Here is a 55893-nt window from a genome sequence, read left to right as displayed (position 1 = left end):
ATGGCCGTGGTTTCTGTGGCTGTTCGTCCTCGTAGACGTCTTGTCCGTGTTCGTAGAGAGCTTCTCGTATCGCGAGCCGGTTGACAACCCGTACTACGGGTGGCCACTCTAGTCCTGGCACCCGTACTACGGGTCGTCTAGCTACCCGAAGGAAGAGCCTTCGGTGACAGAGATGAGGAGATCCGAACAGTGGCAAGCCTTCCGATCGACACTGCGAAGTTCACGGGGATCATCTGTGCCGTGCCCCCGGCTCCGCGGGTCGCGAACCGTGAGACCGGCCAGCTTCGCGTGGACCGTGAGACCGGCAAGACCATGTACCAGGTCGGTCTGTGCCTGATGGCCGGTGCGTCGGCCGACGTCGTGACTGTGAGTGTGGCCGGTGAACCGGCCGGTGTGCAGCTCGGCATGCCGGTGGCCGTGCGGGACCTGGTCGCCACCCCGTGGGAGAACGAGGGGCGGCATGGCATCGCGTTCCGGGCGGCGGAGATCCGGCCCCTCAGCGCTCCCGCCTCGGCGGGCAAGGGGGCCGGGCAGTGATGAACCTGGCCTCCTCCGCCACTTCGGCCGGTGTGGCCGGGCCGAACTGGGTGCTGGTGGTGGCCGCAGCGCTGGTGTCGGGCCTGCTTCTTGCGGGCCCGGCCCTGCGCCGCCGCTACCCCGTGACCTGGTGGCTGTTACTCGGCTACCCGGCTACGGCCCTCCGGGTCGTGCGCACCTGGCGGCCCCTGATGGCTGGATGCGGGCTCGCCGTGAGTCGTCGGCCGGCGCTGACGGTCGTGTCCGGGCTCGTCGGCAACGGGGCGCCTCCGCCACAACCGCGCCTACCGCGTCGCGGCCTCATACGCCCGACCTCCAGCGGGTTCGTCCTGCTGGTGCGGCTGTTGCCGGGGCAGGTGCCGGAGGACTTCGTCAAGGCCGCGCCCGCCATGGCGGAAAGCTGGCAGGTGCACGCGGTGCGGGCGACCTCCTGGAGACCGGGAGTCGTACGGGTCGTCGCGTCGGCGGCTGATCCGTTGGCCGCTCCGCGCGTGCCGAAGCAGCGAGGCCCCGGCCATCTGCTCCGAGTGACCGTGGGTGCGCTGGAGACCGGAGCCACGTGGGTGCTCGACCTGCGGCGCGTGCCGCACTGGCTCATCGTCGGGGCCACCCGCTCCGGCAAGTCCACACTCATCAACGCAATCGTTGCGGGCCTCGCTCCGCAACCCGTCGCCCTGGTCGGCATCGACTGCAAGGGCGGCATGGAACTGTCCCTCTACGAACCGCGGTTGTCCGCCCTCGCGACCAACCGGGAGCAAGCCGTCCGGCTGCTGGCCGCACTCGTGGACCTGACCCTCAACCGCATGACCGTCTGCCGGGAGGCCCGCGTCCGGAACATCTGGGGTCTGCCGGACAAGGAACGCCCGATCCCCATCGTCGTGATCGTCGACGAGATCGCGGAACTGTTTCTCGTCGCGAGCCGGAACGAGAAGGACGAAGCGCAGGCTGCCGGTACGGCGCTGATCCGGCTGGCCCAACTGGGTGCGGCACTCGGGGTCTTCCTCGTCGTCGCCGGCCAACGCGTCGGCTCCGACCTGGGGCCCGGCGTCACCGCTCTGCGAGCACAGCTTGGCGGCCGGGTGTGCCACCGGGTGGCCGACCCCGGCACGGCGGAAATGGCGCTCGGAGATCTCAACCCCGACGCCCTGAAGGCGGCGCAGGCCATCACCCCGGAACAGGCCGGTACGGCTGTTCTCGCCTCCGGTGACGGCTGGGAACGGGCCCGGTCCCACCTGATCACGGAGTCGGAGGCGGAAGCAGTCGCCGTGGAGTATGCGCACCTGACTCCGGTCCTCTCCGAACTGCACGTCGAAGCGCCGTGAAAGGGGCCTGCCGTGCTGGTGTCCATGTCCGCCGTTCTGCTGCTCGGGTTGCTGATCTGGTTCCTCCTACGTATCCGCTACCTGCGGTGGGTCGACGCGCTGATCTGCGGAGCCTTCGGCTTCCTGCTCTCCCGGACCTTGGCCGCGCCCCTCGTTCAGACGCTCCTCGACGGCGTGAACGGCTTTCTCGGTCATCTCCGCTTCTGAACACGCCCACTCACCAGAGAAGGGAACTTCCTGTGTCCGACTACGTCATCCGCTCCGGTGACCGCGCCGCTTTCCTGGCCGGTCTGCGGGAGCTGGTCGACTTCCTGACCACCAATCCGGCAGTCGTCGTCCCGCGTCACGCGTCCGTCATCGTCCTGGTCGACGCCGCTGACCCTGCCGCTCGCCGAGCTGGCGTGGAGTCCGTCGCTGCTCCGCTCGGCGTGCCGGCGGAGGACATCGGCCTCGGATACTTCGCCGCGCGCCGTGATTTCGGGCCGATCTCGTTGGGCGTCGCCGGGGTGCCGGGCGAGTTGGACGCCGTCGCGTTCTCCTCGGAGGCTGCCTGGGACCACGCGGCCGGCCAGGAACTGCAGTGATTGCCCGTACGACGGGCTCCCGACGGGGCGCGAAGTCGCCAAACCCGACCCCGTCAGGAACCCACTCCGTCCGCCACGTGAGCAGTGAAAGGAGCACTCACACTTTGTCCACCGCGCATCATTCGCGCAAATTCCGGCTGCCCGACTGTGAACTCAGGCAGCGTGACGCGCAGGTCTCGACCTGCGACGGACGGGAACAGATCGTCCTCGTCGGCCTCGACGGAGCCGAGCAGCATCTGTGTCCCGCGCACGCGGCCGCCCTCTGGCTCACGGACCCGACGCTCCGCTTCAGCGCCAAGACCCGTCCGGAAGGGTTCTCCGCCGTGATGGGGCAGGCGTTCGGGCGCGGGGGTGGTCGCCGATGACCATCGCGATTGCGGCGGACGCTGCCGCGCTGGTCGCCAGAGCGGCGGAGCCGGACTTCGCCGCCTGGCGCCGGAACATCGTCCGCCTTGGTGGCTGCACCAATCCCATCCATCTGGTCGGTACGGCAACCGTCTACGACCCGGCGACCGGCGCGGCTCTGCTCTCCTACGGCTCGGATCTCTACGGCGGCCGCCTGCTCGTTGCGTGCGGCAACCGGCGGGCGACGGTCTGCCCGGCCTGCTCGGGCCTGTACCGGGCGGACACGTATCACCTCGTCCGCACCGGTCTCGTCGGCGGCAAGAGCGTTCCGGAGTCGGTGAGTGGACACCCGCGGGTGTTCGCCACGCTCACCGCTCCCGGCTTCGGCCCGGTCCACACGCGCCGTGACCGTGAGGGGCGCGTGCGGGTCTGCCGGCCTCGTCGGGCGGGGGAGTGCTGCCCGCATGGGACTCCGGCCGGATGCCGGGAGCGGCACCCGGCGGATGATCCTCGTCTCGGCGAGCCGCTCTGTCCGCGCTGCTACGACTACGCGGGGGCCGTGCTCTGGCACGCGTTCGCCGGTCGGCTCTGGCACCGATTCGGGCTGGAGCTCCGGCGCGAGGTCGCCCGGCGGGCCGGGCTGTCCCGTACGGAGTTCGGGGAGGTTGCCCGGCTCTCGTACGCGAAGGTCGCCGAGTACCAGCGGCGGGGCCTGGTCCACTTCCATGCCGTGATCCGGCTCGACGGTCCGGACGGGCCCGGCTCGGCTCCGCCCCACTGGGCGAGCGTCCGGCTCCTGGTGGACGCGGTACGGGCCGTGGTCGTTCGGGTGCGGTTGACCGCTCCGGGCGCCGATGTGGTCGGTCCGCGGGTGCTGCGCTTCGGCACGCAGGTCGACGCACGGCCGGTCACCTCGCACGACCGGGACGCGGAGGAGCCGCCTGCCTCTGCGGGGGCCGTGGCGGGCTACATTGCCAAGTACGCCACCAAGGGGGCAGAGTCCGCCGGCGCGGTGGACGGTCGCATTCATCACGCGCGAGACATGGTCATGCTGCCGGTTCGTGCGCATGTGCTGCGGATGATCGGTACGTGCTGGTGGCTCGGCGGCCTGCCTGAGTTCGAGCCGCTCGGGCTGCGCCGCTGGGCTCACATGCTCGGGTATGGCGGCCACTTCTCCACCAAGTCACGTCGCTACTCGACCACGCTGACCGCCCTCCGGCAGGCCCGTGCCGACCACCGCGCGGAACAGCAACGGGTCTCCCTCGGCCTGGCCGACCGTCCCACGGTCACGGTCGGCGAATGGCGGTACGCGGGGCGCGGCTACTCGCCGGAAGCGGCCCTCCTGGCTGCCTCGGTGCGGGAGGGCGGTGGTCCCCATGGCGCGTGACGGCCGTGCGAAACCGGTGGAACTTCTCACGGTCCGGCAGGTGATCGACGAACTGGGCGGCATTTCCCGGCGGACCTTCTACCGCTGGCGGGAACTGCGGCTCGCACCGGCCTGCATCCGACTGCCGAACGGGGAGCTGAGGGTCCGCCGAGACGTGCTTAACGAGTGGTTGGAGGAGCGGGCAGAGGGGGCGGCATCATGAAGTCGTACAAGGTCGTCGTCTGGAAGCTCAGCGTCAACCGCTCGGCGAAGAAGCCCACCCATCTCGTCCGCTGGTCTGTGGACGGCCAGCCATTCCACGAGTCCTACAAGACCAAGGCATTGGCTGACCGCTTCCGGTCTCAGCTCCTGAGAGCGGCGGACAAGGGCGAGCCCTTCGACACCGTCACCGGCCTGCCTGATTCGCTGCGCGGCGGCAAAGCTGCCCTGTCCCTCCTGGACCTGGCGGTGAAGTACGTGGATGCCCGGTGGGCGGAGGCGTCGGCCAAGCAACGGGACAGCATGACGGACGCACTGGCGACGGTCGTTCCCGTACTGGTCAAACCGGGACGGGGCCGACCTGGCCCGGAGGTGCTGCGGCGGGCGCTGCGCTCGTACATCCTGCCGGTGCCTCGCCGAGAGCGTGAGCGGCCGGAGGAGATCGCAACGGCGGTGAAGTGGGTCGAGAAGGCGTCGCTGCCGGTCGCCGAACTGCAGGAGATCACCAGGGCGCATGACCTGATCGATGCGCTGGGCCGGAGGCTGGACGGCAAGCCTGCGGCGACGCAAACGTACCGGCGGCGGCGCGCCGTGGTCTTCAACGTCCTCGAATACGCGGTGGAACTGGAACTCCTCCCGTCCAACCCGCTGAGCCGGGTCCGGCGCAAGCGGGGCAAGCGGGCGCTGCAGGAGGTCGACCGCCGGGTGGTGGTCAACCCTCGGCAGGCTCGGGAGTTGCTGACCGCACTCACGTATGTGGGTGGCTATGAGCGGGCGAGTGGCCGGCGGCTGCGGGCGTTCTTCGGGTGCCTGTACTACGCGGCCATGCGGCCGGGGGAGGCCCTTGGCCTTCGACGTTCCGACTGCGCGCTCCCGCCGTCGGGTTGGGGCCGCATCGAGCTGGCGGAGACCCGCCCCACTGCAGGTAAGGCGTGGACGGACTCCGGTGAGGCGCACGACCGGCGCGGCCTGAAGCAGCGGGCACATGGTGAGGTGCGCATCGTGCCGATTCCGCCTCCGCTGGTGCGCTTGCTCCGCGAGCATCTCAGCGAGTTCGGCACGGCGAAGGACGGCCGGCTGTTCGCCAGCGAGCGGGGCAACGTGATCGCTGCCTCGTCGTACTCGCGGGCGTGGAAGCAAGCTCGCGAACTCGCGCTCGTACCTGATCAGGTGACGTCGGTCCTGGCCTTCCGGCCGTACGACCTTCGGCACGCGGGAGTCTCCCAGTGGCTGAACTCGGGCGTGCCGGCTCCGGAGGTCGCCGCTCGTGCAGGCCACTCGGTGGACGTTCTGCTGAAGATCTACGCGAAGTGCATCGACGGCCAGGAACAGGAGATGAACGACCGGATCATGAAGGGGCTTGGGGAGGACTCAGCAGACTGACCACAACCACCTGATCAAATACGGGAGCCCCGGACTGCGCGTGGTCTGGGGCTCCGGTCTGTCGCGGGGAATGTACATCCTGGGCTGCACGGCCGGAGAATGATCTAGCCCGGTCGGATTGAGGAGACAAACATGGCCCCCGAGCCCATGAGCCTGCCTACGGAGACCCGAGTTCGTCTGCAGGACAGCAGCTATGCCGTTCTCACACTCGCGGATGTCGCTGTAGCTGCCTTGCACACGCCCGAAGATGAGAAGTTCGACGTGCTCGCGGCGGTCGGCGGGAGGAACCTCCCTGCACTCCTGCTCGTGCGGAATGCGCTGAAGGGGCGAGAGCCGTTCAACACCAACGTTGCCGAGATAGCTTTGCACGATCTCGGGTTCAGCATCCTGGTGCGTCGACGGTTCGACAACGCTACCGGTGAGCCGGTGCGCCTGACCCGCGAGCAGATCAACAGCTCTTCGGTCTGACCTCGGACGACGTCTCCGCGGCAATCGATCGAATGCCAGAGCCCCAGCCGTGAATGGTCCGGGGTTTCGGCCTGTCCACAGGTGGTCCACAAAGCCACGCGTGGAGCCTCGTGAAACATGCTCTGACCTGCCGCGAAGCACCTCAAGATCATTACGTCGTCATTACGTGATCGGTGGCAAACGGCTGCCTTTCGAGGCATCTGCCTGCACATACGCGAAGACCCCGGCCTCAGCGTTTCCGCTGGTGACGGGGTCTTTGGGCACCTCATACTGGGTGCCCCCGGCAGGATTCGAACCTGCGCACACGGCTCCGGAGGCCGTTGCTCTATCCCCTGAGCTACGGGGGCGTGTCGGTTGTGGAGCTCTTCGCTCGCGGCGACGGGTAGAACACTAGCAGGTCCGGAGGGGTGATCAGGAATCTGTTTCCCCGGGGCGAGCGGAGGGGGCTGTGCCGGGGCGGAACGGGGCCGGGGTGCGGGTGGGCGGGGGCGGCTGGGGGCCGGGTGCGGGCTTCGTCGGGGGTCAGGGCGGCTGGGTGTGGGGGTTGGGCTTCGCCTGGACGGGGCATGGTGGTGGACCGGGTGAGGTGGACGGGTCCCCTGTACGGGGTGGAAGTGGGGAAAACCCGGACGCGGTGGCCGGTCCGGACCTACTCTCGACTTGTGCCAGGCGCCTCGGGTCGGGTGCTTGTTGTGGACGACAACAAGGTCATCCGGCAGCTGATCAGGGTCAATCTCGAGCTGGAAGGGCTCGAGGTCGTGACCGCGGCCGACGGTGCCGAGTGTCTGGATGTGGTTCATCAGGTGCGGCCCGATGTCGTGACGCTCGACGTCGTCATGCCCCGGCTGGACGGCCTGCGCACCGCCGCCCGGCTCCGCGCCGACCCCCGTACGCACCATCTGCCCCTCGCCATCGTCAGCGCCTGCACGCAGTACGAGGTCGACACCGGTCTCGACGTCGGCGTCGACGCCTTCCTCGCCAAGCCCTTCGAGCCCGCCGAACTCGTACGACTCGTCAAGCAGCTGATGGAGCGCGGTGGCGGGAGTGGAGGGGAAGGCGGGCACGGGGGAGGTCGCGGGGGACACCGTGGCGGGGGTGGCAGCGGCGACGGGGAAGGGGACGAGGACGGTGGCGGGGGGAGTGGCCGAGGCGCGGACGGGGGTCTCGCCGACGGGGTCTCCGATGGCGTGCCCGGTGGGATTCCGTCCGGTGGTTAGCCGGCCCGCGGGGGCCGGGCGGCGGGCCGGGGTCGGTCAACGGGCCGTCCCACAGTAAGAACCGCTTCGCCTACCCACCCCCTTCCTCCCCTACGCTTGTCCCGTGACCCCCGTCGAGTTGTCCCGCACCGTGCTGCAGGCGGTGCGTCGTGCTGTCGACGACGGGGAGCTGAGCGTGACCGTGCCCGAGCGGGTCGTGGTGACCGAGCCGGGGCCCGGGGGGTGCGGGGACTTCGCCACCAATGTCGCGCTGCAGCTCGCCCGGCCGGCCGGGCAGCCCCCGCGGCGGGTCGCCGAGATTCTGCGGCCCCGGCTCGCCGGTGCCGACGGCATCCGGGACGTCGTCGTGACCGGCCCCGGGTTTCTCAACATCAGCCTCGACGCGCAGGCCGACCTCGTCACCGGGCTCGTCCGGGAGATCCGCGCCCGCGGTGCCGCGTACGGGCACGGTGATGCCCTGGCCGGGCAGGTCGTCGAGCTGCGGGTGCCGTACGAGGTGCGGGCCGAGGTCGTCGCGGACGCCGTCGTACGGATCGTGGCCACGCAGGGCGGGCGTGCCACCGTCGAGCACGGTGAGCCCGTCAATCTGCGGCCCGTGCCCGCGCCGGAGGATCCCGCGCCGCTGGGCCACGACGCCTCCCAGTGGGCCCTGCTCCACCCCGCCGCGCACGACCGGCCCCGGATCACCGCCGATCATCTGGTGCAGCGGGAGAGCAATCCGCTGTTCCGGGTGCGGTACGCCCACGCCCGCATCCGGTCCCTCAGCCGCAACGCCGCCCGCCTGGGCTTCGCCGCCGAACCCGGCCCGCTCGACGCCGGCCCGGCCACCGACGCCAACCCGGTCGCCGACACCGACTCGGCCACCGACACCGGCCCGGCCGCCGGCACCGCCCCGCTGAACGCCACCCGGCTCACCCCCGGCCCGCTCGACCCTGGCCCCCTCGACGCCGCCCCGGTCCATCCCGCCCCGGTCGACACCGGCCTGCCCCCCACCGGCCCGCTCGCTCCCGGCCCGCTCGGCATCCGGTTCGTCGGCCCGCTCGACCCCGGCCCTCTCGACACCACCCCACTCGCCGGCCCGTCCACCACCGGCTCCCTCGGCCTCGGCCCCCTCGACCCCGACCCCCAGAACAGCTCCGCCCGGGCAGACCGCGCCCAAGCCCCCGCAAGCGGCGCCCAAGCCCCCGCAAGCGGCGCCCAAGCCCCCGCAAGCGGCACCCACGCCGGCACCACCACCGGCCCCGGCGTCACGCCCCACCGCGCCACCTCCATGGGCCCCGGTATCAGCCCCCACCCCACCACCAGCGCCACCACCGCCGCCACCACCGGCACCCCCCGCGACCTCCTCATCCCCCTCGCCGATCACCCCCGTATCCTCGCCGCGGCCGCCACCCACCGTGCCCCGGACCGGCTTGCCCGGCATCTCGTCACCGTCGCCGATGCCGTGCTGCCCTTCCTGCCCTGCGTGCTGCCCTGCGGCGAGGAGAAACCCTCGGCCGCCCACCGTGCCCGGCTCGCCCTCGCCGAAGCCGCCGGGACGGTGCTGGCCGGCGGCCTGTCCCTGCTCGGCATCGACGCACCCGAACACCTCTGAGGCCGCTCGCGAGAGTTGCCCGGAGAGAGACAGAGAGTCTGAGAGCCACCGTCATGAGCCGTTCCGCCCACCCCGCCGGGCCCCGTCACGCCGACGTCCTGCCCGAGGGGCACTACTCCGCGCCGCCCGCCGATCTCAACGCCCTCGACCACAAGGTGTGGGCGCAGACCGTCGGGCGCGGCGCCGACGGGGTCGTCACCGTCGGTGGCGTCGACGTGAAGACCCTCGCCGAGGAGCACGGCACCCCGGCCTACATCCTCGACGAGGCCGACTTCCGGGCACGCGCGCGTGCGTGGCGTACCGCCTTCGGGGCCGACGCCGACGTGTTCTACGCCGGGAAGGCGTTCCTGTCCCGTGCCGTCGTGCGCTGGCTCCACGAGGAGGGGCTCAACCTCGACGTGTGCTCCGGGGGCGAGCTGGCCACCGCCCTGTCCGCCGGCATGCCGGCCGAGCGCATCGCCTTCCACGGCAACAACAAGTCCCAGGACGAGATCCGCCGCGCCATCGAGGCCGGGGTGGGGCGGATCGTGCTCGACTCCTTCCAGGAGATCGTGCGCGTCGCCCACATCGCGCAGTCCCTGGGCACGCGGCAGAAGGTCCAGATCCGGATCACCGTCGGGGTCGAAGCGCACACGCACGAGTTCATCGCCACCGCTCACGAAGACCAGAAGTTCGGGATCCCGCTGGCCGGGGGGCAGGCCGCGGAGGCCGTGCGGCGGGCGCTGCAGCTCGACGGGCTCGAGCTGATCGGGATCCACTCCCACATCGGGTCGCAGATCTTCGACATGTCCGGCTTCGAGGTCGCCGCCCACCGCGTGGTCGGGCTGCTGAAGGACATCCGTGACGAGCACGGGGTCGAACTGCCCGAGGTCGACCTGGGTGGCGGCCTCGGGATCGCCTACACCAGCGACGACGACCCCCGCGAGCCGCATGAGATCGCCAAGGCGCTCACCGAGATCGTCACGCGCGAGTGCGAGGCCGCGAAGCTGCGTACCCCGCGGATCTCCGTCGAGCCCGGGCGGGCCATCGTCGGGCCGACTGCCTTCACGCTGTACGAGGTCGGCACCGTCAAGCCCCTCGACGGTCTGCGCACATACGTCTCCGTCGACGGCGGTATGTCCGACAACATCCGCACCGCCCTGTACGACGCCGAGTACAGCGTCGCCCTCGTGTCCCGGGCCTCCAGTGCCGAGCCCATGCTCGCCCGTGTGGTCGGCAAGCACTGCGAGAGCGGGGACATCGTGGTCAAGGACGCGTTCCTGCCGGCCGACCTGGCGCCGGGCGATCTCATCGCCGTACCGGCCACCGGTGCGTACTGCCGGTCCATGGCCAGCAACTACAACCATGTCCTGCGGCCGCCCGTCGTCGCGGTGAAGGACGGCGAGGCCCGGGTGATCGTCCGGCGCGAGACGGAGGAGGACCTCCTGCGCCTTGACGTCGGCTAGTGCCGGAGTAGGGCCCGGGAAGATCTCCGGTCTTCCCGGGCCGTACAAATGAAATACATGTCTCAGGATCCGGACGAAGGGTAGAAACTCCCGTCCGGTGAGTGAGACTGGTCCAACCGTAGACGGTATGAGGAAACGAGGTCGGATGATGCGTACGCGTCCGCTGAAGGTGGCGCTGCTGGGCTGTGGAGTTGTCGGCTCAGAGGTGGCGCGCATCATGACGACGCACGCCGACGACCTCGCCCAGAGGATCGGCGCCCCGGTGGAGCTCGCGGGCGTCGCCGTACGACGGCCCTCCAAGGTGCGCGAGGGCATCGACCCGGGCCTCGTCACCACCGACGCCACCGCCCTCGTCAAACGGGGGGACATCGACGTGGTGGTGGAGGTCATCGGGGGGATCGAGCCCGCCCGGACCCTCATCACCACCGCCTTCGAGCACGGTGCCTCCGTCGTCTCCGCCAACAAGGCCCTGCTCGCCCAGGACGGGGCCGCGCTGCACGCCGCCGCCGAGGAGCACGACAAGGACCTCTACTACGAGGCCGCCGTGGCCGGCGCCATCCCGCTGATCCGCCCGCTGCGCGAGTCCCTGGCCGGCGACAAGATCAACCGGGTGATGGGGATCGTCAACGGCACGACCAACTTCATCCTCGACAAGATGGACTCCACGGGGGCGGGCTACCAGGAGGCGCTCGACGAGGCCACCGCGCTCGGGTACGCGGAGGCCGACCCGACCGCCGACGTCGAGGGCTTCGACGCCGCCGCCAAGGCCGCCATCCTCGCCGGGATCGCCTTCCACACGCGCGTGCGCCTCGACGACGTCTACCGCGAGGGCATGACCGAGGTCACCGCCGCCGACTTCCGCTCGGCGAAGGAGATGGGCTGCACCATCAAGCTGCTCGCCATCTGCGAGCGCTCGAAGGACGGTGCGTCCGTCACCGCGCGCGTGCACCCCGCCATGATTCCGCTGACCCACCCGCTCGCCTCCGTGCGCGGCGCGTACAACGCCGTCTTCGTGGAGAGCGATGCCGCCGGTCAACTGATGTTCTACGGCCCCGGCGCCGGCGGTTCCCCGACCGCCTCCGCCGTGCTCGGCGACCTCGTCGCCGTCTGCCGCAACCGGCTCAGCGGCGCAACGGGGCCCGGTGAGTCGGCGTACGCCGCCCTGCCCGTCTCGCCCATGGGCGAGGTCGTCACGCGCTACCACATCAGCCTCGACGTCGCGGACAAACCGGGTGTTCTCGCCCAGGTCGCGACCGTGTTCGCCGAGCACGGGGTGTCGATCGATACGGTGCGCCAGCAGGGCAAGGACGGCGAGGCCTCCCTCGTCGTCGTCACCCACCGCGCGTCCGACGCCTCCCTCACCGGGACCGTCGAGGCGCTGCGCAAGCTCGACACCGTGCGGGGTGTCGCCAGCATCATGCGGGTTGAAGGAGAGTAACCAGCAATGACCCACCAGTGGCGCGGAATCATCGAGGAGTACCGGGACCGGCTGCCGGTATCCGACACCACGCCGGTCGTGACGCTCCGCGAGGGCGGCACGCCCCTCGTGCCCGCGCAGGTGCTCTCCGAGCGCACGGGCTGTGAGGTCCACCTGAAGGTGGAGGGCGCGAACCCGACCGGCTCCTTCAAGGACCGCGGCATGACCATGGCCATTTCCAAGGCCAAGGAGGAGGGGGCGAAGGCGGTCATCTGCGCCTCCACCGGCAACACCTCCGCCTCCGCGGCCGCCTACGCCGTGCGGGCCGGCATGGTTTCGGCCGTTCTCGTGCCGCAGGGCAAGATCGCGCTCGGCAAGATGGGCCAGGCCCTCGTGCACGGCGCGAAGATCCTCCAGGTCGACGGCAACTTCGACGACTGCCTCACCCTCGCGCGCTCGCTGAGCGAGAACTACCCGGTGGCGCTGGTCAATTCGGTCAATCCGGTGCGTATCGAGGGGCAGAAGACGGCCTCCTTCGAGATCGTGGACATGCTCGGGGACGCCCCCGACATCCACGTCCTGCCGGTGGGCAACGCGGGCAACATCACCGCCTACTGGAAGGGCTACAAGGAGTACGCCGCCGACGGCATCGCCACGAGGACCCCGCGCATGTGGGGCTTCCAGGCCTCCGGCAGTGCGCCGATCGTGCGCGGCGAGGTGGTCAAGGACCCGTCGACCATCGCCACCGCCATCCGCATCGGCAACCCCGCCTCCTGGCAGTACGCGCTGCGGGCGCGGGACGAGTCCGGTGGCGCCATCGACGAGGTGACGGACCGTGAAATCCTGCGCGCCTACCGGCTGTTGGCCGCGCAGGAGGGTGTCTTCGTGGAGCCCGCCTCCGCCGCCTCCGTGGCCGGTCTGCTGAAGGCCGCCGAGCAGGGCAAGGTCGACCCGGGCCAGAAGATCGTGTGCACGGTCACCGGCAACGGTCTCAAGGACCCCGACTGGGCGGTCGCCGGTGCCCCGCAGCCGGTCACCGTCCCGGTCGACGCGGCCGCCGCCGCCGAGCGACTCGGCCTCGGCTGAGGATCCGGCACCCCGGGTTTTCCCTGACAGGGTGCACAGGGGGCTTACGACACGCATCGTGCGCCTCCTGTGCGCCCTATGTCGCCACAGAACCTTCCTTCGATAGGCTGTACCGAACCCGCCCGTTGCATATGCCCGACCCAGGGCTGTGCATCGGGGCAGCGCCGCGCCGTCTGCGCGGCCCGAGGGTCTCCCCGTACGTCATCGAATGTCTTCGACAGTCCACGCAGCTCAAGGAGAGTCAACGAGCGATGGCCGGTCCAGCGTTCCGCGCCGCCGCCGTCCGGGTGCGCGTTCCCGCCACCAGCGCCAATCTCGGCCCGGGCTTCGACGCCCTCGGCCTCGCGCTGGGGCTCTACGACGACGTGGTCGTCCGGGTGGCCGACTCCGGGCTGCACATCGACATCGCGGGGGAGGGCAGTGAGACCCTTCCGCGTGACGAGTCTCACCTTCTCGTCCGCTCCCTGCGCACCGCCTTCGACCTGCTCGGCGGACAGCCCCGCGGCCTGGAGATCGTCTGCGCCAACCGCATCCCGCACGGCCGTGGCCTCGGCTCCTCCTCCGCCGCCATCTGCGCCGGCATCGTCGCCGCCCGCGCGGTGACCATAGGCGGCGAGGCCCGCCTGGACGACGCGGCCCTGCTGGCGCTGGCCACCGAGATCGAGGGCCACCCGGACAACGTGGCCCCGTGCCTGCTCGGCGGGTTCACGATCGCCTGGATGGAGTCCGGCGCCGCCCGGGCGATCAGGCTGGACCCCAGCGATTCCATCGTTCCGGTGGTTTTCGTGCCCGGAAAGCCGGTCCTCACCGAGACCGCGCGCGGCCTGCTCCCGCGCTCCGTGCCGCACGTGGACGCCGCCGCCAACGCGGGCCGTGCCGCCCTGCTCGTCGAGGCCCTCACCCGGCGCCCCGAGCTGCTGCTGCCCGCCACCGAGGACCGTCTCCACCAGGAGTACCGCGCCCCGGCGATGCCGGAGAGCGCCGCGCTGGTGGAGCGGCTGCGCGCCGACGGCATCCCGGCGGTCATCTCCGGGGCCGGACCCACCGTCATGGCCCTGGCCGACGCCGAGAGCGCCGACAAGGTGGCCCACCTCGCGGGTGCGGGCTGGGCCGCGAACCGGCTGGACCTCGATGTCCAGGGAGCGAGCGTGCTGCCGCTTGCGCCCTGACACACGGTTGCCGGATTTGGAGAGGGGGAATGTTTGTTGGATCCGGTAGTGTTAACCTCAAGTCTGCACCCGACCCCACCATGGCGAGGTGCCTCGTGTCCCAGTCCGGGACAGACATTCTTCCGGGAGCCTCCCACGCCACTCCGTGTTCCGTACGCCGTACCTGGGCAGTACGTCGTATGCGGGCACTGAGCAGGCCACTGGGCACGCTCCGGAACAGGTGCTACCACGCCGCGTGACACTGGGTGCCACGACTCGCGGAAGCGCCGTCACCGCACATTTCCTCCGCCGCTTTGGCGGACCACCGCCCCGGCACGGTTCACGGAAAAGCCAGAACCGTAGCCGGACAGCACAACCGGTCGCCGAGCCAGACAGGCCGACGTCCGCTCCAGGGAAGGACCCTTCGTGAGCGACACCACCGATCTGATGGGCGCACGTGTCGAGGAGACCGCTGCCGCGCCCGCCACGGACGCCTCCGCGCCTGCCACCGGTGCCGGCTCCCGGCGGCGCCGCGGTACCGGCCTCGAGGGCATGGTGCTGGCCGAGCTGCAGCAGGTCGCCTCGGGCCTCGGCATCAGGGGCACCGCGCGGATGCGCAAGAGCCAGCTGATCGAGGTCATCAAGGAGGCGCAGGCCGCAGGGGGCGCCGCCCCCAAGGCCGAGACCGCCACCGAGACCAAGCCGAAGCGCCGCGCCACCTCCAAGGCCCGCACCGGCGAGTCCGCCGAGAGCGGCGAGAGCACGGCGAAGAAGGCGGAGGCCAGGACCGAGGCCCCCGCCGAGAAGGCCGTGGCCCAGCAGCAGATCGAGATCCCCGGCCAGCCGGCCGCCGACGAGGCGCCGACCGAGCGCCGTCGCCGCCGCGCCACGGCCGAGGCCGGCACCCCCGCCCAGAGCAGCGCCGAGACCGTCGCCGCCGAGGCCAAGGCGGAGCCCAAGGCCGAGACGCCCGCCCAGCAGCCGCAGGGCGAGGCCGCCAAGGGCGACGCCGGTGACGGCGAGGGCCGTGGCCGCCGCGACCGCCGTGAGCGCGGCCGCGACCGTGACCGTGACCGCGACCGTGACCGCCGTGGCAAGGGCGACGACCAGCAGGGCGGCCAGCGTCAGCAGCAGGGCCAGCAGCAGGGCGGCCGCCAGGACCGTCAGCAGGACGACGACGACTTCGAGGGCGGCCGCCGGGGCCGTCGCGGCCGCTACCGCGACCGCCGTGGCCGCCGCGGCCGCGACGACATCGCCGAGCCGCAGCTCGCCGAGGACGACGTCCTGATCCCCGTCGCGGGCATCCTGGACATCCTCGACAACTACGCCTTCATCCGGACCTCCGGGTACCTTCCGGGTCCGAACGACGTGTACGTCTCCCTCGCCCAGGTCCGCAAGAACGGCCTGCGCAAGGGTGACCACGTCACCGGCGCGGTCCGCCAGCCGAAGGAGGGCGAGCGCCGCGAGAAGTTCAACGCGCTGGTCCGCCTCGACTCCGTCAACGGCATGGCGCCCGAACACGGCCGTGGCCGCCCGGAGTTCAACAAGCTGACCCCGCTCTACCCGCAGGACCGCCTCCGCCTGGAGACGGACCCGGGCGTGCTCACCACCCGCATCATCGACCTGGTCTCGCCGATCGGTAAGGGCCAGCGCGGTCTGATCGTGGCCCCGCCGAAGACCGGTAAGACCATGATCATGCAGGCGATCGCCAACGCGATCACGCACAACAACCCCGAGTGCCACCTGATGGTCGTCCTCGTCGACGAGCGTCCGGAAGAGGTCACCGACATGCAGCGGTCGGTCAAGGGCGAGGTCATCTCCTCGACCTTCGACCGCCCGGCCGAGGACCACACCACGGTCGCCGAGCTCGCCATCGAGCGCGCCAAGCGGCTGGTGGAGCTGGGCCACGACGTCGTCGTCCTGCTGGACTCCATCACGCGTCTGGGCCGTGCGTACAACCTGGCCGCGCCGGCCTCCGGCCGCATCCTGTCCGGTGGTGTGGACTCGACCGCGCTGTACCCGCCGAAGCGGTTCTTCGGTGCTGCGCGCAACATCGAGGACGGCGGTTCGCTGACCATCCTCGCCACCGCCCTGGTGGACACCGGGTCCCGCATGGACGAGGTGATCTTCGAGGAGTTCAAGGGCACGGGCAACATGGAGCTGAAGCTCGACCGCAAGCTCGCGGACAAGCGGATCTTCCCGGCCGTGGACGTGGACGCCTCCGGTACCCGTAAGGAAGAGATCCTGCTCGGGGCCGAGGAGCTGGGCATCGTCTGGAAGCTGCGGCGTGTGCTGCACGCGCTTGACCAGCAGCAGGCCATTGAGCTGCTGCTCGACAAGATGAAGCAGACCAAGTCGAACGTCGAGTTCCTGATGCAGATTCAGAAGACGACGCCGGCGCCCGGGAACGGGGACTAGTCGCTCCGCTGGGAGAGCCGAAGGACTTCGGTGATCCGTCGACTGCGGGCCGTATGTGGCTGGTCGCGCAGTTCCCCGCGCCCCTGGCGTGTTGAGGCCGCCCCCCGTCGGAAAGTGACGGGGGGCGGCCCTTTGGCGCTGAGAGGTACGGGAGCGCATCAGGCGCCCGTCCCTTCTCATCTCTCTCGGGGGAAACTCCCTTGTCCAAGCCCCTGTCCGGGCGGCACAGACGTCGGATACGCGTCGGCCTGCCCCTCGGTGCCGCTGCTGTCGCCGCCGCTGTCACCGCCGCGCTGACGATGACCTCCGCCGGTGCCACGACGGCCTCGGCGTCGCCGACCGTCAAGCCCGCCACCAGCTCCGCGTCGCTCACCGAGCTCACGGACCGGGTCGCCGGCGCGCTCGCGAGCGACAAGGACTTCAAGAAGGCCGCGAAGACCAAGGACACCAAGGGGACGACCTCCTCCTCGTCCTCCTCGTCTTCGTCCTCGGCCACGGCGTCCGGCTCCGGGACCGTCAGCCCGATGATCATCGGCGGTACCGGCACCAGCATCAGCTCGGCCCCGTGGATGGCCCAGCTCTGGTACTACGACGACAAGGGCACCAGCGATACCGGCGACGACCTCGGTTTCTTCTGTGGCGGTGCCGTGGTGGCGCCGACGAAGATCCTGACCGCCGCGCACTGCGTCAAGGGCTACGACTGGCACGCCTACGGCGCCGTCGTCACCGGCACCGACCAGCTGCCCACCACCGACTCCTCCGGCAACACCGACCTGCACGGCGGCACGGTCTCCGGCGTGTGGCGGCAGTGGAACCACCCGTCGTACAACGCGACGACCATCGACAACGACATCGCCGTACTGACCCTGCCGAGCCCGGTCAGGGCCACCCCGATCCGCATGACGACGTCCGACGACTCGGCGTCGTACACGGGCACGGCGGCCAGGAGCGCCAAGGTCTACGGCTGGGGCCGCACCAGCTCCACCAGCGGCGACATCTCGCAGACGCTGCGTACGGCGACCCTGCCGATCCAGTCCGACAGCACCTGCTCCGGCGCCTACGGCAGCGACTTCGTCGCGGGCCACATGGTCTGCGCGGGCAATCCCGCGACCGGTAGCGACACCGGCACCACCGCCACCTGCAACGGCGACTCCGGCGGCCCGCTGGTCGTCGGCAACCGCATCGTCGGGGTCGTGTCCTGGGGCGTGCAGAACTGCGTCGCCAAGGGCGCCTACAGCGTGTTCAGCAAGGTGCGGACGTACGTCGGCGCCGCCTACCCGCGCATCGACGACACCAACCTGAGTGGCGACCACAAGGCTGACCTGTTCGTGCGCGAGCACTCCACGTCGACCGGTTACGAGAAGGACTCCAAGGGCACCTCCTTCGCGTCCCGCGTCTCCTGGGGCAGCTTCTCGGGCTACAACACGATCCTGCAGACGGCCCTGGACCGGGACGGCTACCAGGACTTCGTGCTGCGCCGCAGCAGCGACGGGGCGGTCTTCTGGCTGCACTACATCCCAACCACCCAGAGCTGGAGCAGGAAGGAGATCGCCACCAACTGGTCCACCCGGAAGTTCATCGTCGCCCCCGGCGATGTCACCGGTGACTACCTGCCCGACCTGCTCTCGGTCGACTCCTCCGGCATCCTGTGGATCTACCCGGGCAAGGGCGACGGCACCTTCGCCGCCCGCGTCGAGGTCGGCTCCGGCTGGGGCCAGTACAACTCGCTGCGCGGCCACGGCGACTTCGACGGCGACGGCAAGGCCGACCTGATCGCCCGGCAGAGCGGCACCGACGACGTGTACCTGTACCGGGGCACCGGCAAGTCCGGTTCGGGCGCCTTCGCCTCCCGGGTCAAGGTGCGCAGCGGCTGGACCGGCTACAACGCCTTCGACGCGGTCGGCGACGTGACCGGTGACGGCAAGGCCGACTTCCTGGCCCGCACCCCCGGCGGCACGCTCTACCTGTACCCGGGCACCGGCAAGGCGACCAGCGAGATCTTCGCCACAAGGATCTCCGTCGGCACCGGTTTCCAGGCGTACGACATCTGGGGCTGAAGCCCCAGGTGAGCGAGGCTCACCGGCGGTAATCCCATGACGCACCGTGCCCATCGCCGTACGCGATGGGCACGGTGCGTTGTGCAACCCTTGCCCGAGTTTCTCCGTCTGCCCTTACGGAGCGACGATGGAGCGGTACCGACCGCGCCTGACCCTGAAAGCAGGGGGTAACCGACCGACGAGACCTAGGAGCGATGTGTCCGCCGAGAGCACGCCGGAGCCCGGCATAGCCACGCCGGGTGAGACCGGCCCCCGTCGCGGTGGCAGGGGCCGCCGCCGCAAGGCCCGCAGCAGCGGCCGCAAGGCCCTGCGCGTCGCGGCCTGGACGGCCGCCGGTGTGGTCGTGCTGGGCGGTGCGGGCGTGGGGTACCTCTACTTCAAGCTCAACGGCAACATCCGGAGCGTCGACATCGACCAGGCCCTCGGCAACGACCGGCCCTCGAAGATCGACAACGGCTCCGAGAACATCCTGGTCCTCGGCTCGGACACCCGCTCCGGCGCCAACAAGAAGCTCGGCGGCGGCACCGACGACGGCAGCGCCCGCTCCGACACGGCGATGATCGTCCACGTCTACGAGGGCCACAAGAAGGCCGCCGTGGTCTCCGTCCCCCGCGACACCCTGATCGACCGCCCGGCCTGCACCGACACCAAGGGCGTCACGCACCCGGCCGCGTCCGGGGTGATGTTCAACGAGGCCTACGGCACCGGGGGCGCCGCCTGTGCGGTGAAGACCGTCGAGTCCCTCACCGGCATCCGCATGGACCACTACCTGGAGGTCGACTTCGCCGGCTTCCAGAAGCTCATCGACGACCTCGGCGGCGTCCCCGTCACCACGACGAAGAACATCGACGACCCGCAGAGCCACCTGAGCCTCCAGGCCGGCACCCACACCCTGAACGGCCGCCAGGCCCTCGGCCTGGTCCGCACCCGGCACGGCGTCGGCGACGGCTCCGACCTGGGCCGCATCCAGCTCCAGCAGGCCTTCGTCAAGGCACTCATCGGCCAGGTCAAGAACGTCGGCGTCTTCAGCGACCCGAAGAAGCTCTACGACCTCGCCGACACCGCCACCAAGACCGTCACCACCGACTCCGAGCTGGGTTCGGTCAACTCCCTCATCGACTTCGCGGACGGCCTCAAGGGCATCGGCGCCAAGAACATGTCCATGATCACCATGCCGGTCCAGTACGACCCGTCCAACCCCAACCGGGTCCTCATGGAGAAGCAGAAGGCCCAGCTGGTGTGGGACGCGTTGAAGAACGACCGCCCGATCCCCAGGGCGGCCACGGCAGGCACGGCCACCGGTGAGGCCAGGGGCGTGGTGAGCGCCCCATAGGGGCGCGGGGAACTGCGCGAGTAACCCACCACGCACCCGAACCCGCCCACGGCGATCAAGTGGCACCCCATTAGGCGGGCAAACACCCCCGAGGAATAAAGAACAGTGGCCCCCGGTTTTGGGGGATGGCCCCAGTCCTGGCAGACTGGTACGTCGGCTCCGGTTCACGCTCCCGCACCCCGCGGCAGCGACCCGGCGCCCTCCCGAAACCTAGGAGACACCTTGAAGCGCGACATCCACCCCGCGTACGTCGAGACGCAGGTCAGCTGCACCTGTGGCGCGTCGTTCACCACCCGTAGCACCATCGAGTCCGGCACCATCCGGGCCGAGGTCTGCTCCGAGTGCCACCCGTTCTACACGGGCAAGCAGAAGATCCTCGACACCGGTGGCCGTGTGGCCCGCTTCGAGGCCCGCTTCGGCAAGGCTGCCGCCGGCTCCAAGAAGTAGCGAGCCCCATTTCGCCGGTCCACGGTCACGCCCTCGCGGGGGTGTGCCCGGGACCGGCGTTTTTGGTCGCCCGCCCTTCCCTTCACCGCAGTACAGGAGCCCAAGATGTTCGAGGCCGTCGAGGAACTCGTCGCCGAGCACGCCGATCTGGAGCAGAAGCTCGCCGACCCGTCGGTCCACGCCGACCAGGGACACGCGCGCAAGCTGAACAAGCGCTACGCCGAGCTGACCCCGATCGTCGCCACGTACCGCTCCTGGAAGCAGACCGGCGACGACATCGAGACCGCGCGCGAGCTCGCGGCCGACGACCCCGACTTCGCCGCCGAGGTCAAGGACCTGGAGAAGCAGCGCGAGGAGCTCACCGAGAAGCTCCGCTTCCTGCTGGTCCCGCGCGACCCGAGTGACGACAAGGACGTCATCCTGGAGATCAAGGCGGGCGCGGGCGGCGACGAGTCGGCGCTGTTCGCGGGCGACCTGCTGCGCATGTACCTGCGCTACGCCGAGCGCGTCGGCTGGAAGACCGAGATCATCGACGCCACCGAGTCCGAGCTGGGCGGCTACAAGGACGTCCAGGTCGCCGTGAAGGCCCGCGGCCAGCTCGAACCCGGCCAGGGCGTGTGGGCCCGGCTGAAGTACGAGGGCGGCGTGCACCGCGTGCAGCGCGTGCCGGCCACCGAGTCGCAGGGCCGTATCCACACCTCCGCCGCCGGTGTCCTCGTCACCCCGGAGGCCGAGGAGGTGGACGTGGAGATCAACCCGAACGACCTCCGCATCGACGTCTACCGGTCCTCCGGCCCGGGCGGCCAGTCGGTCAACACCACCGACTCCGCGGTGCGCATCACGCACATCCCGACCGGGGTCGTCGCCTCCTGCCAGAACGAGAAGAGCCAGTTGCAGAACAAGGAGCAGGCGATGCGTATCCTGCGCTCCAGGCTGCTCGCAGCGGCGCAGGAGGAGGCCGAGCGGGAGGCCGCCGACGCCCGCCGCAGCCAGGTCCGCACGGTCGACCGCTCCGAGAAGATCCGCACCTACAACTTCCCGGAGAACCGCATCTCGGACCACCGCGTCGGCTTCAAGGCGTACAACCTGGACCAGGTCCTGGACGGCGACCTCGACGCGGTCATCCAGGCCTGCGTCGACGCCGACTCGGCGGCGAAGCTGGCGGCCGCGTAAGACACCCACGCACGTACGAGCACGACACGGAGGACTTGCGTGAACCTGCTGCTCGCGGAGGTGGCCCAGGCCACCCAGCGGCTGGCCGACGCCGGCGTGCCCTCGCCGCGCACCGACGCGGAGGAGCTCGCCGCGTTCGTGCACGGCGTGAAGCGCAGCCAACTGCACTCCGTGAAGGACTCCGACTTCGACGCCCGGTACTGGGAGGTCATCGCCCGGCGCGAACAGCGCGAGCCGCTGCAGCACATCACCGGGCGGGCCTACTTCCGGTATCTGGAGCTGCAGGTCGGGCCGGGTGTCTTCGTGCCCCGGCCGGAGACCGAGTCCGTGGTCGGCTGGGCCATAGACGCCGTGCGCGCCATGGACGTCGTCGAGCCGTGCATCGTCGACCTGTGCACCGGCTCCGGGGCCATCGCGCTCGCCCTCGCCCAGGAGGTCCCGCGCTCGCGCGTGCACGCCGTGGAGCTGTCCGAGGACGCCCTGGTGTGGACGCGGAAGAACGTGGCGGGGTCCAGGGTCGACCTGCGCCAGGGCGACGCCCTGACGGCCTTCCCGGACCTCGACGGCCAGGTCGACCTGGTCGTCTCCAACCCGCCGTACATCCCGCTCACGGAGTGGGAGTACGTGGCTCCCGAGGCCCGTGACTACGACCCCGAGATGGCGCTGTTCTCCGGCGAGGACGGGCTCGACCTGATCCGGGGCATCGAACGCACCGCGCACCGGTTGCTGCGCCCGGGCGGTGTCGTCGTGATCGAGCACGCCGACACCCAGGGCGGCCAGGTGCCGTGGATCTTCACCGAGGAGCGGGGCTGGGCCGACGCGGCCGACCACCCCGACCTCAACAACCGCCCCCGGTTCGCGACCGCCCGCAAGGCGCTGCCGTGACCACCCCCCGGACTTCTACCCAGCAGTACGTGTACGAGGAGGCCCGCTAGACATGGCACGGCGATACGACACCAACGACGCGACCGACCGCGCGACGGGTCTGCGCGAGGCCGCGTCCGCCGTCCGCCGGGGCGAGCTGGTGGTGCTGCCGACCGACACGGTGTACGGCATCGGCGCCGACGCGTTCTCCTCGGAGGCCGTCGCCGACCTGCTCGCCGCCAAGGGCCGGGGCCGCACCATGCCCACTCCCGTCCTCATCGGCTCCCCGAACACCCTGCACGGCCTCGTCACGGACTTCTCCGAGCTGGCCTGGGAACTGGTCGACGCGTTCTGGCCGGGTGCCCTGACGATCGTCGCCAAGCACCAGCCGTCCCTGCAGTGGGACCTCGGTGACACCCGCGGCACGGTGGCCATCCGCATGCCGCTGCACCCCGTCGCCATCGAGCTGCTCACCGAGGTCGGCCCCATGGCCGTGTCCTCCGCCAACCTCACCGGCCACCCGGCGCCGGAGAACTGCGACGCCGCGCAGGACATGCTCGGCGACTCCGTCTCCGTCTACCTCGACGGCGGCCCCACCCCGGCCAACGTGCCGTCCTCCATCGTGGACGTCACCGGCCCGGTGCCGGTGCTGCTGCGCGAGGGCGCGATCTCGCCGGAGGAGCTGCGCAAGGTCGTACCCGACCTCGAGGTGGCGAATTGACGGCCCCTGAAGCGGGGCGTGGCATAGGCATCGGGCAGCGTGTCGCGGAGGAGACGACCACCTTCGGCTTTCCCCGCGACACCTTCCGCATCCTCCACGTCAGCACCGGCAATGTGTGCCGTTCGCCCATCACCGAGCGGCTGACCCGCCATTTCGTCGCCGAGCGGCTCGGTGTGCTCGGCGGCGGTCTGATCGTGGAGAGCGCGGGTACCTGGGGCCACGAGGGCGCGCCGATGGAGGCCAACGCGGAGACCGTGCTGGCCGAGTTCGGCGCGGACGCCTCCGGCTTCTTCGGCCGGGAGCTGCTGGACGAGCACGTCATCAGGGCCGACCTCGTGCTCACCGCCACCCGCGACCACCGCGCCCAGGTCATCTCCATGGGCCATTCCGCGGGTCTGCGCACCTTCACCCTGAAGGAGTTCACCCGGTTGGTCCGGGCGATAGATCCGGCCACCCTGCCGCCCCTGGACGACGGCGTGGTCACCCGCGCCCGCGCCCTGGTCCGCGCCGCTGCGGCGCTACGCGGGTGGCTCCTCGCGCCGACGGCCGAGGCGGACGAGGTCCACGACCCGTACGGGGCGCCCCTTCCGTTCTTCCGCTCGGTCGGGGACGAGATACACCAGGCCCTGGATCCGGTGGTGACGGCGCTGACCGGGGTACCGGCGCGGGCGTGAACGCCCCGTAAGATGCCGCAATACCGGGCGTCCCGGACATCTGGGTCCTACATTGGTCATACGTCACCGTCGACCGCCCGGGAGCCCGCCATGTCGGTCACCCATACCCTCGAGACCGACGCCCTGCGGCGGCAGGACCCGGCGATGGCCGAGATCCTGCTCGCGGAGCTGGACCGGCAGTCCACCACCCTGCAGCTGATCGCCGCCGAGAACTTCTGCTCGCCGGCCGTGCTCGCCGCCCTCGGGTCGCCGCTCGCGAACAAGTACGCCGAGGGCTATCCCGGCGCCCGCCACCACGGCGGCTGCGAGATCGTCGACCTGGCCGAACGCGCCGCCGTCGACCGGGCCAGGGAACTCTTCGGCGCCGAACACGCCAACGTCCAGTCCCACTCCGGCTCCTCGGCCGTCCTGGCCGCCTACGCCGCCCTCCTGCGCCCCGGCGACACCGTCCTCGCCCTCGGCCTGCACTACGGCGGCCATCTCACCCACGGCTCGCCCGCGAACTTCTCCGGCCGCTGGTTCGACTTCGTCGGCTACGGGGTGGACGCGGAAACCGGGCTCATCGACCACGACCAGGTGCGCCACCTGGCGCGGAACCACCGGCCGAAGGCGATCGTGTGCGGCTCGATCGCCTACCCCCGGCACATCGACTACGCCTTCTTCCGTGAGGTCGCCGACGAGGTCGGGGCCTATCTGATCGCCGACGCCGCGCACCCGATCGGGCTGGTCGCGGGCGGCGCGGCGCCGAACCCGGTGCCGTACGCCGACATCGTGTGCGCGACCACCCACAAGGTGCTGCGCGGTCCGCGCGGCGGGATGATCCTGTGCGGGAGCGAACTGGCCGAGCGCGTCGACCGGGCGGTGTTCCCGTTCACGCAGGGCGGCGCGCAGATGCACACGATCGCCGCGAAGGCCGTCGCGTTCGGCGAGGCGGCGACACCGGCCTTCGCCGTGTACGCCCATCAGGTGGTCGCGAACGCACGGGTGCTCGCCGGTCACCTGGCCGCCGAGGGCCTCACCGTGACCACCGGCGGCACGGACACCCATCTGATCACCGCCGACCCGGCCCCGCTCGGGGTGGACGGCCGCACCGCGCGCGGCCGGCTCGCCGCCGCCGGGATCGTCCTGGACTGCTGCGCACTGCCGCACGGCGACGGCCGGGGCCTGCGCCTGGGCACGGCCGCGGTGACCACGCAGGGCATGGGGGAGCCGGAGATGGTGCGGATCGCCGCCCTGATGGCGGCCGTGCTGCGCGGCGACACCGACCCCGCGGCGGCACGCGAGGAGGTGCGGGTGCTCACCGGCGCCTTTCCGCCGTATCCCGGCTGAACGGGGGTAGGCGTTGTCCCGTACACCCCGATGTGCGTCATGGCCCACAGCCGGGCGTGCAACCATCGTGGCTACCCGGAAGTCCCCATCCATATACGTCCATCGCTAGGGTGTGGGGCTGTGATGGCCAGCGAGACCCGTGGGGAAGCCTGTGCGTGAATACCTGCTGACGCTCTGCATCACGGCCGCGGTGACGTATCTGCTGACAGGGCCGGTACGGAAGTTCGCGATCGTGGCCGGGGCGATGCCGGAGATCCGGGCACGTGACGTGCACCGGGAACCCACTCCGCGCCTCGGCGGTATCGCCATGTTCTTCGGCCTGTGCGCGGGCCTGCTGGTCGCGGACCACCTGACCAACCTCAACGAGGTCTTCACGAAGTCGAACGAGCCGCGGGCCCTGCTCTCCGGCGCGGCCCTGATCTGGCTGATCGGCGTCCTGGACGACAAGTTCGAGATCGACGCGCTGATCAAGCTGGGCGGCCAGATGATCGCCGCGGGCGTGATGGTCGTACAGGGTCTGACGATCCTGTGGCTGCCCATCCCCGGCGTCGGCAACGTGGCGCTGACCCAGTGGCAGGGCACGCTGCTGACCGTGGCGCTCGTCGTCATCACGATCAACGCGGTGAACTTCGTGGACGGCCTGGACGGCCTCGCGGCCGGCATGGTCTGCATCGCCGCGGGCGCGTTCTTCCTGTACGCCTACCGGATCTGGTACTCGTACGGCATCGAGGCCGCCGCCCCGGCGACGCTCTTCGCGGCCATCCTGATGGGCATGTGCCTGGGCTTCCTGCCGCACAACATGCATCCCGCGCGGATCTTCATGGGCGACTCGGGCTCGATGCTGATCGGTCTGGTGCTGGCGGCCGGAGCGATCTCCATCACGGGGCAGATGGACCCGGACGCGCTGGGCCTGTACGTGGGATCCGAGAAGGCCGCGGTGCACGCGACGGTCCCGGTCTACATCCCTCTCCTCCTCCCGCTGACGATCATCGCGGTACCGGCCGCGGACCTGGTGCTGGCCATCGTCCGCCGCACCTGGCGCGGCCAGTCTCCGTTCGCCGCGGACCGCGGCCATCTCCACCACCGGCTGCTGGAGATCGGCCACTCGCACAGCCGGGCGGTGCTGATCATGTACTTCTGGTCGGCGCTGATCGCCTTCGGCGCGCTGGCGTACTCGGTCAACTCGGCCTCGATGTGGATCGTGCTCGGCGTGGTGTTCCTCAGCGCGGTCGGTCTGATCCTGCTGCTGCTCCCGCGCTTCACGCCGCGGGTGCCGGCGTGGGCCCAGGCCTTCGTGCCGCCGCGCTACCGGCCGCGTAGGCGTGCCGCCGAGGCCGCTGTGGCGATGGAGGCCGACGAGGCGAAGGAGCCGCAGGAGGCGCCGGAGGCCGCGGGGCGGGCTCCCGTCACCGCCGGGGTCTCGGGCGTCAACGGAGCGACCGCGATCGGCGCTCGTTCGCGTTTCCTTGACCGGCGCTGACCCGGGCAAGGTAAGAATCTGACGAGAGCATTGCCAACTCGTGGGGGAACAAAGCCCCTCAATACCAGACAAGTGGTCCCGGTTCATGCACAGACGCGCACTGTCACTCTCATGTGTGACAGCAAGCACACCGACCAGGTAAAGACCTCATCAAATAGTTTGTGATACGGTTCACGAGAACCCGGATAGAGCCGAAGGACCGCAGTGCGACGGTCCCTTGGTGTGAGGTCTCGATCACTCAGCCCGGGACTACGCTCGTCCATGACGACACCCTGCCCCCTGTGAAAGCGGAGTTGCCGCCATGCCGTCCAATGACGCCCGGAACCTACTGCAGATCGCTGTGCCCGCAGCGGCTGCGGGTGCGATCGCCGTCGCCGTGAGCGCCGCGGTCGCCGGGGGCAAGGGCGCGCTCGGCGCGGCCGTCGGTACGGCACTGGCCGTCCTGTTCATGGGAATCGGTCTGTACGTGCTGCAGTGGACGGCAAAAACGCTCCCGCAGCTGTTCCAGGCCATGGGGCTGATGCTCTACATGGCCCAGCTGCTGCTCCTCTTCATCTTCGTCGCCGTCTTCAAAGGCACCTCCCTCTTCAACGGCAAGGCGTTCGCCGTGGGGATCGTGGTCACGACCGTCGCGTGGATGGCCGCGCAGGCCCGCGCGCACATGAAGGCCAAGATCTTCTATATCGATCCCGACTCCGCGAAGAGCGACAAGCCCGAGAAGACAGGGCCGTCGTCGTGAGGGGTAGGGGCGGGATAAAGGCTTGTGAGATCTCCTGCTATCGTCCGGTGCCAACTGCGGCATCGCGGGCGCGGGCATCTGAGCTGACGCCTGCTCGATCGCGAGGCTCGATGCCCCCCAGCCGCCCCCACATCCGTAACACCAGTCCGGTGCCGATCCGCGGCCGTGTGCCGCGCCGACACAACGAGGTTGCCGTACCCATGCGTCACGCCGAAGGAGCCCGCGGTGAGTGCTGACCAGACCCAGCTCGCCTTTGACTGGAGTTGTCGGATCATGTCCGACAACGGGTGTGGCTTCCCGGCTCCGGGCCTGCACTCCTTCCTGTTCAAGCCGCTCTTCACGGTCGGCGGCTTCGACTTCAACAAGGTGATGCTGCTCGCGCTCATCACCACCGCGCTCGTCGTCGGCTTCTTCTGGGCCGCCTTCGGTAACGCCAAGGTCATCCCTGGCAAGCTGCAGCTGGTCGGGGAGGCCGGCTACGACTTCGTGCGCCGCGGCATCGTGTACGAGACGCTCGGCAAGCGCGAGGGCGAGAAGTGGGTGCCGTTCATCGTCTCCCTCTTCTTCTTTATCTGGATCATGAACGTCTGGTCCGTGGTCCCGCTGGCGCAGTTCCCGGTGGGCTCGATCATCGCCTACCCGATGGTCCTGGCCGTGATCGTCTGGGTCCTCTGGGTCGGCCTGACCTTCAAGCGGCACGGCTTCGTCGGCTTCTTCAAGAACGTGACGGGCTACGACAAGTCGCTCGGTCCGGTGCTCCCGCTCGTCATGGTCATCGAGTTCTTCTCGAACCTGCTGGTCCGCCCGTTCACGCACGCGGTGCGACTCTTCGCCAACATGTTCGCCGGTCACCTGATGCTGGTGATGTTCACCGTCGCCTCCTGGTACCTGCTGAACAGCTGGATGATCCCGGCCGCCGGCGTCTCCTTCGTGATGACGATGGCCATGATCTGCTTCGAGCTTTTCGTCCAGGCCGTCCAGGCGTACGTCTTCGTACTGCTGGCCTGCTCCTACATTCAGGGCGCTCTCGCCGAGCACCACTGAGCCCCACCACACCCCCGGTCGTCCGGTGGCCAACCCCCACCGGTCCGTAAAGAGAAGGAAGATTCAGCATGGCTGCCACTGAGACCCTCGCCGCTGTCTCCGGTTCCATCGGTTCTGTCGGTTACGGCCTCTCCGCCATCGGCCCCGGCATCGGCGTCGGCATCATCTTCGGTAACGGCACCCAGGCCCTCGCCCGTCAGCCCGAGGCCGCGGGTCTGATCCGCGCCAACCAGATCCTCGGTTTCGCCTTCTGTGAGGCGCTCGCCCTGATCGGCATCGTCATGCCGTTCGTGTTCGGTACGAAGTAAGACCTCCGTACCCGACACGTATCGACGAAAGGCACTGATGTGATCGCCAACCTGGTTCAGCTGGCGGCCCCGGAGAAGGGTGGGAACCCGCTCCTTCCCGAGTGGCCCGAGCTGCTCGTCGGCACCATCGCCTTCGCCATCGTGTTCTTCTTCTTCTGGAAGAAGCTGCTTCCGAACATCAACAAGGTTCTGGAGGAGCGTCGCGCGGCGATCGAAGGCGGCATCGAAGAGGCCGACGCCATGAAGGTCGAGGCCCAGAGCGTCCTTGAGCAGTACAAGGCCCAGCTCGCCGAGGCCCGGCACGAGGCCGCGCGCCTGCGCCAGGAGGCGCAGGAGCAGGGTGCCGCGCTCATCGCCGAGATGCGGGCCGAGGGCCAGCGGCAGCGTGAGGAGATCGTCGCCGCCGGTCACGCCCAGATCGAGGCCGACCGCAAGGCCGCCGCGCAGACGCTGCGTCAGGACGTCGGCAAGCTCGCCACCGAACTGGCCGGCAAGCTCGTCGGCGAGTCCCTCGAGGACCACGCCCGGCAGAGCCGTGTGATCGACCGCTTCCTCGACGAGCTCGAGGAGAAGGCCGAGGCCACGCGATGAACGGAGCGAGCCGCGAGGCCCTGGCAGCCGCACGGGAGCGTCTCGACGCGCTGACGGACTCCACGTCCGTGGACGCCGTGTCGCTCGCCGACGAGCTGGCGGCCGTCACCGCGCTGCTCGACCGCGAGGCCGGACTGCGCCGGGTCCTCACCGACCCGGCGAAGCCCGCAGAGGCCAAGGCGGACCTGGTCCAGCGCCTGATCGGCGGCCAGGTCAGCGGACCCGCCGCCGACCTGGTGGCCGGCACGGTGCGCTCCCGCTGGTCGCAGCCGCGTGACCTGGTGGACGCGCTGGAGGAGCTGGCGGACACCGCCGACCTCACCGCCGCGGAGAAGCGGGGCACCCTGGACGAGGTGGAGGACGAGCTGTTCCGGTTCGGCCGGATCGTCTCCTCCAGCACCGACCTGCGGGCCGCGCTGACCGACCGCGCCGCCGGTACGCCGGCCAAGACCGAGCTGCTGCACCGGCTGCTCGGCGGGCGGGCCAAGCCGGCCACGGAGCGTCTGGTGACGCGCCTTGTGACCGCGCCGCGAGGACGTAGCCTGGAAGCGGGACTGGAGTCCCTGTCCAAGCTCGCCGCCGACCGCCGGGACCGCATGGTCGCCGTCGTCACCTCGGCGGTGCCGCTGAGCGACGGCCAGAAGCAGCGCCTCGGCGCCGCCCTCGCCAAGCTCTACGGCCGCCGGATGCACCTCAACCTGGACGTGGACCCCGAGGTGATCGGCGGTATCCGGGTGCAGGTCGGTGACGAGGTCATCAACGGCTCCCTCGCGGACCGGCTGGACGACGCCGCCCGCCGCATGGCGAGCTAGCAGCAACTCGATATTCGGGACAACTCGATACTTCGAGAAAAGCAGTACGTACTTACGGCCCTGGTTGGGCCGTGCAGAGGATTCCTGGGGGTCGCCCCCAGACCCCCCAAGTGAAACTTCGGGCCCAACAAGGAGAGCAGGGAACCCAGATGGCGGAGCTCACGATCCGGCCGGAGGAGATCCGGGACGCGCTGGAGAACTTCGTCCAGTCGTACAAGCCGGACGCGGCCTCGCGCGAGGAGGTCGGTACGGTCACCCTTGCCGGCGACGGCATCGCGAAGATCGAGGGTCTTCCCTCGGCCATGGCCAACGAACTGCTGAAGTTCGAGGACGGCACCCTCGGCCTCGCCCTCAACCTCGAGGAGCGCGAGATCGGTGCCATCGTCCTCGGTGAGTTCAGCGGCATCGAGGAGGGTCAGCCGGTCACGCGCACCGGTGAGGTCCTCTCCGTGGCGGTCGGCGAGGGCTACCTCGGCCGTGTCGTCGACCCGCTCGGCAACCCGATCGACGGCCTCGGCGAGATCGAGACGTCCGGCCGCCGTGCGCTGGAGCTGCAGGCCCCCACGGTCATGCAGCGCAAGTCGGTGCACGAGCCGATGGAGACCGGCTACAAGGCCGTCGACGCGATGACCCCGATCGGCCGTGGTCAGCGTCAGCTGATCATCGGTGACCGCCAGACCGGCAAGACCGCCCTGGCCGTCGACACGATCATCAACCAGCGTGACAACTGGCGCACCGGCGACCCGAAGAAGCAGGTCCGCTGCATCTACGTCGCCATCGGCCAGAAGGGCTCCACCATCGCCGGCGTGCGCCGCGCGCTGGAGGAGAACGGCGCCCTGGAGTACACGACCATCGTCGCCGCCCCGGCGTCCGACCCGGCCGGCTTCAAGTACCTGGCGCCGTACACCGGTTCGGCCATCGGTCAGCAGTGGATGTACGAGGGCAAGCACGTCCTGATCATCTTCGACGACCTGTCGAAGCAGGCCGACGCCTACCGCGCCGTGTCGCTGCTGCTGCGCCGCCCGCCGGGCCGCGAGGCCTACCCGGGTGACGTCTTCTACCTGCACTCCCGGCTGCTGGAGCGCTGCGCCAAGCTCTCCGACGACATGGGTGCCGGTTCGATGACCGGTCTGCCGATCGTCGAGACCAAGGCCAACGACGTCTCGGCGTTCATCCCGACCAACGTCATCTCCATCACCGACGGCCAGTGCTTCCTGGAGTCGGACCTGTTCAACGCCGGTCAGCGCCCCGCGCTGAACGTCGGTATCTCCGTCTCCCGAGTCGGTGGTTCCGCCCAGCACAAGGCGATGCGCCAGGTCTCCGGCCGCCTCCGGGTGGACCTCGCCCAGTTCCGTGAGCTGGAGGCCTTCGCGGCCTTCGGTTCCGACCTGGACGCGGCCTCCAAGGCGCAGCTGGAGCGCGGTTCGCGCATGGTCGAGCTGCTGAAGCAGGACCAGTACCAGCCGATGGCCACCGAGGACCAGGTCGTCTCCGTCTGGGCCGGCACCAACGGCCGTATGGACGACGTGCCGGTCGCCGACATCCGCCGCTTCGAGAAGGAACTGATCGACTTCCTGCACCGGAAGCACCAGGGCCTGATGACCTCCATCAAGGAGGGCGCCAAGATGTCGGACGACACGATCCAGGCGATCGACGACGCGGTGGCCGAGTTCAAGAAGCAGTTCGAGACGAGCGACGGCAAGCTGCTCGGCGAGGACGTTCCTGCCACTGCCGCCAAGTGACGTAAGGAAGGGACCTGACTCATGGGAGCCCAGCTCCGGGTCTACAAGCGTCGCATCCGATCCGTCAGCGCGACCAAGAAGATCACCAAGGCGATGGAGATGATCGCCGCCTCGCGCGTCGTCAAGGCGCAGCGCAAGGTGGCGGCCTCCACGCCGTACGCGAACGAGCTGACGCGTGCGGTCACGGCGGTCGGCACCGGCTCGAACACCAAGCACCCGCTCACCACGGAGGCGGAGAACCCGACCCGTGCCGCGGTCCTGCTCCTCACGAGCGACCGCGGCCTGGCCGGCGCCTTCAACTCCAACGCCATCAAGACGGCGGAGCAGCTGACCGAGCGCCTGGAGCGCGAGGGCAAGCAGGTCGACACGTACATCGTCGGCCGGCGCGGTGTCGCCCACTACAACTTCCGTGAGCGCACGATCGCGGAGTCGTGGACGGGCTTCACGGACGAGCCGACGTACGCGGACGCCAAGAAGGTCGCGGCGCCCCTGATCGAGGCCATCGAGAAGGACACGGCCGAGGGTGGTGTGGACGAACTCCACATCGTCTTCACCGAGTTCGTCTCGATGATGACGCAGACGGCGCTGGACGCCCGGCTGCTTCCGCTGCGCCTCGAAGAGGTCGCCGAGGAGGCGAAGCCGCAGGGCGAGATCCTCCCGCTGTACGACTTCGAGCCGTCGGCGGAGGACGTCCTCGACGCCCTGCTGCCGCGCTACGTGGAGAGCCGGATCTACAACGCGCTGCTCCAGTCGGCCGCTTCGAAGCACGCCGCCACGCGGCGCGCGATGAAGTCGGCCACCGACAACGCCGGAGAGCTCATCGAGACGCTCACCCGGCTTGCCAACGCGGCCCGTCAGGCCGACATCACCCAGGAAATCAGCGAGATCGTCGGTGGCGCGAGCGCCCTGGCCGACGCGACCGCGGGGAGTGACCGATAAATGACCACCACTGTTGAGACCGCGACGGCTACGGGCCGCGTCGCCCGGGTCATCGGCCCGGTCGTCGACGTGGAGTTCCCCGTCGACGCGATGCCGGACATCTACAACGCCCTTCACGTCGAGGTCTCCGACCCGGCGAACGCGGGCGAGAAGAAGACGCTGACCCTGGAGGTCGCCCAGCACCTGGGTGACGGCCTGGTCCGCACCATCTCCATGCAGCCCACCGACGGTCTGGTACGCCAGGCCCCGGTGACCGACACGGGCGCGTCCATCTCCGTCCCCGTCGGCGACTTCACCAAGGGCAAGGTGTTCAACACCCTCGGTGAGGTGCTGAACGTCGACGAGTCCTACGACGGCGAGCGCTGGCCGATCCACCGCAAGGCCCCGAACTTCGACGAGCTCGAGTCCAAGACCGAGATGTTCGAGACGGGCGTCAAGGTCATCGACCTGCTCACCCCGTACGTCAAGGGCGGCAAGATCGGCCTGTTCGGCGGCGCCGGCGTCGGCAAGACGGTGCTCATCCAGGAGATGATCTACCGTGTCGCCAACAACCACGACGGTGTCTCCGTGTTCGCCGGTGTCGGCGAGCGCACCCGTGAGGGCAACGACCTGATCGAGGAGATGTCGGACTCCGGCGTCATCGACAAGACCGCGCTGGTCTTCGGTCAGATGGACGAGCCCCCGGGCACCCGTCTGCGCGTCGCGCTGGCCGGCCTCACCATGGCCGAGTACTTCCGTGACGTCCAGAAGCAGGACGTGCTGTTCTTCATCGACAACATCTTCCGCTTCACGCAGGCCGGTTCCGAGGTCTCCACGCTGCTCGGCCGCATGCCGTCCGCGGTGGGTTACCAGCCGAACCTGGCCGACGAGATGGGCCTCCTGCAGGAGCGCATCACCTCGACCCGCGGTCACTCGATCACCTCGATGCAGGCGATCTACGTCCCCGCCGACGATCTGACCGACCCGGCCCCGGCGACCACCTTCGCCCACCTCGACGCGACGACGGTGCTGTCCCGTCCGATCTCCGAGAAGGGCATCTACCCGGCCGTGGACCCGCTGGACTCCACGTCCCGGATCCTGGACCCGCGTTACATCTCCGCGGACCACTACAACGCCGCCATGCGCGTGAAGACGGTCCTGCAGAAGTACAAGGACCTCCAGGACATCATCGCGATCCTCGGTATCGACGAGCTCGGCGAGGAGGACAAGCTCGTCGTCCACCGTGCCCGTCGCGTGGAGCGCTTCCTGTCCCAGAACACCCACGTCGCCAAGCAGTTCACCGGCGTCGACGGGTCGGACGTGCCGCTGGACGAGTCGATCGCCGCGTTCAACGCGATCATCGACGGCGAGTACGACCACTTCCCGGAGCAGGCGTTCTTCATGTGCGGTGGTCTCGAGGACCTCAAGGCCAACGCCAAGGAGCTGGGCGTCTCCTGAACTCGCTGAGTTCGTGTGAGAGGGGCGCGGGCGCACCCTTCGGGGTGTGTCCAGCCCCTCTCTCCACGCCCACTAGAATTGACCCCAACACCCGGCAGAACCGCCGGGTGGTGACCCGAGGAGCCACCCTTGGCTGCTGAGCTGCACGTCGAGCTGGTCGCCGCCGACCGCCAGGTCTGGTCCGGCGAGGCCACCCTGGTCGTCGCGCGCACCACGTCCGGCGACATCGGCGTCATGCCCGGTCACCAGCCGCTGCTCGGTGTGCTGGAGTCGGGCCCGGTGACCATCCGTACGAGTGACGGTGGAACGGTCGTCGCCGCGGTGCACGGCGGTTTCATCTCGTTCGCGGACAACAAGCTGTCCCTGCTGGCCGAGATCGCCGAGCTGTCGGACGAGATCGATGTCCAGCGCACGGAGCGGGAGCTGGAGCGCGCGAAGGCGGAGGGCGACGCCGCCGCCGAGCGCCGCGCGGACGTCCGCCTGCGTGCGGCGGCGGCGCGCTGACCCAGCCGCGCGGTACGTTGACATCACTCAGCCGCGGCCGGCCCGGAGCAATCCGGTGCCGGTCGCGGCTGAGGCAGATGTGGGTGTTTTTTCCGTTTCATTACTCAGTAACAGAAGCAGTTCCTAGGAGACGAGGAGGTCGGTGCCGATGGTCCTCGCTCTGACTGTGTGCGGGATCGTGGTCGCGCTCGTGGTGGTGGGGCTGTTCCTGTTCGGCCTGCGGCGCCGGCTGATCCAGCGCTCCGGCGGCACCTTCGACTGTTCCCTGCGCTGGGACGTGACCGAGAAACCGGACGCCAGCGGCAAGGGCTGGTCCTACGGCGTCGCCCGCTACAACGGCGACCGCATCGAGTGGTACCGCGTCTTCTCCTACGCCTTCCGCCCGCGCCGCACCCTGGAGCGCGCGCAGATCGAGGTGGCCGGCCGCCGGCTGCCCGAGGGCGAGGAGGAACTGGCGCTGCTCTCCGACGCGGTGGTCCTCGCCTGTACCCATCGGGGCACGCGCCTCGAACTCGCCATGAGCGAAGACGCGCTGACCGGATTCCTCGCGTGGCTGGAGGCAGCCCCGCCCGGTCAGCGCGTCAACGTCGCTTAGGAACTGTTCCTAGAGGTTGCTGCTGATGGCGTTCACCAGCTCACCGTCGCTGGTGTCGCCGCTGAACTCCCAGAAGAAGGCGCCGCCCAGGCCCTGGTTCTTGGCCCAGCTCATCTTCCCGGCGATGGTCGACGGGGTGTCGTACGACCACCAGTTGGTGCCGCAGTGGGCGTACGCGGTACCGGCGATGGTGCCGGTGACCGGGCAGGACGTCTTGAGCACCTTGTAGTCCTCGATGCCCTGCTCGTAGGTGCCCGCCGCGGGTCCCGTGGCCGTGCCGCCCGGGGCGTCCTGGGTGACGCCGGTCCAGCCGCGGCCGTAGAGGCCGATGCCGATGAGCAGCTTGGACGCGGGGACGCCGACGGACTTGTACTTGGCGATGGCGTCGGCCGTGTCGAAGCCGGCCTTCGGGATGCCGTTGTACGAGGTGAGCGGGGAGTGCGGGGCGGTCGGGCCCTGCGCGTCCCAGGCGCCGAAGAAGTCGTACGACATCACGTTGTACCAGTCGACGGAAGCGGCGGCACCGGCGTAGTCGGCGGCCTCGATCTTGCCGCCGGAGGAGCCGTCGGCGGTGACGGCGGCCGTGACCAGGGCGGAGGAGCCGAACTTGGCGCGCAGTGCGGCCATCACGTTCTTGAAGGCCGCGGCCCCGCTGGTGTCACAGCTCAGCCCGCAGGCGTTCGGGTACTCCCAGTCGATGTCGATGCCGTCGAACACGTCCGCCCAGCGCGGGTCCTTGACCAGGTTGTAGCAGGACTGCGCGAACGCGGCCGGGTTGGCGGCGGCCTGGGCGAAGCCGCCGGACCAGGTCCAGCCGCCGAAGGACCACAGCACCTTCAGGTTCGGGTACTTGGCCTTCAGCTCGCGCAGCTGGTTGAAGTTGCCGCGCAGCGGCTGGTCCCAGGTGTCGGCGACGCCGCTGACCGACTGGTCGGCGGTGAAGGCCTTGTCGTAGTCGGCGTAGGAGTCACCGATCGCGCACTGGCCGTTGGTCACGTTGCCGAAGGCGTAGTTGATGTGCGTGATCTTCGCCGCCGAGCCGGACGTCACCAGGTTCTTGACGTTGTAGTTCCGGCCGTAGATCCCCCACTCGGTGAAGTAGCCGAGCTTGACCTTGCCGCCGGTGGGCGGGGGAGTGGTGGTGCCGCCGGTGGTGTGCACCTTGACCGCGCCGCTGACCGGGCCGGTCTGGTCGGCGGTGTCGCGGGCCTGCACGGTGTAGGAGTAGTCGGTGCCGGCGGTCAGTCCGCTGTCGGTGTACGAGGTCGTCGTCACCGTGCCCACGACCTTGCCGTCGCGCAGGACGTCGTAGTTCTTCACGCCCTTGTCGTCGGTGGCCGCACCCCAGGAGAGCTTGACCGAGGTGTCGGTGATGTTGGAGGCGGTCGGGGTGCCGGGGGCGCTCGGGGCCGCGTCGCCCGGGACGGTCGTACCGTCGCAACTGTCGCCGTTGAGCTTGCAGTTGCTCGGCGATCCCGGTCCCGAGCCGTTGAAGCCGAAGGAGACCGAGGCGCCGGGGGCGATGGTGCCGTTGTAGGACTTGTTCTTGGCGGTCCAGTGGGTGCCGGAGGACGTGACGTCCGCGTCCCAGGCGGAGGTGACGGACGTGCCGGAGGGGAAGTCCCACTCGACGGTCCAGGAACTGATGCTGGCGCTACCGGTGTTCTTGATGGTCCACTGACCGCCGAACCCGGTTCCCCAGTCGCTGGTCTTGGTGAAGCTCGCCGTCGCGTTGGCGGCGGCCTGGGCGGGGCTCGCGAGACCGACGAGGCCGGCCAGAGGGAGCAACAGGGTCGCGAAGCCTGCCGCGGCTCTGTGTCTGAAGCGCATGCTGCGCCTCCTTGGGTATGTGGGGATGTCAGGGGCATGACTGAGCCTTCACGCCCACGGTGCTGCGAGAGTAGAAAGGTCTGGACCACAGGTCAATAGGTCTGGACCAATTCCCGGGGTGCTCCGGGCGTCCGCCTCAGATCCCCAACTCCTGGGCCAGTACGGCCGCTTGCACCCGGCTGCGCAGCTCCAGCTTGGCCAGCAGCCGGCTGACGTGCGTCTTCACCGTGCCCTCGGCCATCCCCAGCCGCCCGCCGATCTCCGCGTTCGACAGCCCCTGCCCGACGCAGGACAGCACCTCGCGCTCGCGCGGGGTCAGACCGTCCAGCACCGCCGGATCGGCCTTCGCCTCCCGGGCCGGACCGGCCGCGAACTCCGCGATCAGGCGCCGGGTCACGGCCGGCGCGACGATCCCCTCGCCGCGCGCCACCGTGCGCACCGCCTCCAGCAGATCCCGCGCCTCGGCGTTCTTCAGCAGGAAGCCCGCCGCCCCGGCCCGCAGTGCCCCGAAGACGTACTCGTCCAGGTCGAAGGTGGTCAGCACGAGGACGTCCGCGAACCCTTCGGCGACGATCCGCCGGGTCGCCGACACCCCGTCCAGGCGCGGCATCTGCACGTCCATCAGCACGACGTCCGGCCGCAGTTCCCGGGCCAGCTCCACCGCCCGCTCGCCGTCCGCGGCCTCCCCGACCACCTCGATGTCCGGCGCGCTGCGCAGGATCAGGACGAGCCCGGAGCGCACGGCGGACTGGTCCTCGGCGACGAGAACCCGGACGGGCCGGTCGGGCCGGTCGGGCTGGTTCATGCGGGGGCTCCTTCGGTGAGCGGAAGGCGGGCGCGTACGGTCCACAGGCCGGCCTCGGGACCGGCCGTGAAGCCGCCGCCGAGCAGCGCGGCCCGCTCCCGCATCCCGGTGAGCCCGGAGCCCGAGCCGGGGGCGCGCGGTGTGTCACCGGGCCGGTAGGGGCTCGTGACCTCGATGTGCAGGATGCGGTCGGCCTGCCGCAGGGTGACCCGGACGGGTCCCGGGGCCGCGTGCTTGAGCGCGTTGGTGAGCGACTCCTGCACGATCCGGTAGGCGGCCAGCTCCACCGGCGCCGGCACCCGGCCGTGCCCGGCGTCCAGCCGGACGTCCAGGCCGCCCGCGCGGGCGCCGTCGACCAGGGCGGCGAGGCCGTCGAGGGTCGGTGTGGCAGCCGGTTCCAGGTCGCCGCCGCTGTCCCGCAGGATGCTGATCAGCCGACGCATCTCGGCCAGCCCCGCCACGCTGTTCTCCCGGATCACCGTCAGGGCGTCCCGGGAGGTGGCCGGATCGTCCAGGGACAGCGCGGCCGTGGAGTGGATGGCGATCGCTGACAGGTGACCCGCCACCATGTCGTGCAACTCCCGTGCCATGCGGGCCCGTTCGGCCGTGACCGCCTGGGTCCGGTCCATCTCGGCGAGCAGCGCGGTCTGTTCGGCGCGCAGCCGGGCGGCCTCGGCGGCGTCACGGTGGTCGCGCACCACCCAGCCCGTCGCGGCGGGCGCCAGCGCCACCACGCCGACGCCCACACCGATCAGCAGCGCGGCCGGGTCCCGCCAGAGAGCCGCGGGTACGACTCCGCCGAGCACCGTCAGCAGTCCGGTGATCCAGGGGATGCGGCGGGCCGAGGACGGGGTGCCGTACAGGACGGCCGCGTAGACCAGGTCGGTGTACAGCAGGACGGTGACGACGTTGCCGACCGTCACCGTGTCCACGGCCAGCGCGAGGGTGCCGGCGAGCAGCCCGAGCCGGGGTCGGGTGCGGCGCAGCGGCTCGCACGCCGCCGTCACCGCCAGCGGCACCAGCGGGGCCCAGGGCGCCGCCCACAGCACGACCGGGGCCGAGGGCACGCGGGGGTGGAGCCCAAGCGCCCACAGCAACACCCCGCCGAGCAGCCCGCTCACGGCGATGCGCACGTCGTCGCGGTGCGGGCGGGGGAGTGCGAGGGCCATACCCCTATCCAACACGCCCCGCGGCCGTGCCGGCCTGCACCCCGGGCAGGGTCCTGAACCGCCCTGGCTGCGACTTTCGTTTACACCGGGTCTCGGCCGCGACGACGACGATCCGCGCCTCCGACGCCGGGAGCCTGGAAGGGTGAGCGAGGGGAGTGAACCGTGATCGTCGGGTTTGTCGTCGCCTGCGAGGTGGCGTTCTGGGTGCTGCTCGCGGCCGCGCTGGCCGCGCGGTACCTGCTGAAGTGGCGCCGTACGAGCGTGGCGTTGCTGTTGTGCGAGCCCCTGCTGGAGCTGGTGCTGTTCGCCGTGACCGCGATCGACCTGAGGAACGGCGCGCAGCCGGACTGGCGCCATGGCCTGGCCGCCGTCTACATCGGCTTCACGGTCGGCCTCGGCCACTCCACGATCAGCTGGGCGGACGCCTGGGTCGCCCACCGCTTCGCCGGCGGTCCGCGCCCGCCGAGGCCCCCCAAGTACGGCACGGCCCGCACCGTCCACGAATGGAAGGTCGCCGCCCGCTGGATCCTGGCCGCGTGCGTCGCCCTCGCCCTGCTCCAGGCCGCCGCCTGGTACGTCGGCGACGGCGACACCAGCTCCCTGCGGACCTGGCAGCGGAGCATGCTCTGGGTGATCGGCATCAACCTGGTGATCGCCGGGAGCTACACCTTGTTCCCCAAGCGCGAGCCGACCGACCAGCCCTGAGCCCTCCGGGCCGGTTCCGGCATCCGTACGCTGATGGCCTGGACGACCAGCGCCGCCCAGGTGGCCGCTACAGCCCCGCCCGCCCTGCCGCGCGCCCGGTGCCGGGTCGTACGCTGGCCGGCGACGAGGAGGGCGGCGGATGACGGAGACGGCGAGCCGCGGTGCGGTGCTGGTCGTTGATGACGACGCGGCGATCCGGCGGGCGCTGGAGCGTGGGCTCAGGCTGAACGGATTCGCGGTGCGGACCGCCGGTGACGGGGCGGAGGCGCTGGCGGCGATGGCGGACGCGCCGCCCGATGTGCTGGTGCTCGACGTGTCGATGCCCGGCATGAGCGGCATCGAGGTGTGCACCCGGCTGCGCGCCGAGGGCCGGGACCTGCCCGTGCTGATGCTGTCCGCGCTGGACGAGACCGCCGACCGGATCGCCGGCCTCCAGGCGGGCGGCGACGACTACCTGGTCAAGCCGTTCGCCCTGCAGGAACTGGTGCTGCGGCTGCGCGCCCTGCTGCGCCGCCGCCCGCCGGTCGGCCGCGAACGGCTGCGCGTCGCGGACCTGGTGATCGACCCGGACGCGCGCACCGCCGAGCGGGACGGCACGCCCCTGGACCTCACCCGGCGCGAGTTCGAGCTGCTGGAGGTGCTCGCCCGCAACGCCGGACTGGTCCTGACCCGCGACCAGCTCCTGGAGCGGGTGTGGGGCTACGACTTCGACGTGCGCACCGACGCCGTCGACACCTTCGTCAGCTATCTGCGGCGCAAACTGGAGGCGGACGGGCGGCCCCGGCTGATCCACACCGTGCGCGGGGTGGGCTTCGTGCTGAGGGAACGGCCGTGAGGCTGTCCACCCGTATCGCCCTCGCCGTCGGCTGCACCGTCCCGCTGCTGGTGCTGGCCTGCGGCTGGCTGCTGCTGAACCTGGTCGCCCGCGATCTGCACCGCACCGAGGACCAGCATCTGCGGCAGCGCGCGGTGGCCGTCGCCCCCGAGGCCCGGGCACTGCTGCGGGCCACGGCGAACGGCCGCCCCAAGGCGGCGGACACCCGGGAGCGGAAACTGTTCAGCGCCGCGCTCGACGTCGGCGTACGCGTCGTCGGGCCGGGCGCGGACTTCACCGGCGGACCCCAGCCCGGCCCGACCGTGGCCCTGCCCGGCGTGTCCACCGGCTTCGCCACCGTCCGTGACGGCGCCCGCAGTTGGCGGGCCCTGGCCCGGCCCCTGAAGGGCCCCAGCGTCTCCGGCACGCTGTGGGTCTTCTCGCCCGACACCGCCGACCGCACCCAACTCCGCCTCGTCCGGCGCCGGGTGATCCTCACCGCCGTACTCGCGGCCCCCCTGGCCGGGCTGCTCGCCTGGGGCCTGGCCACCGGAGCGAGCGCGCCGCTGCGCCGCCTCACCCGCCGTACCGCCGGCCTGGACCCGCGGACCACCACGGCCCGGCTCCCCGAGGAGCGGACCGGGGTACGGGAGGTGGACGAACTGGCCGCAACCCTCAGGACCGTGCTCGCCCGCTACGACGAGCAGGCCGCCCGCACCGCCGAGGCCCTCGACACCGCCCGTTCCTTCTCCTCCGCCGCCGCGCACGAACTGCGCACCCCGCTGACGAGCATGGGCACCAACCTGGACATCCTCACAGACCACTCCGGCCTGCCGGACGCCGACCGCACCGAGGTGCTCGCCGATCTGCGGCGCGAGCACGCCCGGCTGCAGGGCCTGCTGGTGATGCTGCGCGAGCTGGGGCGCGGCGACCTGGTGGAGGCCGAGGCGTTCCGGGACGTCGACCTGTCCGAGGTCGCCGACGCGGCCGTCGCCGAGACCTGCCGCCGTGCCCCGGACGCCGACATCGCCCTGGACACGGCACCCGGGCTCACCGTGCACGGCTGGGAGCCGGGCCTGCGCCTGCTCCTCGACAACCTGCTCGGCAACGCCCTCGCCCACGGCCGGGACACGGCGGGCCGGGCCCGGGTGCGGGTCGGGGTGCACGGCGGCGCCGGGCACGTCCGCGTCACCGTGGACGACCACGGGCCCGGTGTCCCGCCGGCCGCCCGCGCCCGGATCTTCGAGCGGTTCCAGCGCGGCCCGGACAGCGCGGGCTCCGGACTCGGCCTCACCCTGGTCGCCCAGCAGGCCGCACTGCACCGGGGGAGCGTCACCGTGCGCGAGGGGCCGGACGGCACCGGGGCGCGCTTCGAGGTGCGGCTGCCGTCGGGCGGCGATGTGCTGCCCGGCCGCCGGGACTGGCTGATCGGTACAGCCGGGGCAAACCGGTCACAGAGTTTCCCCAAAGACCCTTCCTAGCCTCCGTCTCGTCGGATGGACGACGGGCCCGTACGGCAAGGGACACGGGCTCGTCCGGAAAGGAACGGGAGACACCGATGAACGCACGTCGACGTACGCGCACCCTGCTCGCGGGGTGCGCCGTGGCGGCCGTACTGGCGGGCACCGCCGGGGTGGCCTCGGCCGACACCAGCACCCCCGCGCCCGGGCCCACCGGTGACGGGGCGCACGCCCTGTGCAAGCGGGTGCCCAGGATCGACCGCCGGATCGAGCGCGCCCTGAAGCGGCTGGACGCCGGGCCCGGCACCCGGGGCTCGATCGCCCGCCTGCAGCAGCGCGTGGACAACGCGAAGAAGGCGGGCCACACCCAGATCGCCACCTTCCTCCAGGACCGGCTGGACTTCCGCAAGTCCCTGGTCACCAACCTGAAGCAGCGCCAGACGGACCTGAACGACGTGAAGACGTGGTGCCAGGCCCACGGCGGCGTCGGGAAGGCGGCGAGCTGATGCGGGCACGCCGGGCGGCGCTGCCGGCGGTGGCGCTGCTCGTGGCGCTCACCGCGGGCTGCGCCCACCACGACGGGGCGTCCCCGAAGGCGCCGGCGGGGTCCGGCACGCCCTCCGGATACGCGGAGATGCAGAAGAAGGTGAACGCGGCCGAGTCGGCGGCCGCCGCGGCCGACCGGGACGCGACGAGCGGCACCGACCGCTGACCCGACGGGGTCCCCGGGCGGAGGTTGCTCAGCGCTCCCCGCCCGGGACCCACAGCACGTCACCGAGGTCCTTGTTGGCCACCCGGGCCAGAATGCTGCATTTCCCGGGGGACAACCCCCGGACCCCCGGCCGGGAGGGTGCTTCAGTCACGTTCGCCGCCTGGCACCCACAGGACGTCGCCGACTTCCCCGTTCGCCACCCGGGCCAGAATGAACAGCAGGTCGGACAGACGGTTGAGGTAGGTCGCCGTGAGCGGGTTCATCGTCTCGCCGTGCACCTCCAGGGCCGCCCAGGTGGAGCGCTCGGCGCGGCGTACGACCGTGCAGGCCTGGTGCAGCAGGGCCGCGCCCGGGGTGCCGCCGGGCAGGATGAAGGAGCGGAGCTTCTCCAGCTGCTCGTTGAAGCGGTCGCAGTCCGCCTCCAGCTTGTCGATGTAGAACTGCTCGACCCTGAGCGGCGGGAACTCCGGATTCTCCACGACCGGCGTCGACAGGTCCGCACCCACGTCGAACAGGTCGTTCTGGACGCGCGTGAGCACCTTGACCACCTCCGCCTCCAGACCCCCCAGCGCGATCGCGGTGCCGATCACCGCGTTGGCCTCGTTGGCGTCGGCGTAGGCCGAGATCCGGAGGTCGGTCTTGGCGACCCGGCTCATGTCACCGAGCGCGGTGGTGCCCTTGTCGCCGGTCCTGGTGTAGATGCGCGTCAGATTGACCATGCGGCCAGCCTAGTTACGCCCCGGCCGTCCGGAACACTCGTGTGCCCACTGTCACCGCCAGCGCCGCGAAAGCGACGGCGACGAGGACGCCGTAGAGCATGTGCGCGCTCGCGTAGTGCCCGACATACGCGTCACGCACCGCGTCCACCAGGTAACGGAACGGGACGAAGTGCGACAGGACGTTCAGCCAGGTGGGTGCGAGGGTCATCGGGAGCATCAGGCCGGACAGCAGCATCGACGGCATCGACACCATGTTGATCAGCGGGCCGAACTCCTGCGGGGTGCGGACCTTCATGCCGAGCGCGTACGACAGCGAGGCCAGCGAGAGCGTGAGCAGGGCGACGAACGCGAAGCCGATCAGGACACCGGCGAGCGGTGCGCGCAGGCCCATCACCAGCGCGGCCAGCACCAGCAGTACCGCCTGGAACACGAAGACCGTGGCGTCGCGCAGCACCCGGCCGAGGAGCAGGGCGAGCCGGCTGACGGGGGTCACCCGCATCCGCTCCACCACCCCCTGCCCCTTCTCCACGATCACCGTGAACCCGGCGAACAGCGCGCCGAACAGGCCGAGTTGGAGCAGCAGCCCGGGGACCAGCACCTGCCAGGAGCCGGCCGTGCCGCCCAGGGGGAGACCGGTCAGCAGCGGGCCGAAGAAGACCAGGTACAGCAGGGGCGTGAGCACCCCGAAGAGCAGCGCGAAGCGGGAGCGCAGGGACTGGCGCAGATAGCGGCCGTAGACGAGTGCGGTGTCGTGGAGAAGCATCTCTGTGTGGGTCCTCTTGCGGCTCATACGGCGACGGGGGCGGGGTCGGCCGGGGCGGGCCCGCGGCCGGTGATGGCGAGGAACGTGTCCTGGAGGGTCGCGTCGATCGAGCCGCCGTGCCGCAGCTTCAGCGCGCTCGGCGTGCCCTCGGCGGCGACCGTGCCCCGGTCGACGATGACCAGCCGGTCGGCGAGGGCGTCGGCCTCGTCCAGGTAATGGGTGGTCAGGAACACGGTCGTCCCGTGCTCGTCGCGCAGTCGCCGGACCAGGTCCCACAGGTCGGCGCGGCTGCCCGGGTCCAGGCCGGTCGTCGGCTCGTCCAGGAACAGCACCTTCGGCCGGTGCGTGAGCGCCATGGCGATGTCCAGCCGCCGCCGCTGCCCGCCGGAGAGCGCGCCGGCCTTCCGGTCGAGGAACTCGGTGAGGTCCAGGTCGCGGGCAAGTTCCTCGGCGCGGGCACTCGCCTGCGCCCTGGGCAGGCGGTACATCCGTCCCTGCGTGACCAGCTCCTCCCGCACGCTGATCTGCGGATCGACCCCGCCGGACTGGGCGACGTACCCGCTCACCGTGCGCACCCCCACCGGATCGGTCGCCAGGTCGCGCCCGGCGACGGTGGCGGCGCCACCGGTCGGCTTCAGCAGGGTGGTGAGCATCCGCAGGGTCGTCGTCTTCCCGGCGCCGTTGGGGCCGAGGAAGCCGAGGATCTCGCCTTCTCGTACGGCGAGGTCGATGCCGCGCACGGCCTCCACGGGTCCGGTTTTCGTCTGAAAGGTGCGGGCGAGTCCCGCCGCGCTGATGACTGCTGCCATGCGGAACAGAAAAACAGAGTCCCTGAAATTTTGCAACGTCTCCAAGTTTTCAAGGCACCCAAGTTTTCATGGGCCCCAGCGAAGTTAGGATGCGGGCATGGCAGAGGGGCTCAGGGAGCGGAAGAAGCGGCAGACCAGGCAGTACATCTCGGATGTCGCCACGGGCCTGTTCGTCGAGCGCGGCTTCGACGCGGTCACGGTCGCGGAGATCGCGGAGGCGGCGAACGTGTCCGTCAACACCGTCTACAACTACTTCCCGGCCAAGGAAGACCTCTTCTTCGACCGCTCCGCCGGCATGATCGACCGCCTCGCCCGCTGGGTCCGTGGCCGCCCCGAGGGCGAGTCGGCCGCCGCCGCCGTACTGCGCGAGCTGCGCGAGGAGGTCGAGGCGGTCTCACCAAGGGTCGGCCTGCTCCCCGGCTACGCCGCCTTCATGAAGGTCATCGAGGAGGCCCCCGCCCTGCGCTCCCGCCTCTGGGCCCTCGCCCAGGAGGTCCAGGCCAACCTGGAAGAGGTGCTGCGCGAGGAAACCGGCGCCGCGGACGACGACGAACTGCCCCACCTGATGGCCGGTCAGATCAGCTGGATCCACGGCACGGTCATCGCCGTCATCGGCCGCGAGATGGTCAAGGGCCGCGATCCGCGCGAGGTGTCCCGAGAGGTGCTCGCGCTCCTGGACGACATCGAGGACCTGCTGAGCGAACGGGTCCTCACCTATGCCGTGCGCACGGCAGAGCGGAGCCCTTCGCCAGGGGGCTGACCGTCGGCTCCGTGCTGACCTTCGGAGACCTCTCCGGGCAAGGGATGGTTCACCCTCGCTGCGGCTGGATTCCGGCAAGCCGCTCTGGACGGACCCGATCGCCCGGGGACCGTGGTCACGGTGCGTACGACCGCACGGGCAGGCCCCTCACCACGATCCCGCTCCGTACGGGAACCCTCGAACTCCGCGCCACACCCAGGGGGCGGACGTACGCCGTAAGCAGCATCCCGTGGGCGTCGCCCGCCTGTGGTGGCGCGCCGCTAGCGGAACGATCCGTCCCTGACGGCGCCGACGAACGACGACCAGGAGCCGGTCGCGAAGACGAGGGCCGGGGCGTCGGGGGTCTTGCTGTCGCGGACGGGGACGGTGGAGGGGAGGGTGTCGCAGACCTCGAGGCACTCACCGCCGCTTGTGTTGCTGTAGCTGCTCTTGCGCCACGTCACACCGCTCAGGTCGATGGCTCGCACGGCATTTCCTCCAGCATCCGCAGGATGAACTTGCATGACTCGGCCGGGGACAGCGCGAGGTCCCGCATCGCATCGTACCTACGCTGCAGCAGCTCAACTGAGGCGTTTTCTTCCACGAGTTCGCCGCGCAGGTCATTCTCAGAGTAGGCGACTGTGTGGCCGTCCGTGAGCCTCAGGAACATGACGGCGGTGTTGGTCAGGCCATGGGGTCCGGCACTGAACGGCAGTACCTGGAGGGTGATGTTCGGGCGCTCGGCGACCTGTGCCAAGTGCTCCAACTGCTCACGCCACGCCCGCGTATCCCGCAGGGCCGTGCGCAGCACCGCCTCGGAGAGAATGGCTCGGAACAGCGGCGGGTGCTCGCCCTCCAGCACCTGACGTCGTCCCAGGCGCGCGTCGATCTGCTGGTCCAGCTCATGCTCTTTGATCCAGCCTGCCGCGAGCGCCTCTCGTGCATACCCGGCCGTCTGAAGCAGGCCCGGCGGCGCGCTCACAGCGTAGTGCCACAGGCTCACCGCCTCGGACTCCAGGACCATGTACCGCCGGTACTGCTCCCTGAACTGCGTCGGATCCCCCACCGCCAGCTCCCACATCGCCAGCAGCAACCCAGGCGTGCCATAGAACTCGTCCAGCGCCTCGGCGACCTCCGGACTGCCCAGCGTCTCCCCGCTCTCCAGCTTCTTGAAGAGGGACGGGTCCCAGCCGACCGCCTCGGCCAGTGCACGCAGGCTCAGGCCTCTGGAGGCGCGCAGGCGCCGGAGTTCCTCCGCATAGCGCTTACGCGGCTCCTGGCTGCGTCCCGTGACCACCTTCCGCGCCGGCATGACGTACCCCCTTCGTGCTCCATGTGCAGCGGCCCGAGCACGGAGCGTAGCGGTCAGATGGGGTGCAACGTGCCGGTTCCGTGAGAAAAGGTGCCGCCAAACCCCGCGAACCCGCGCGGAATTGAGGCTCCGTGACGGGCGTCTCAGCCTCTGAGACCGTGACACGCGTTACTAACCGCTCACACAGCGCCGCCGGAGCGCTATGGTCCGCCGGAGAAGCAGACTTGGAGCGCGTTCAAGGGAGTCGGAGTGGCACGGAAGCTCGCCGTCATCGGGGCCGGTCTCATGGGGTCCGGGATCGCTCAGGTCGCCGCGCAGGCGGGCTGGGACGTCGTCCTGCGGGACGTCACCGACGAGGCATTGAAGCGTGGCACCGACGGCATCAAGGCCTCGTACGACAAGTTCGTGAGCAAGGGGAAGCTGGCGGCGGACGACGCCGAGGCCGCCCTGGCCCGTATCACCCCGACCACCGAGCTGGACGCCGCCGCCGACGCCGACATCGTGGTCGAGGCGGTCTTCGAGAAGCTGGAGGTCAAGCACGAGATCTTCCGCGCGCTCGACAAGCTCGTGCGCGAGGACGCCGTGCTCGCCTCCAACACCTCCGCCATCCCGATCACCAAGATCGCGGCGGCCACCGAGCACCCCGAGCGGGTCGTCGGCGTCCACTTCTTCTCGCCGGTGCCGATGATGCAGCTCGTCGAGCTGGTCCGCGGCTACAAGACGAGCGACGAAGCCCTCGCCACCGCGCGGGAGTTCGCCGAGTCCGTCGGCAAGACCTGCATCGTCGTCAACCGGGACGTGGCCGGCTTCGTGACCACGCGGCTCATCTCCGCCCTCGTGGTGGAGGCGACCAAGCTCTACGAGTCCGGCGTCGCGACGGCCGAGGACATCGACCTCGCCTGCAAGCTGGGCTTCGGCCACGCCATGGGCCCGCTGGCCACCGCCGACCTCACCGGCGTGGACATCCTGCTGCACGCCACCGGCAACATCTACACCGAGTCCCAGGACGAGAAGTTCGCCCCGCCGGAGCTGATGCGCCGGATGGTGGACGCCGGTGACATCGGCCGCAAGAGCGGGCAGGGCTTCTACAAGTACTGAGCACCATCTGCACGGACTTTCGCCGGATCTCACCCCCGGGAGTATCACTCCCCGGGGTGAATTCGGTATCGGTTCGCTTACAAACAGCAACCGCACCACCACTCGCACAGTCAGACGTTGCAACGTCACGGAGTACGCCAACCGCACTCAACGGGGAGCGCATATGCATATCAGGGGCGACCACGCCGAGCTGGTCGTCGGGGGCCGCCTCGACGTCCGCAGCGCGGCGGACGCCCGTACGGCCCTGCACTCGGCCGTCGACACCGGAGTCGGCGACCTGGTGCTCGACCTGTCCGAACTGGACTCCTGGGACGCCACCGGACTCGGGGTGATCATGGGTGCCCATCGGCGGGCCGGCCGCTGCGGGCGCCGTCTGGTGCTGCGCGGTGTCCCGCCGCAGATGCAGCGCCTGCTGGTCGCCACCCGGCTGCACCGCATCCTCGCCATCGAGGGCGGCATCGGGGTGGAGTCGCTGCCCCGGGTGTAACGCCACGAGCGGGTGGGAAAGGGGCGACGCGGGAGACCCGGGCGCAGCCGTCGAAGCGCGCGACGCGGGCAATCCTCACCGGACTGTGATGTCTCGGACCGCACGGCACCCCACCCTGTCGGAGATACTGAGCGAAGGTTTAGGGTTCGGTCGCCCGCCGCCTCGCAACCCTCGACCGAGCGGGCCCGGACCAGAAGCGACAGCGCGGTGTGCGACAAGGCCGGGAGGGGCCGACATCACGGGCACACGACGCTTTTGGGGGGTTTGAACCCATGGAACCCATGGACCCGATCCACCGGGGATCCGAGGAGCACGGCCAGGCCGCGAGCCGCCGGCCGCCCCGGGAATCCCTGACCTCCGACTTCGGTCACAGCACGCCCGCGCTCGCCCGTACGGCGCACGTCGTGACCGGCGACCTGCTGCTGACCGTGAACCCCGTCGACGGCAGCGAGATAGAACCCTGCCCGCCCGTCGAGCGACCGGCGCGGCCCCGCAAGCGCACCGCCGCCGAGCGCGCCGAGGCCGAGCGTGCCGCCCGGCCGCCCGTGCCGCCCGGCCCCGCCCAGCGGCCGCTCTCCCTGCTGGAACGCCAGGACGAGCGCGAGCGCCTGGTCCGGCTGCTGGCCCGCGGCCGTTCGGTCCGGCTCACCGGCCCCGGCGGCAGCGGCCGCACCGCCCTGCTGGACCTGGTCGCCGAGGACTGCCTGGACCTCGCCCCCGACGGCGTGGTGCGCCTGAACGGCTTCCACCGCACGGTGGGCGACCTCCTGGACGACCTCTTCCACGCCGTGTACGACGCCCCGCGCCACCGTCCCGACCCGGACGAACTGCGCGCCTACGTCCGCGAGATCGGCGCGGTCGTCGTCCTGGACGACATCGACTTCGGCGGCGCCGCGCTCGACGAGCTCCTCGACGCCACCCCCGAGTGCGCCTTCCTGATCGGCGCCACCCCCGACGTGCCCGCGCCCTCCGAGGGCTCCGAGGTCGAGGAGGTCTTCCTGGCCGGCCTCGACCGCGCCGGCGGAGTGGAGATCCTGGAGCGCACCGTCGGCCGCGTCCTCACCGAGGAGGAGGCCAACTGGGCCGGCGACCTGTGGTTCGAGTCCGAGGGACTGCCGCTCAGGTTCGTCCAGGCCGGCGCCCTGCTCCGGCAGCGCGAGGAACTGCGGGCCAGCACGGGAGCCGTGGACGAGTACGGCGTCTTCGAGGACGTGCGCCCACCGGGCGAGCCGTCCCTGGAGCCGGCGGACGAGGTCCCGCTGCCCTCCCTCGGCGAGGCCGCCGCGCCCGCCCCGCTGCTCGCCTCCCGGCTCAGCGCCTCCGCGCGCGCCGCGCTGCGCTTCGCCGTCGCCCTCGGCGGTGAGGTGCCGCACCAGGCGCACCTGCCGGCGCTGATCGGCGACACCCACGCCGACGCCGCGCTCGGCGAGCTGGCCGCCTGCGGACTGGTCTCGCCGGTCGGCGGCCGCTACCGGCTCGCGGCCGGTGTGCAGACCCAGCTGGAGGCCGCCGGGTACGCCGACGACGCCCCGGCCCAGGCGCTGGCCGCCGCCGAGCACTACGCCTGGTGGGCCGGGCATCCCTCGGTCACTCCCGAGCGGGTGTGCGCGGAGGCGGACGCGGTCCTGGCCGCACTCGCCGCGATCGTCCCGCTCCCGGCCCCGCCGGCCGAGGGGGAGGAGAGCTGCGCGGTACGGCTCGCCCGCACGGCCGCGCCCGCGTTCGCCGCCGGCCTGCACTTCAGCGCCTGGGAACGGGCGCTGCGGTCCGGCGCGGAGGCGTCCCGGGTGGCCGGTGAGGTACCCGATCAAGCCTATTTCCACCACGAGTTGGGCGTCCTCGCGCTCTGCGCCGGCCAGCTCGACCGGGCCCGCGCCGAGTTGGAGGCGTCCATCGGGCTGCGCGGGGCGCTCGCCGACAAGCGGGGCACGGTCGCCGGGCGCCGGGCGCTCGCGCTGGTCGCCGACCGCTCGGGTGACGTACCGGGCATCCCGGTGTCGGCGGGGGAGGAGCTGCCGGAGGTACGGCAGGAGGAGTCGGCGCCGCCGCCGTACGTGCCCCTCGGCGAACCCTTGATCACCCACCAGCTCCCGGCCGCCACCACGGACCGGCGCGTGGGCTTCCGGCAGCTGGCCCGCCGCAACCTCGTCGCGGTCGGCTCCGGGGCGCTGCTCGCCGCCGTGCTCGGTACGGTCGTCACGCTGGGCATGACGTCCAACGACAACGCCGACAAGAACCCGGCCGGCAAGGTCGACGTCAACCCCTCGGCGAGCCAGGACCCGTCCGACGGCACCCTGGGCGCCGACCCGAACCAGACCCCACCGGCGGGCGCCGCCTCGACCCGCCCCACCACCCGCCCCACGAACCCGGGCCCCGACGGCACATACGGCACGACGGACGACCCGACCCCGTCCCAGCCGGTCACATCCCACCCGAGCCACACAAACGGCACGAGCAGCGGGGGTACGACCCCGACGCCGTCCAAGTCCCACACGACGAAGCCGAGTTCAACCCCACCGACGACACCCTCAGGGGGCAGCACGCCGCCCTCGACCCCGCCGACGTCCAGCACACCCACGTCACCGACCACGAGCCCGACCTCCACGGCCCCGTCCACGACGAACACGGCAAGCGGCCCGGCATCCAGCAGCCCCGCGAGCGCATCCCAGAGCACAGGCACGGGCACGGAAACACCGACCGGCCCGGGCACGGTGATGTGACACGGCCTGCTTCTTTCCCGCCGCAACGGCGCTCAGCCCGTACAGGGCGCCGTCGCGGCGGAGAAAAAGATCAGAACAGGCGGAGCTTGTCGTCCTCGATGCCGCGGAGGGCGTCGTAGTCGAGGATCTGGCAGTTGATGCCGCGGTCGGTGGCGAGGACGCGGGCCTGGGGCTTGATCTCCTGCGCGGCGAAGATGCCGCGGACCGGCGCCAGATGGGGGTCGCGGTTCAACAGCTCCAGGTAGCGGGTGAGTTGTTCCACGCCGTCGATCTCGCCCCGGCGCTTGATCTCCACCGCGACGGTCCCGCCGTCGGCGTCCCGGCACAGGATGTCCACCGGCCCGATGGCCGTCATGTACTCGCGGCGGATCAGCGTGTATCCCTCGCCGAGCGTCTCGATGCGGTCGGCGAGCAGCTCCTGCAGGTGCGCCTCCACGCCGTCCTTGATCAGCCCGGGATCCACGCCGAGTTCGTGCGAGGAGTCGTGGAGGATCTCCTCCATCGTGATGATCAGTTTCTCGCCCGCTTTGTTGACGACCGTCCACACGCCCTCGTCCTCACCCGCGCCCTCCTTCAGTGTGCAGGGCGGCGACATCCAGTTGAGGGGCTTGTAGGCCCGGTCGTCGGCGTGGATGGAGACGCTGCCGTCCGCCTTGACCAGGATCAGGCGGGGCGCCGAGGGCAGGTGGGCGGTGAGCCGGCCGGCGTAGTCGACCGAGCATCGGGCAATGACGAGACGCATGGTCGGCAACGCTACTCGACGCCCCTCGGTGCGCGCGATTCGCCCGCCCCGCTCCCGATCGATCGCCCCAATTGTCCCTGGAAACTCTTGTTCATCCGTGGCCGATTGTGCCCGTAAAGGGACCGTTCCATATACGCATTCTGCTGGTGTGGTCACCTACGGTTGCCTACCGTAGTAAACGGGAGGTCGCGACCCGTGTACTGAGCGTGTTCGAAATAGCGAACCTCCCCTTTCTGTCCGGCAACCCCTGCTCTTCGGGGGTGCGAGAGGAGTACCCATGTCGCTCGACGTCTCACCGGCCCTACTCGAACAGGCCGAGCGAGGCGAGGTCGACGAAGCAGAATTCGTCGACTGCGTCCGGACCTCCCTGCCCTACGCATGGGAGATGATCAGCTCCCTGGTGGCCCAGCTGAAGGTCGACGGCGGACCGTTCGCCGACAACCAGACGCCCCCGCCGGACGAGCAGGCACGCGGTCAGCTGCTGCGTGCGCTCGCGAGTGACGCCATCCGCGGCGCCCTGCAGCGGCACTTCGGTGTGCGGCTGGCCTTCCAGAACTGCCACCGGGTGGCGGTGTTCCCGCTGGACGCCTCGGTGGACGAGACGTTGGCCCGCTTCACCTCGGTACGCAGCCAGTTGCTGAACCAGTCGCCGGAACTTCGGGACTGCTGACGGGGCAGCCCCGGTACGGCAGACGCTGTGAGCCGCTTGCTTGCCGCTCCACCCGCGGGAGGTGCATCGAGTGCTGGGGCGGCAAGCCCCCAACGCGGCCCGGGAGTCGGCGGGCGGCTCAGCGCAGCTGGGGCAGCACCTCGGCGCCCAGCCGCCGCAGGTTCTCCTCCGTCGCGGCGAGATCGCCCGAGCCCTCCACCAGGAGGGCGAAGCGGGAGATGCCGGTGCGCTCCGAGGTGGCCGCGAGCCGGTCGGCGGCCAGTCGCGGGGTGCCGACCGGGTGCAGCCCGCAGAGCAGTTCGGTGTAGGCGTAGGGGTCGCGCATCGCGCGCTCCCGGCCGTCGACCGTCACATGCGCCTCCAGACCCTGCCTCAGCCAGCCCGGCATGGCCTTCATGAGCGTCTCCGCCGCGTCCGTGCGCCGGTCGGCGAGCTGGCACACCCCGGCCGAGACGTGCCCGGCGCCCGCGATCTCGTCGCCCGGCCGGCCCGCCGCCCGGGCGCAGCGCCGCCACAGGGCGACCATCTCGGCCTTTTCCTCGTCCCCGACGTGCATGCCGAGCAGCATCGGCAGCCCGCGCTCGGCGGCCAGCCGTACGCTCGCCGGGGAGGTGCACGCGACGACGACCTCGGGACCCGGGGTCTCCGTCAGCGCCTCCGACGGGCGGGGCACGACCGGCACCTCGCGGAAGCGGAACCGCTCGCCGGACGCCGCGACCCGTGGCTCGCGCAGCCAGCGCAGCAGCAGGTCGAGTGACTCCGGGAATCCGTGTTCGTACGCCTCCAGGCCCGCGCCGAAGACCTCCAGGTCCACCCAGGGTCCGCCGCGGCCCACGCCCAGCGTGAACCGGCCGCCGCTCGTCAGGTGCAGCAGCGCGGCCTGCTCGCCGAGGGCGACCGGGTGGGCGGTGGGCAGTACGCTGACCGCCGTGCCGACCCGGATGCGGCGGGTGCGGCCGAGCAGCAGCGCGGCCAGGGTGACGGCGGACGGGCATGTGCCGTACGGCACGAAGTGGTGCTCCGCGAGCCACACGGCGTCGAGGCCGGCCTCCTCGGTGACCTCCGCCGAGCGGACCGCCCGGTGCAGGGCCTCCCCGGGGCCCTGGCCCGGGAACTGGGCGCCCAGCACAAAACTTCCTACGTACATCGCATTTCCTGCTTCCTTGGCTCCGGCTCGGAGCTCCCCCACCCGGCATAACCGTCTGACACGTGCCCAGGACACGGCCTGGCGGAGAGATTTGCGGATTGTCTGCAGAATGGGCCGCCCTGGAGGGGGACTTGTGTGGATTGGTTCCGTACCCGTACCCCACTTGGCGGCGCGTAGGCTGGAGACAGCCGTGCTTCCTGTATAGCCCCGAGAGGTGTCCCGTGTCCCCGCGTCGCAACCGACCGAAGGCAGCCGGATCGTCGGGCCGGAGCGCCGAGGACGACCAGGCCGGCCGGTACGGCGGCTGGCAGTCGACCGAGCGCTGGCAGGACGAGGAGTGGAGCGTGCGCCATGTCGCCGGGGCGAGCGCGGAGGGCAAGACCTACCGCTGCCCGGGCTGTGACCAGCTGATCCCCTCCGGCGTCCCGCACGTGGTGGCCTGGCCCCAGTACGCGGGCGTGGACGACCGCCGCCACTGGCACAAGGCCTGCTGGAACGCGAAGGACCGCCGCACCACCCGGGTGCAGCGGTCCCGTAACGCGCCGAGGTTCTAGGCCCCGTCGTCAAACTCCCGCCTGCCTCGCGACGCCATGCACGCACTCTCGCCGCACCGGGCCCGGGCCCAAGTACGTCCAGTACGAGGGCCAGGGCCCGGCACACCGAGAGCACGCACCTGACGCCGCGAGGCCCGCCCTTCGGGCGGACGGCGGGAGTTTGACGACAGGACCTAGGCGCCGGCCGGCACCGGCCTCACACGTCCCGCTTCTGCAGCAGCGCGACGGCGCCGGCGAACGCGGCGGCCGTCAGGCCCAGCATGATCCACAGCGGGTCCCAGCCGTTGGGGCCGGAGCGGCTCAGGGCGTTGTCGTAGAAGCAGCTCATCTGGCTCGGGATGGAGTACTCCAGCAGCCACTGCCGCACCTTCTCCAGGGACTGCGAGGCCATGAACAGGGCGATCACCAGCGGGGCCAGCACCGCGCCGATCATGATGGTGATGGCGCCCGCCGAGTGCCGGATGATCGAGCCGATGAGCAGCGAGAACAGTCCGAGCAGCGCGATGTAGAGGCTGATCCCGACGGTCCCCTTGAGCCATTCGTCGGTGGTGGGGGCGGGGGCGCCGCCGACTCCTTCCAGCATGGACGCCTGGACCATGGCCACGAAGCCGGACGTGGCCAGGGTGACGACGAAGGCGACGAGGAAGAACACGACCGCCTTGGCGGCGAGCACCCGGCTCCGGCTCGGGCACGCGGTCATCGTCGTGCGGATCATGCCGGTGCCGTACTCCGAGGCCGTGGTCAGCACGCCGAGCGTGATGATGCACATGCTGCCGAGGAGCAGGCCGAAGAAGCCGAACTGCAGGGGGTCCTGGTCCGTCAGGCTCTCCGAACCGGAGTTGGACTTGACCACCGAGGCGGCCATCAGACCGATGCCGAGGACGAGCACGATGAAGACGCCGAGCGTCCACATCGTCGACCGGACCGACTTGATCTTGGTCCACTCGGAGGCCAGCGCGTGCCCGAGGTGGGTGCGCACCACCGGGATCGGCGAGGTGTAACCGGGGTACGACCCGCCGGGCGCCGCCTGCCAGTCGGGCGCGGCGGCCGGGGCCTGCGGCATCGGGGGCTGGTGGGTGCTCATCGGGCGTCCTCGGGCTTGGTCAGGTCGGCGGGAGCGGAGGCGGGGGCGGCGGGGGAGGTGGCCGGCGCCGGGGCAGCGGGCGCCTGCTGCGGCGCGGGCGGGACCGCGGGTGCCTGCGGCGCGGCAGGAGCCGGCCGGTCACCGGGCGCCGCGGCCGGCGGCTGGCTCTGCGGGGCCGGAGCGGTCGACTGGCTCTGCGGCGCGGTGGGAGTCGAC

57 protein-coding genes, 1 tRNA gene and 1 pseudogene are annotated in these 55893 nt (G+C 70.6%); 46 read left to right on the top strand and 13 right to left on the bottom strand.

Going from position 1 to position 55893, the window contains the following annotated elements:
• The first annotated feature begins 189 nt into the window (after positions 1-189).
• The 9 genes from ABB07_RS12655 (at position 190) to ABB07_RS12615 (ending at position 6224) form a co-directional block, all read left to right on the top strand.
• Positions 190-537, top strand: a complete 348-nt coding sequence (locus tag ABB07_RS12655; protein WP_073948797.1) for an SCO3933 family regulatory protein — start codon at positions 190-192, stop codon at positions 535-537.
• Positions 537-1859, top strand: a complete 1323-nt coding sequence (locus ABB07_RS12650) for an FtsK/SpoIIIE domain-containing protein (RefSeq protein WP_208898815.1) — start codon at positions 537-539, stop codon at positions 1857-1859. Before ABB07_RS12655 ends, ABB07_RS12650 begins: the two co-directional genes overlap by 1 nt.
• 12 nt (positions 1860-1871) lie before the next feature.
• On the top strand, positions 1872-2066 hold the full coding sequence (locus tag ABB07_RS12645; protein ID WP_208898814.1) for a hypothetical protein: 195 nt from the start codon (positions 1872-1874) through the stop codon (positions 2064-2066).
• A gap of 32 nt (positions 2067-2098) precedes the next feature.
• Positions 2099-2443 carry a hypothetical protein gene (locus tag ABB07_RS12640; RefSeq protein WP_244189335.1) on the top strand — a complete coding sequence of 115 codons (345 nt, stop codon included), beginning with the start codon at positions 2099-2101 and terminating at the stop codon, positions 2441-2443.
• A gap of 104 nt (positions 2444-2547) precedes the next feature.
• Entirely contained in the window at positions 2548-2808 is a 261-nt protein-coding gene (locus ABB07_RS12635; protein ID WP_208898813.1) for a hypothetical protein, read from the top strand.
• On the top strand, positions 2805-4175 hold the full coding sequence (locus ABB07_RS12630; protein ID WP_208898812.1) for a replication initiator: 1371 nt from the start codon (positions 2805-2807) through the stop codon (positions 4173-4175). Before ABB07_RS12635 ends, ABB07_RS12630 begins: the two co-directional genes overlap by 4 nt.
• The gene (locus ABB07_RS12625; protein ID WP_208898811.1) at positions 4165-4377 is read left to right on the top strand and encodes a helix-turn-helix transcriptional regulator; all 213 of its coding nucleotides are present in this window, start codon (positions 4165-4167) and stop codon (positions 4375-4377) included. Before ABB07_RS12630 ends, ABB07_RS12625 begins: the two co-directional genes overlap by 11 nt.
• Positions 4374-5756 (top strand): tyrosine-type recombinase/integrase, encoded by a 1383-nt coding sequence (locus tag ABB07_RS12620; protein ID WP_208898810.1) that lies wholly within the window; start codon positions 4374-4376, stop codon positions 5754-5756. Before ABB07_RS12625 ends, ABB07_RS12620 begins: the two co-directional genes overlap by 4 nt.
• 132 nt (positions 5757-5888) lie before the next feature.
• Positions 5889-6224: a hypothetical protein gene (locus tag ABB07_RS12615; RefSeq protein ID WP_208898809.1), complete on the top strand. Its 336-nt coding sequence runs from the start codon at positions 5889-5891 to the stop codon at positions 6222-6224.
• A 275-nt stretch (positions 6225-6499) separates the two neighbouring features.
• Here ABB07_RS12615 and ABB07_RS12610 read toward each other — a convergent pair.
• Positions 6500-6571, bottom strand: a tRNA-Arg gene (locus tag ABB07_RS12610).
• A 219-nt stretch (positions 6572-6790) separates the two neighbouring features.
• Between ABB07_RS12610 and ABB07_RS12605 the strand changes: the two genes are divergently transcribed.
• The 26 genes from ABB07_RS12605 (at position 6791) to ABB07_RS12480 (ending at position 35338) form a co-directional block, all read left to right on the top strand.
• Positions 6791-7441 carry a response regulator gene (locus tag ABB07_RS12605; RefSeq protein ID WP_244189334.1) on the top strand — a complete coding sequence of 217 codons (651 nt, stop codon included), beginning with the start codon at positions 6791-6793 and terminating at the stop codon, positions 7439-7441.
• A 103-nt stretch (positions 7442-7544) separates the two neighbouring features.
• Positions 7545-9035, top strand: a complete 1491-nt coding sequence (nrtL, locus tag ABB07_RS12600) for an ArgS-related anticodon-binding protein NrtL (RefSeq protein ID WP_208898808.1) — start codon at positions 7545-7547, stop codon at positions 9033-9035.
• 53 nt (positions 9036-9088) lie between these two features.
• The gene (gene lysA / locus ABB07_RS12595) at positions 9089-10480 is read left to right on the top strand and encodes a diaminopimelate decarboxylase (protein ID WP_208898807.1); all 1392 of its coding nucleotides are present in this window, start codon (positions 9089-9091) and stop codon (positions 10478-10480) included.
• Between the two features lie 145 nt (positions 10481-10625).
• Positions 10626-11918 (top strand): homoserine dehydrogenase, encoded by a 1293-nt coding sequence (locus tag ABB07_RS12590; protein WP_208898806.1) that lies wholly within the window; start codon positions 10626-10628, stop codon positions 11916-11918.
• Between the two features lie 6 nt (positions 11919-11924).
• A complete protein-coding gene (gene thrC / locus ABB07_RS12585) occupies positions 11925-12983 on the top strand; it encodes a threonine synthase (protein WP_208898805.1) in 1059 nt (352 codons plus the stop codon).
• 251 nt (positions 12984-13234) lie between these two features.
• Positions 13235-14152, top strand: a complete 918-nt coding sequence (thrB, locus tag ABB07_RS12580; protein ID WP_208898804.1) for a homoserine kinase — start codon at positions 13235-13237, stop codon at positions 14150-14152.
• Positions 14153-14557: 405 nt separating this feature from the next.
• Positions 14558-16549: a transcription termination factor Rho gene (gene rho, locus ABB07_RS12575; RefSeq protein WP_208898803.1), complete on the top strand. Its 1992-nt coding sequence runs from the start codon at positions 14558-14560 to the stop codon at positions 16547-16549.
• A gap of 200 nt (positions 16550-16749) precedes the next feature.
• Complete coding sequence (locus ABB07_RS12570) at positions 16750-18606, top strand: trypsin-like serine protease (protein ID WP_425264711.1); 1857 nt, start codon at positions 16750-16752, stop codon at positions 18604-18606.
• Positions 18607-18802: 196 nt separating this feature from the next.
• Complete coding sequence (locus tag ABB07_RS12565) at positions 18803-19939, top strand: LCP family protein (RefSeq protein WP_208898802.1); 1137 nt, start codon at positions 18803-18805, stop codon at positions 19937-19939.
• A gap of 222 nt (positions 19940-20161) precedes the next feature.
• A complete protein-coding gene (gene rpmE / locus ABB07_RS12560; RefSeq protein ID WP_014675000.1) occupies positions 20162-20386 on the top strand; it encodes a 50S ribosomal protein L31 in 225 nt (74 codons plus the stop codon).
• Between the two features lie 105 nt (positions 20387-20491).
• Positions 20492-21559, top strand: coding sequence for a peptide chain release factor 1 (prfA, locus tag ABB07_RS12555; protein WP_208898801.1), 1068 nt, complete (start codon positions 20492-20494; stop codon positions 21557-21559).
• 39 nt (positions 21560-21598) lie between these two features.
• Positions 21599-22444 (top strand): peptide chain release factor N(5)-glutamine methyltransferase, encoded by an 846-nt coding sequence (prmC, locus tag ABB07_RS12550; protein WP_208898800.1) that lies wholly within the window; start codon positions 21599-21601, stop codon positions 22442-22444.
• Positions 22445-22496: 52 nt separating this feature from the next.
• Positions 22497-23144, top strand: coding sequence for an L-threonylcarbamoyladenylate synthase (locus ABB07_RS12545; protein ID WP_208898799.1), 648 nt, complete (start codon positions 22497-22499; stop codon positions 23142-23144).
• The gene (locus ABB07_RS12540; RefSeq protein WP_208898798.1) at positions 23141-23818 is read left to right on the top strand and encodes an arsenate reductase/protein-tyrosine-phosphatase family protein; all 678 of its coding nucleotides are present in this window, start codon (positions 23141-23143) and stop codon (positions 23816-23818) included. The genes ABB07_RS12545 and ABB07_RS12540 overlap by 4 nt, the downstream gene beginning before the upstream one ends.
• A 90-nt stretch (positions 23819-23908) precedes the next feature.
• On the top strand, positions 23909-25147 hold the full coding sequence (locus tag ABB07_RS12535; RefSeq protein ID WP_208898797.1) for a serine hydroxymethyltransferase: 1239 nt from the start codon (positions 23909-23911) through the stop codon (positions 25145-25147).
• 151 nt (positions 25148-25298) lie between these two features.
• Positions 25299-26627, top strand: coding sequence for an MraY family glycosyltransferase (locus ABB07_RS12530; protein WP_208898796.1), 1329 nt, complete (start codon positions 25299-25301; stop codon positions 26625-26627).
• A 301-nt stretch (positions 26628-26928) separates the two neighbouring features.
• On the top strand, positions 26929-27366 hold the full coding sequence (locus tag ABB07_RS12525; protein WP_208898795.1) for a Cg1360 family ATP-synthase-associated protein: 438 nt from the start codon (positions 26929-26931) through the stop codon (positions 27364-27366).
• Positions 27367-27639: 273 nt separating this feature from the next.
• Complete coding sequence (atpB, locus tag ABB07_RS12520) at positions 27640-28410, top strand: F0F1 ATP synthase subunit A (RefSeq protein WP_208898794.1); 771 nt, start codon at positions 27640-27642, stop codon at positions 28408-28410.
• A gap of 68 nt (positions 28411-28478) precedes the next feature.
• Positions 28479-28718, top strand: coding sequence for an ATP synthase subunit c family protein (locus ABB07_RS12515; protein ID WP_053670587.1), 240 nt, complete (start codon positions 28479-28481; stop codon positions 28716-28718).
• A gap of 39 nt (positions 28719-28757) precedes the next feature.
• The gene (locus ABB07_RS12510) at positions 28758-29309 is read left to right on the top strand and encodes a F0F1 ATP synthase subunit B (protein ID WP_055704210.1); all 552 of its coding nucleotides are present in this window, start codon (positions 28758-28760) and stop codon (positions 29307-29309) included.
• Positions 29306-30121 (top strand): F0F1 ATP synthase subunit delta, encoded by an 816-nt coding sequence (locus ABB07_RS12505; RefSeq protein ID WP_208898793.1) that lies wholly within the window; start codon positions 29306-29308, stop codon positions 30119-30121. The genes ABB07_RS12510 and ABB07_RS12505 overlap by 4 nt, the downstream gene beginning before the upstream one ends.
• Before the next feature lie 149 nt (positions 30122-30270).
• The gene (gene atpA / locus ABB07_RS12500) at positions 30271-31863 is read left to right on the top strand and encodes a F0F1 ATP synthase subunit alpha (protein ID WP_208898792.1); all 1593 of its coding nucleotides are present in this window, start codon (positions 30271-30273) and stop codon (positions 31861-31863) included.
• Positions 31864-31884: 21 nt separating this feature from the next.
• Positions 31885-32802: a F0F1 ATP synthase subunit gamma gene (locus tag ABB07_RS12495; RefSeq protein WP_208898791.1), complete on the top strand. Its 918-nt coding sequence runs from the start codon at positions 31885-31887 to the stop codon at positions 32800-32802.
• Positions 32803-34239, top strand: a complete 1437-nt coding sequence (gene atpD / locus ABB07_RS12490; RefSeq protein ID WP_208898790.1) for a F0F1 ATP synthase subunit beta — start codon at positions 32803-32805, stop codon at positions 34237-34239. It abuts the gene before it with no gap.
• A gap of 129 nt (positions 34240-34368) precedes the next feature.
• Entirely contained in the window at positions 34369-34743 is a 375-nt protein-coding gene (locus ABB07_RS12485; protein WP_031171909.1) for a F0F1 ATP synthase subunit epsilon, read from the top strand.
• A gap of 148 nt (positions 34744-34891) precedes the next feature.
• A complete protein-coding gene (locus ABB07_RS12480; RefSeq protein WP_208898789.1) occupies positions 34892-35338 on the top strand; it encodes a DUF2550 domain-containing protein in 447 nt (148 codons plus the stop codon).
• 9 nt (positions 35339-35347) lie between these two features.
• On the opposite strand, the gene ABB07_RS12475 is transcribed toward ABB07_RS12480, so the two are convergent.
• The 3 genes from ABB07_RS12475 to ABB07_RS12465 form a co-directional block, all read right to left on the bottom strand.
• The gene (locus ABB07_RS12475) at positions 35348-37168 is read right to left on the bottom strand and encodes a glycoside hydrolase family 18 chitinase (RefSeq protein WP_208898788.1); all 1821 of its coding nucleotides are present in this window, start codon (positions 37166-37168) and stop codon (positions 35348-35350) included.
• Positions 37169-37304: 136 nt separating this feature from the next.
• Entirely contained in the window at positions 37305-37973 is a 669-nt protein-coding gene (locus ABB07_RS12470; protein ID WP_208898787.1) for a response regulator, read from the bottom strand.
• Positions 37970-39142, bottom strand: a complete 1173-nt coding sequence (locus tag ABB07_RS12465; protein WP_208898786.1) for a sensor histidine kinase — start codon at positions 39140-39142, stop codon at positions 37970-37972. Before ABB07_RS12465 ends, ABB07_RS12470 begins: the two co-directional genes overlap by 4 nt.
• Positions 39143-39304: 162 nt before the next feature.
• Here ABB07_RS12465 and ABB07_RS12460 point away from each other — a divergent pair, with 162 nt between their 5' ends.
• From ABB07_RS12460 to ABB07_RS12440, 5 genes are all read left to right on the top strand, one after another.
• Positions 39305-39847: a hypothetical protein gene (locus ABB07_RS12460; RefSeq protein ID WP_208898785.1), complete on the top strand. Its 543-nt coding sequence runs from the start codon at positions 39305-39307 to the stop codon at positions 39845-39847.
• 139 nt (positions 39848-39986) lie between these two features.
• Positions 39987-40682: a response regulator transcription factor gene (locus ABB07_RS12455; protein WP_208898784.1), complete on the top strand. Its 696-nt coding sequence runs from the start codon at positions 39987-39989 to the stop codon at positions 40680-40682.
• The gene (locus ABB07_RS12450; protein WP_208898783.1) at positions 40679-42142 is read left to right on the top strand and encodes a sensor histidine kinase; all 1464 of its coding nucleotides are present in this window, start codon (positions 40679-40681) and stop codon (positions 42140-42142) included. Before ABB07_RS12455 ends, ABB07_RS12450 begins: the two co-directional genes overlap by 4 nt.
• A gap of 77 nt (positions 42143-42219) precedes the next feature.
• A complete protein-coding gene (locus ABB07_RS12445; protein WP_208898782.1) occupies positions 42220-42627 on the top strand; it encodes a hypothetical protein in 408 nt (135 codons plus the stop codon).
• On the top strand, positions 42627-42833 hold the full coding sequence (locus tag ABB07_RS12440; RefSeq protein ID WP_208898781.1) for a hypothetical protein: 207 nt from the start codon (positions 42627-42629) through the stop codon (positions 42831-42833). The genes ABB07_RS12445 and ABB07_RS12440 overlap by 1 nt, the downstream gene beginning before the upstream one ends.
• 143 nt (positions 42834-42976) lie before the next feature.
• Here the strand turns inward: ABB07_RS12440 and ABB07_RS12435 are convergent, their stop codons facing one another.
• From ABB07_RS12435 to ABB07_RS12425, 3 genes are read right to left on the bottom strand one after another with little or no spacing between them, the layout of a single operon-like run.
• Positions 42977-43552, bottom strand: coding sequence for a cob(I)yrinic acid a,c-diamide adenosyltransferase (locus tag ABB07_RS12435; protein ID WP_208898780.1), 576 nt, complete (start codon positions 43550-43552; stop codon positions 42977-42979).
• Positions 43553-43565: 13 nt separating this feature from the next.
• Positions 43566-44315: an ABC transporter permease gene (locus tag ABB07_RS12430; RefSeq protein WP_208898779.1), complete on the bottom strand. Its 750-nt coding sequence runs from the start codon at positions 44313-44315 to the stop codon at positions 43566-43568.
• Positions 44316-44338: 23 nt separating this feature from the next.
• Complete coding sequence (locus tag ABB07_RS12425; RefSeq protein WP_208898778.1) at positions 44339-45124, bottom strand: ABC transporter ATP-binding protein; 786 nt, start codon at positions 45122-45124, stop codon at positions 44339-44341.
• 97 nt (positions 45125-45221) lie between these two features.
• Between ABB07_RS12425 and ABB07_RS12420 the strand changes: the two genes are divergently transcribed.
• Positions 45222-45884, top strand: coding sequence for a TetR/AcrR family transcriptional regulator (locus ABB07_RS12420; protein ID WP_208898777.1), 663 nt, complete (start codon positions 45222-45224; stop codon positions 45882-45884).
• A gap of 260 nt (positions 45885-46144) precedes the next feature.
• On the opposite strand, the gene ABB07_RS12415 is transcribed toward ABB07_RS12420, so the two are convergent.
• The gene (locus ABB07_RS12415) at positions 46145-46351 is read right to left on the bottom strand and encodes a DUF397 domain-containing protein (protein WP_208898776.1); all 207 of its coding nucleotides are present in this window, start codon (positions 46349-46351) and stop codon (positions 46145-46147) included.
• Positions 46333-47175, bottom strand: a complete 843-nt coding sequence (locus ABB07_RS12410; protein ID WP_208898775.1) for a helix-turn-helix domain-containing protein — start codon at positions 47173-47175, stop codon at positions 46333-46335. Before ABB07_RS12410 ends, ABB07_RS12415 begins: the two co-directional genes overlap by 19 nt.
• 249 nt (positions 47176-47424) lie before the next feature.
• Between ABB07_RS12410 and ABB07_RS12405 the strand changes: the two genes are divergently transcribed.
• The 3 genes from ABB07_RS12405 (at position 47425) to ABB07_RS12395 (ending at position 51480) form a co-directional block, all read left to right on the top strand.
• Positions 47425-48273, top strand: coding sequence for a 3-hydroxyacyl-CoA dehydrogenase family protein (locus tag ABB07_RS12405; protein ID WP_208898774.1), 849 nt, complete (start codon positions 47425-47427; stop codon positions 48271-48273).
• A 163-nt stretch (positions 48274-48436) separates the two neighbouring features.
• The gene (locus tag ABB07_RS12400) at positions 48437-48760 is read left to right on the top strand and encodes an STAS domain-containing protein (protein ID WP_014675024.1); all 324 of its coding nucleotides are present in this window, start codon (positions 48437-48439) and stop codon (positions 48758-48760) included.
• Positions 48761-49041: 281 nt separating this feature from the next.
• The gene (locus tag ABB07_RS12395) at positions 49042-51480 is read left to right on the top strand and encodes an ATP-binding protein (RefSeq protein WP_208903404.1); all 2439 of its coding nucleotides are present in this window, start codon (positions 49042-49044) and stop codon (positions 51478-51480) included.
• 70 nt (positions 51481-51550) lie between these two features.
• Here the strand turns inward: ABB07_RS12395 and nucS are convergent, their stop codons facing one another.
• Positions 51551-52222: an endonuclease NucS gene (gene nucS, locus ABB07_RS12390; RefSeq protein WP_208898773.1), complete on the bottom strand. Its 672-nt coding sequence runs from the start codon at positions 52220-52222 to the stop codon at positions 51551-51553.
• Positions 52223-52499: 277 nt separating this feature from the next.
• Between nucS and ABB07_RS12385 the strand changes: the two genes are divergently transcribed.
• On the top strand, positions 52500-52892 hold the full coding sequence (locus ABB07_RS12385) for an SCO5389 family protein (protein ID WP_055704181.1): 393 nt from the start codon (positions 52500-52502) through the stop codon (positions 52890-52892).
• Positions 52893-53010: 118 nt separating this feature from the next.
• On the opposite strand, the gene ABB07_RS12380 is transcribed toward ABB07_RS12385, so the two are convergent.
• On the bottom strand, positions 53011-54039 hold the full coding sequence (locus ABB07_RS12380; protein ID WP_208898772.1) for an LLM class flavin-dependent oxidoreductase: 1029 nt from the start codon (positions 54037-54039) through the stop codon (positions 53011-53013).
• Positions 54040-54260: 221 nt separating this feature from the next.
• Here ABB07_RS12380 and ABB07_RS12375 point away from each other — a divergent pair, with 221 nt between their 5' ends.
• Positions 54261-54593 (top strand): ATP/GTP-binding protein, encoded by a 333-nt coding sequence (locus ABB07_RS12375; protein ID WP_208898771.1) that lies wholly within the window; start codon positions 54261-54263, stop codon positions 54591-54593.
• A 196-nt stretch (positions 54594-54789) separates the two neighbouring features.
• Here the strand turns inward: ABB07_RS12375 and ABB07_RS12370 are convergent, their stop codons facing one another.
• Both ABB07_RS12370 and ABB07_RS12365 read right to left on the bottom strand, forming a co-directional pair.
• Positions 54790-55677 carry an ABC transporter permease gene (locus ABB07_RS12370; protein WP_208898770.1) on the bottom strand — a complete coding sequence of 296 codons (888 nt, stop codon included), beginning with the start codon at positions 55675-55677 and terminating at the stop codon, positions 54790-54792.
• Positions 55674-55893, bottom strand: a pseudogene (locus ABB07_RS12365) (hypothetical protein); the annotation flags it as partial. The gene ABB07_RS12370 and the pseudogene ABB07_RS12365, both read right to left, overlap by 4 nt.

Origin of the sequence: Streptomyces incarnatus (genome assembly GCF_001027185.1) — a bacterium.
Taxonomy (GTDB): domain Bacteria; phylum Actinomycetota; class Actinomycetes; order Streptomycetales; family Streptomycetaceae; genus Streptomyces; species Streptomyces puniciscabiei.
This window is presented reverse-complemented; position numbering and strand designations above follow the sequence as displayed.

Coding starts and splice junctions, on each gene's coding strand:
- ABB07_RS12515 (WP_053670587.1), top strand. CDS start 28,479: ATGGCTGCCACTGAGACCCTCGCCGCTGTCTCCGGTTCCATCGGTTCT.
- ABB07_RS12400 (WP_014675024.1), top strand. CDS start 48,437: ATGCATATCAGGGGCGACCACGCCGAGCTGGTCGTCGGGGGCCGCCTC.
- ABB07_RS12495 (WP_208898791.1), top strand. CDS start 31,885: ATGGGAGCCCAGCTCCGGGTCTACAAGCGTCGCATCCGATCCGTCAGC.
- ABB07_RS12590 (WP_208898806.1), top strand. CDS start 10,626: ATGATGCGTACGCGTCCGCTGAAGGTGGCGCTGCTGGGCTGTGGAGTT.
- thrB (WP_208898804.1), top strand. CDS start 13,235: ATGGCCGGTCCAGCGTTCCGCGCCGCCGCCGTCCGGGTGCGCGTTCCC.
- ABB07_RS12430 (WP_208898779.1), bottom strand. CDS start 44,315: ATGCTTCTCCACGACACCGCACTCGTCTACGGCCGCTATCTGCGCCAG.
- nucS (WP_208898773.1), bottom strand. CDS start 52,222: ATGCGTCTCGTCATTGCCCGATGCTCGGTCGACTACGCCGGCCGGCTC.
- ABB07_RS12525 (WP_208898795.1), top strand. CDS start 26,929: ATGCCGTCCAATGACGCCCGGAACCTACTGCAGATCGCTGTGCCCGCA.
- ABB07_RS12455 (WP_208898784.1), top strand. CDS start 39,987: ATGACGGAGACGGCGAGCCGCGGTGCGGTGCTGGTCGTTGATGACGAC.
- ABB07_RS12470 (WP_208898787.1), bottom strand. CDS start 37,973: ATGAACCAGCCCGACCGGCCCGACCGGCCCGTCCGGGTTCTCGTCGCC.
- thrC (WP_208898805.1), top strand. CDS start 11,925: ATGACCCACCAGTGGCGCGGAATCATCGAGGAGTACCGGGACCGGCTG.
- ABB07_RS12615 (WP_208898809.1), top strand. CDS start 5,889: ATGGCCCCCGAGCCCATGAGCCTGCCTACGGAGACCCGAGTTCGTCTG.
- prfA (WP_208898801.1), top strand. CDS start 20,492: ATGTTCGAGGCCGTCGAGGAACTCGTCGCCGAGCACGCCGATCTGGAG.
- ABB07_RS12535 (WP_208898797.1), top strand. CDS start 23,909: ATGTCGGTCACCCATACCCTCGAGACCGACGCCCTGCGGCGGCAGGAC.
- ABB07_RS12465 (WP_208898786.1), bottom strand. CDS start 39,142: ATGGCCCTCGCACTCCCCCGCCCGCACCGCGACGACGTGCGCATCGCC.
- ABB07_RS12605 (WP_244189334.1), top strand. CDS start 6,791: ATGGTGGTGGACCGGGTGAGGTGGACGGGTCCCCTGTACGGGGTGGAA.
- ABB07_RS12630 (WP_208898812.1), top strand. CDS start 2,805: ATGACCATCGCGATTGCGGCGGACGCTGCCGCGCTGGTCGCCAGAGCG.
- ABB07_RS12385 (WP_055704181.1), top strand. CDS start 52,500: ATGTCGCTCGACGTCTCACCGGCCCTACTCGAACAGGCCGAGCGAGGC.
- ABB07_RS12370 (WP_208898770.1), bottom strand. CDS start 55,677: ATGAGCACCCACCAGCCCCCGATGCCGCAGGCCCCGGCCGCCGCGCCC.
- ABB07_RS12445 (WP_208898782.1), top strand. CDS start 42,220: ATGAACGCACGTCGACGTACGCGCACCCTGCTCGCGGGGTGCGCCGTG.
- ABB07_RS12395 (WP_208903404.1), top strand. CDS start 49,042: ATGGACCCGATCCACCGGGGATCCGAGGAGCACGGCCAGGCCGCGAGC.
- ABB07_RS12440 (WP_208898781.1), top strand. CDS start 42,627: ATGCGGGCACGCCGGGCGGCGCTGCCGGCGGTGGCGCTGCTCGTGGCG.
- ABB07_RS12480 (WP_208898789.1), top strand. CDS start 34,892: ATGGTCCTCGCTCTGACTGTGTGCGGGATCGTGGTCGCGCTCGTGGTG.
- ABB07_RS12545 (WP_208898799.1), top strand. CDS start 22,497: ATGGCACGGCGATACGACACCAACGACGCGACCGACCGCGCGACGGGT.
- ABB07_RS12650 (WP_208898815.1), top strand. CDS start 537: ATGAACCTGGCCTCCTCCGCCACTTCGGCCGGTGTGGCCGGGCCGAAC.
- ABB07_RS12425 (WP_208898778.1), bottom strand. CDS start 45,124: ATGGCAGCAGTCATCAGCGCGGCGGGACTCGCCCGCACCTTTCAGACG.
- ABB07_RS12420 (WP_208898777.1), top strand. CDS start 45,222: ATGGCAGAGGGGCTCAGGGAGCGGAAGAAGCGGCAGACCAGGCAGTAC.
- ABB07_RS12620 (WP_208898810.1), top strand. CDS start 4,374: ATGAAGTCGTACAAGGTCGTCGTCTGGAAGCTCAGCGTCAACCGCTCG.
- ABB07_RS12625 (WP_208898811.1), top strand. CDS start 4,165: ATGGCGCGTGACGGCCGTGCGAAACCGGTGGAACTTCTCACGGTCCGG.
- atpB (WP_208898794.1), top strand. CDS start 27,640: ATGTCCGACAACGGGTGTGGCTTCCCGGCTCCGGGCCTGCACTCCTTC.
- atpA (WP_208898792.1), top strand. CDS start 30,271: ATGGCGGAGCTCACGATCCGGCCGGAGGAGATCCGGGACGCGCTGGAG.
- ABB07_RS12410 (WP_208898775.1), bottom strand. CDS start 47,175: ATGCCGGCGCGGAAGGTGGTCACGGGACGCAGCCAGGAGCCGCGTAAG.
- lysA (WP_208898807.1), top strand. CDS start 9,089: ATGAGCCGTTCCGCCCACCCCGCCGGGCCCCGTCACGCCGACGTCCTG.
- ABB07_RS12475 (WP_208898788.1), bottom strand. CDS start 37,168: ATGCGCTTCAGACACAGAGCCGCGGCAGGCTTCGCGACCCTGTTGCTC.
- ABB07_RS12380 (WP_208898772.1), bottom strand. CDS start 54,039: ATGTACGTAGGAAGTTTTGTGCTGGGCGCCCAGTTCCCGGGCCAGGGC.
- atpD (WP_208898790.1), top strand. CDS start 32,803: ATGACCACCACTGTTGAGACCGCGACGGCTACGGGCCGCGTCGCCCGG.
- ABB07_RS12505 (WP_208898793.1), top strand. CDS start 29,306: ATGAACGGAGCGAGCCGCGAGGCCCTGGCAGCCGCACGGGAGCGTCTC.
- ABB07_RS12435 (WP_208898780.1), bottom strand. CDS start 43,552: ATGGTCAATCTGACGCGCATCTACACCAGGACCGGCGACAAGGGCACC.